44 protein-coding genes (1 of these 44 running past the window's edge) are annotated in these 57671 nt (G+C 69.9%); 11 read left to right on the top strand and 33 right to left on the bottom strand.

Annotated elements, in window-relative coordinates; translation table 11 throughout:
- The 4 genes from AC0VY3_RS37570 to AC0VY3_RS37555 form a co-directional block, all read right to left on the bottom strand.
- Positions 1–915 carry the 5' portion of a methyltransferase gene (locus tag AC0VY3_RS37570; RefSeq protein WP_475551995.1) on the bottom strand. The gene continues 51 nt to the left of window position 1, outside the view, so only the first 915 of its 966 coding nucleotides appear in the window; the start codon lies at positions 913–915; its stop codon lies off the left edge, out of view.
- Between the two features lie 221 nt (positions 916–1136).
- Positions 1137–3239, bottom strand: a complete 2103-nt coding sequence (locus tag AC0VY3_RS37565) for an MMPL family transporter (protein ID WP_103513048.1) — start codon at positions 3237–3239, stop codon at positions 1137–1139.
- 210 nt (positions 3240–3449) lie between these two features.
- Positions 3450–4238 (bottom strand): alpha/beta fold hydrolase, encoded by a 789-nt coding sequence (locus AC0VY3_RS37560; protein WP_103513049.1) that lies wholly within the window; start codon positions 4236–4238, stop codon positions 3450–3452.
- A 115-nt stretch (positions 4239–4353) separates the two neighbouring features.
- Positions 4354–5652 (bottom strand): acyltransferase family protein, encoded by a 1299-nt coding sequence (locus AC0VY3_RS37555; protein ID WP_103513050.1) that lies wholly within the window; start codon positions 5650–5652, stop codon positions 4354–4356.
- Positions 5653–5915: 263 nt separating this feature from the next.
- Between AC0VY3_RS37555 and AC0VY3_RS37550 the strand changes: the two genes are divergently transcribed.
- The 4 genes from AC0VY3_RS37550 (at position 5916) to AC0VY3_RS37535 (ending at position 11742) form a co-directional block, all read left to right on the top strand.
- Positions 5916–7691 (top strand): non-ribosomal peptide synthetase, encoded by a 1776-nt coding sequence (locus AC0VY3_RS37550; protein ID WP_475551994.1) that lies wholly within the window; start codon positions 5916–5918, stop codon positions 7689–7691.
- A gap of 119 nt (positions 7692–7810) precedes the next feature.
- Positions 7811–9181: a condensation domain-containing protein gene (locus AC0VY3_RS37545; RefSeq protein WP_475551969.1), complete on the top strand. Its 1371-nt coding sequence runs from the start codon at positions 7811–7813 to the stop codon at positions 9179–9181.
- Positions 9182–9226: 45 nt separating this feature from the next.
- Positions 9227–10462 carry an acyl-CoA dehydrogenase family protein gene (locus AC0VY3_RS37540; protein WP_103513052.1) on the top strand — a complete coding sequence of 412 codons (1236 nt, stop codon included), beginning with the start codon at positions 9227–9229 and terminating at the stop codon, positions 10460–10462.
- Positions 10463–10491: 29 nt separating this feature from the next.
- Complete coding sequence (locus tag AC0VY3_RS37535; protein WP_103513053.1) at positions 10492–11742, top strand: cytochrome P450 family protein; 1251 nt, start codon at positions 10492–10494, stop codon at positions 11740–11742.
- 140 nt (positions 11743–11882) lie between these two features.
- Here AC0VY3_RS37535 and AC0VY3_RS37530 read toward each other — a convergent pair whose 3' ends face one another.
- From AC0VY3_RS37530 to AC0VY3_RS37520, 3 genes are read right to left on the bottom strand one after another with little or no spacing between them, the layout of a single operon-like run.
- Positions 11883–13229 (bottom strand): FAD-dependent oxidoreductase, encoded by a 1347-nt coding sequence (locus AC0VY3_RS37530; protein ID WP_103513054.1) that lies wholly within the window; start codon positions 13227–13229, stop codon positions 11883–11885.
- 33 nt (positions 13230–13262) lie between these two features.
- Positions 13263–13685, bottom strand: coding sequence for an SgcJ/EcaC family oxidoreductase (locus tag AC0VY3_RS37525; RefSeq protein ID WP_103513055.1), 423 nt, complete (start codon positions 13683–13685; stop codon positions 13263–13265).
- Between the two features lie 31 nt (positions 13686–13716).
- A complete protein-coding gene (locus AC0VY3_RS37520; RefSeq protein WP_103513100.1) occupies positions 13717–14898 on the bottom strand; it encodes an acyl-CoA dehydrogenase family protein in 1182 nt (393 codons plus the stop codon).
- A gap of 219 nt (positions 14899–15117) precedes the next feature.
- On the opposite strand from AC0VY3_RS37520, the gene AC0VY3_RS37515 reads away from it, so the two are divergent.
- Positions 15118–16698: a 4-hydroxyphenylacetate 3-hydroxylase family protein gene (locus tag AC0VY3_RS37515; protein WP_103513056.1), complete on the top strand. Its 1581-nt coding sequence runs from the start codon at positions 15118–15120 to the stop codon at positions 16696–16698.
- 31 nt (positions 16699–16729) lie between these two features.
- On the opposite strand, the gene AC0VY3_RS37510 is transcribed toward AC0VY3_RS37515, so the two are convergent.
- The 8 genes from AC0VY3_RS37510 to AC0VY3_RS37475 form a co-directional block, all read right to left on the bottom strand.
- Entirely contained in the window at positions 16730–18391 is a 1662-nt protein-coding gene (locus AC0VY3_RS37510) for a thiamine pyrophosphate-binding protein (RefSeq protein WP_475551968.1), read from the bottom strand.
- An 84-nt stretch (positions 18392–18475) separates the two neighbouring features.
- Positions 18476–19474, bottom strand: coding sequence for a methyltransferase domain-containing protein (locus AC0VY3_RS37505; protein ID WP_103513058.1), 999 nt, complete (start codon positions 19472–19474; stop codon positions 18476–18478).
- Positions 19475–19597: 123 nt separating this feature from the next.
- Positions 19598–19843, bottom strand: a complete 246-nt coding sequence (locus AC0VY3_RS37500) for a DUF6059 family protein (protein WP_103513059.1) — start codon at positions 19841–19843, stop codon at positions 19598–19600.
- Between the two features lie 10 nt (positions 19844–19853).
- Positions 19854–20750 (bottom strand): prephenate dehydrogenase/arogenate dehydrogenase family protein, encoded by an 897-nt coding sequence (locus AC0VY3_RS37495; RefSeq protein WP_103513060.1) that lies wholly within the window; start codon positions 20748–20750, stop codon positions 19854–19856.
- Positions 20751–20883: 133 nt separating this feature from the next.
- Positions 20884–21681 carry a TIGR03084 family metal-binding protein gene (locus tag AC0VY3_RS37490; RefSeq protein ID WP_103513061.1) on the bottom strand — a complete coding sequence of 266 codons (798 nt, stop codon included), beginning with the start codon at positions 21679–21681 and terminating at the stop codon, positions 20884–20886.
- A gap of 100 nt (positions 21682–21781) precedes the next feature.
- Positions 21782–22813 (bottom strand): carboxymuconolactone decarboxylase family protein, encoded by a 1032-nt coding sequence (locus tag AC0VY3_RS37485; protein WP_103513062.1) that lies wholly within the window; start codon positions 22811–22813, stop codon positions 21782–21784.
- A 101-nt stretch (positions 22814–22914) separates the two neighbouring features.
- Positions 22915–24582: an FAD-dependent oxidoreductase gene (locus AC0VY3_RS37480; RefSeq protein ID WP_103513063.1), complete on the bottom strand. Its 1668-nt coding sequence runs from the start codon at positions 24580–24582 to the stop codon at positions 22915–22917.
- Positions 24579–25157, bottom strand: a complete 579-nt coding sequence (locus AC0VY3_RS37475) for a DUF5987 family protein (protein WP_103513064.1) — start codon at positions 25155–25157, stop codon at positions 24579–24581. The genes AC0VY3_RS37480 and AC0VY3_RS37475 overlap by 4 nt, the downstream gene beginning before the upstream one ends.
- A gap of 314 nt (positions 25158–25471) precedes the next feature.
- Here AC0VY3_RS37475 and AC0VY3_RS37470 point away from each other — a divergent pair, with 314 nt between their 5' ends.
- Both AC0VY3_RS37470 and AC0VY3_RS37465 read left to right on the top strand, forming a co-directional pair.
- Positions 25472–26521, top strand: coding sequence for a ParB/RepB/Spo0J family partition protein (locus AC0VY3_RS37470; RefSeq protein WP_258047488.1), 1050 nt, complete (start codon positions 25472–25474; stop codon positions 26519–26521).
- Between the two features lie 22 nt (positions 26522–26543).
- On the top strand, positions 26544–27326 hold the full coding sequence (locus AC0VY3_RS37465) for a helix-turn-helix domain-containing protein (protein WP_103513065.1): 783 nt from the start codon (positions 26544–26546) through the stop codon (positions 27324–27326).
- An 89-nt stretch (positions 27327–27415) separates the two neighbouring features.
- On the opposite strand, the gene AC0VY3_RS37460 is transcribed toward AC0VY3_RS37465, so the two are convergent.
- From AC0VY3_RS37460 to AC0VY3_RS37415, 10 genes are all read right to left on the bottom strand, one after another.
- Entirely contained in the window at positions 27416–28759 is a 1344-nt protein-coding gene (locus AC0VY3_RS37460; RefSeq protein WP_475551967.1) for a cytochrome P450, read from the bottom strand.
- Positions 28756–29304, bottom strand: a complete 549-nt coding sequence (locus AC0VY3_RS37455; RefSeq protein WP_103513067.1) for a flavin reductase family protein — start codon at positions 29302–29304, stop codon at positions 28756–28758. Before AC0VY3_RS37455 ends, AC0VY3_RS37460 begins: the two co-directional genes overlap by 4 nt.
- Positions 29301–29756, bottom strand: a complete 456-nt coding sequence (locus tag AC0VY3_RS37450; protein ID WP_181011146.1) for an acyl-CoA thioesterase — start codon at positions 29754–29756, stop codon at positions 29301–29303. Before AC0VY3_RS37450 ends, AC0VY3_RS37455 begins: the two co-directional genes overlap by 4 nt.
- Positions 29757–29762: 6 nt before the next feature.
- Complete coding sequence (locus AC0VY3_RS37445; protein WP_475551966.1) at positions 29763–35639, bottom strand: SDR family NAD(P)-dependent oxidoreductase; 5877 nt, start codon at positions 35637–35639, stop codon at positions 29763–29765.
- Entirely contained in the window at positions 35636–36688 is a 1053-nt protein-coding gene (locus tag AC0VY3_RS37440; protein ID WP_475551965.1) for an enediyne biosynthesis protein, read from the bottom strand. Before AC0VY3_RS37440 ends, AC0VY3_RS37445 begins: the two co-directional genes overlap by 4 nt.
- Before the next feature lie 2 nt (positions 36689–36690).
- Entirely contained in the window at positions 36691–38541 is a 1851-nt protein-coding gene (locus AC0VY3_RS37435) for a CRTAC1 family protein (protein ID WP_475551964.1), read from the bottom strand.
- Positions 38542–38597: 56 nt separating this feature from the next.
- Positions 38598–39521, bottom strand: coding sequence for a DUF1702 family protein (locus tag AC0VY3_RS37430; RefSeq protein ID WP_475551963.1), 924 nt, complete (start codon positions 39519–39521; stop codon positions 38598–38600).
- A 153-nt stretch (positions 39522–39674) separates the two neighbouring features.
- Positions 39675–40652 carry a DUF1702 family protein gene (locus tag AC0VY3_RS37425; RefSeq protein WP_103513073.1) on the bottom strand — a complete coding sequence of 326 codons (978 nt, stop codon included), beginning with the start codon at positions 40650–40652 and terminating at the stop codon, positions 39675–39677.
- Between the two features lie 104 nt (positions 40653–40756).
- Positions 40757–41200, bottom strand: a complete 444-nt coding sequence (locus tag AC0VY3_RS37420; protein ID WP_073826070.1) for a winged helix-turn-helix transcriptional regulator — start codon at positions 41198–41200, stop codon at positions 40757–40759.
- A gap of 79 nt (positions 41201–41279) precedes the next feature.
- Positions 41280–42491, bottom strand: a complete 1212-nt coding sequence (locus AC0VY3_RS37415) for an IS701 family transposase (RefSeq protein WP_103513074.1) — start codon at positions 42489–42491, stop codon at positions 41280–41282.
- 366 nt (positions 42492–42857) lie between these two features.
- Between AC0VY3_RS37415 and AC0VY3_RS37410 the strand changes: the two genes are divergently transcribed.
- A complete protein-coding gene (locus AC0VY3_RS37410; protein ID WP_103513075.1) occupies positions 42858–43469 on the top strand; it encodes a TetR/AcrR family transcriptional regulator in 612 nt (203 codons plus the stop codon).
- A 27-nt stretch (positions 43470–43496) separates the two neighbouring features.
- On the opposite strand, the gene AC0VY3_RS37405 is transcribed toward AC0VY3_RS37410, so the two are convergent.
- Positions 43497–44456 (bottom strand): NAD-dependent epimerase/dehydratase family protein, encoded by a 960-nt coding sequence (locus AC0VY3_RS37405; protein WP_103513076.1) that lies wholly within the window; start codon positions 44454–44456, stop codon positions 43497–43499.
- A complete protein-coding gene (locus AC0VY3_RS37400) occupies positions 44453–45079 on the bottom strand; it encodes a ScbR family autoregulator-binding transcription factor (RefSeq protein ID WP_103513077.1) in 627 nt (208 codons plus the stop codon). Before AC0VY3_RS37400 ends, AC0VY3_RS37405 begins: the two co-directional genes overlap by 4 nt.
- 115 nt (positions 45080–45194) lie before the next feature.
- On the opposite strand from AC0VY3_RS37400, the gene AC0VY3_RS37395 reads away from it, so the two are divergent.
- Both AC0VY3_RS37395 and AC0VY3_RS37390 read left to right on the top strand, forming a co-directional pair.
- Complete coding sequence (locus AC0VY3_RS37395) at positions 45195–46145, top strand: ScbA/BarX family gamma-butyrolactone biosynthesis protein (protein ID WP_258047490.1); 951 nt, start codon at positions 45195–45197, stop codon at positions 46143–46145.
- 476 nt (positions 46146–46621) lie between these two features.
- Positions 46622–48007, top strand: a complete 1386-nt coding sequence (locus AC0VY3_RS37390; protein ID WP_103513079.1) for a winged helix-turn-helix domain-containing protein — start codon at positions 46622–46624, stop codon at positions 48005–48007.
- An 82-nt stretch (positions 48008–48089) separates the two neighbouring features.
- On the opposite strand, the gene AC0VY3_RS37385 is transcribed toward AC0VY3_RS37390, so the two are convergent.
- From AC0VY3_RS37385 to AC0VY3_RS37370, 4 genes are all read right to left on the bottom strand, one after another.
- A complete protein-coding gene (locus tag AC0VY3_RS37385; protein ID WP_475551962.1) occupies positions 48090–48863 on the bottom strand; it encodes a DUF6008 family protein in 774 nt (257 codons plus the stop codon).
- Between the two features lie 39 nt (positions 48864–48902).
- Positions 48903–50114: a putative PEP-binding protein gene (locus AC0VY3_RS37380; protein WP_475551961.1), complete on the bottom strand. Its 1212-nt coding sequence runs from the start codon at positions 50112–50114 to the stop codon at positions 48903–48905.
- Between the two features lie 57 nt (positions 50115–50171).
- On the bottom strand, positions 50172–52076 hold the full coding sequence (locus tag AC0VY3_RS37375; RefSeq protein WP_103513081.1) for an FAD/NAD(P)-binding protein: 1905 nt from the start codon (positions 52074–52076) through the stop codon (positions 50172–50174).
- A 178-nt stretch (positions 52077–52254) separates the two neighbouring features.
- On the bottom strand, positions 52255–53319 hold the full coding sequence (locus AC0VY3_RS37370; protein WP_475551993.1) for a cobalamin-independent methionine synthase II family protein: 1065 nt from the start codon (positions 53317–53319) through the stop codon (positions 52255–52257).
- A 1482-nt stretch (positions 53320–54801) separates the two neighbouring features.
- Between AC0VY3_RS37370 and AC0VY3_RS37365 the strand changes: the two genes are divergently transcribed.
- Positions 54802–55146: a DUF6193 family natural product biosynthesis protein gene (locus AC0VY3_RS37365; RefSeq protein ID WP_475551960.1), complete on the top strand. Its 345-nt coding sequence runs from the start codon at positions 54802–54804 to the stop codon at positions 55144–55146.
- Positions 55147–55317: 171 nt separating this feature from the next.
- Here the strand turns inward: AC0VY3_RS37365 and AC0VY3_RS37360 are convergent, their stop codons facing one another.
- Together AC0VY3_RS37360 and AC0VY3_RS37355 are read right to left on the bottom strand one after the other, a co-directional pair.
- Positions 55318–56430, bottom strand: coding sequence for a ParB/RepB/Spo0J family partition protein (locus AC0VY3_RS37360; protein WP_103513082.1), 1113 nt, complete (start codon positions 56428–56430; stop codon positions 55318–55320).
- Positions 56427–57671 (bottom strand): ParA family protein (locus AC0VY3_RS37355; protein WP_103513083.1); only part of this gene is annotated, 1245 nt, incomplete at its 5' end. The genes AC0VY3_RS37360 and AC0VY3_RS37355, both read right to left, overlap by 4 nt.

The raw sequence follows: 57671 nt of genomic DNA, 5'->3' as shown, positions 1-57671 counted from the left end.
CGCCGCGACGTGCAGCCCGGCGGCCGAAGCCAGCGCGGCGAAGTCGGCGACCGTACGCTCCTTGGCGCCGTAGACGCAGAGCATGCGCAGGTCCATGCCGGTGCGGGGTGCGTCCCCTGCGGCACCGATCGATTCGATCACGAAGACCGACCCCGTGTCTCCCGCGGCCTCGGCACAACGGCGCAGGATCGCGACGGCGTCGCCGTCGTCCCAGTCGTGCAGGATCAGGGAGAGGACATAACCGCCCGCGCCCGCGGGCAGCGCGTCGAAGAAGCTGCCCGCGACGGCGTCGGCGCGGTCCCCCAGCCCGGCGGCGGCGAAGGTCTCCTTCGCGGTGAGCGCGGCATCGGGAAGGTCGACGACCGTGCCGTGAAGAGCCGGGTAGGCCTCCAGCAGGCGCGTGAGCAGCGATCCGTCCCCGCCGCCGACGTCCACGACATGGCCCAGGGCCCCCCAGTCGAACCCCTCGACGACGCCCGGTGCGCGCACCGCGACGTCCTGGCCCAGAAGCTTGTTGAACGAGGCCGCCCGGTCTGCGTCGTCGGTCAGGTCCTCCCAGTACGCGCGTCCGTAACGCACCGGGAAGGCGGCCTCGCCCGTGCGGACGCTGTGGAGCAGTTCCACGAACGACAGCTCGCCGCGGCCCGCGCCCTCGATGTCGAACCAGGCGCGGATACCGGCCGGGTGGTTCTCACGCAACGCCTCGCCGAGCGGCGTCAGGGCGTGACCGCCGTCGTCGTCCCGGTCCAGGAGGCCCCGGACCGTGAGGTAGCGCAGCAATCGGCCGAGTGCCCCGGGGTGTGCCTCCGTCGCCTGTGCCAGCGCCTCAGTGGTGCGGAGCCCCGCCGCGATGTGGTCGGCGATGCGCAGTGTGGCGGCCACCCGTATCGCCATCGGAGTGCCCAGGCTCGCCATCGACCAGAGCGTGGCCGCGGATCCGTCCTCGTCGCCCCTCACGTGGTGTCCTTCCTCGTCTGCGGCCCCCGCTGAGCCGGTGACCTCATCGTCGCGCACGGGTCGACAGGGGCCATCTCCCTCGTTGCGCTGCTGGAACGGTCCGGGGCACGGCACGCCCCGGCCCCCGCACCCGTCGTGCGGGTGCGGGGGCCGGGGCGGCGCGCGGAACGGGCTTGTCGTCACACGTTCTCGGGCTCACGCTCCCGCGCCGTGGGCGTGGCAAGGGGCCGGCCGGTCGGGACCTTGGACAGTGAGCCCGGCGCCCAGAAGCGCGGACCCAGGTCGAGCGCGAGGGCCGGTACCAGGACCGTACGTACGAGGAAGGTGTCGATGAGGATGCCGATGCACACGACGAACCCCATCTGGGCCATGGACACCAGCGGCAGCACCGCGAAGACGGCGAAGGTGGCGGCGAGCACCAGGCCCGCGGAGGTGATGACTCCGCCGGTGCTGCTCAGACCGTTCAGGACGCCCTTGGTGTGGCCGTGCAGGGCGGTCTCCTCCTTGACGCGGTGCATGAGGAAGATGTTGTAGTCGATGCCGAGGGCTACCAGGAAGACGAAGCCCAGCAGCGGGACCGTCCAGTCCACGCCGGAGTAGTTCATGACGTGCTCGAAGATGAGGTTCGAGGCGCCGAGCGCGGCGAAGTAGGACACGACGACCGTCCCCAGCAGGAGCAGCGGAGCGACCACCGACCGCAGCAGCCAGATCAGGACGATCAGGACGACGAGCAGGACGAGCGGGACGACGACGCGGAGATCACGCGCGGTGGCGTTCTCCTTGTCGAGGGCCTGTGCCGCCGTGCCGCCGACGAGCGCGTCGGTCGAGGCGCGCAGGGCCTCCACGGTGTCCTTGGCGGCCCGGCTGTCGGGCTCGCCGTCCAGGACGGCCGCGAGCTGGGTGAGTTCACCGTCCGGCGTACGGCCGACGGTGCTGACCTCGACAACGCCCTCCGTGCCTTCGGCGGTCCGGCTGGTCTCCGCGGCCGCACTCGACTTCACGATGATCGTCGCCGGGTCGGCGGTGCCGGAGGGGAAGTGCTCGGAGAGCCGCTCCTGGGCGACGACGGACTCGGGCTCGTTCTGGAACCAGTCGGTCTGGCTCAGCCCCATGTTCAGGCCCAGGGCGCTGAGGGCGAGCGCGCCGGTGAAGGCCAGCGACAGCAGCCAGGAGGAGCGCGGCCGGGCGGCGACGGCGTTGCCGACGCGCTCCCAGACGGGACGGGACGCGGGGCGCTTCGCCCCGTGCCGCGGCACCAGCGGCCAGAACACCCAGCGGCCCGCGATGACGAGCAGCGCCGGCAGGATCGTGACCATCGCGAGGTAGCCGCAGACGACACCGATGACGCCGACCAGCCCCATGGAACGGGAGGAGTTGATGTCGGCGAATCCGAGGCAGGCCAGACCGATCGTGATGGTGCCCGCGGAGGCGAGGACGGCGGGACCGGAGCGACGCAAGGCGATCTTCATCGCCTCGTGCCGATCCTCGTGGCTGTGCAGTTCCTCCCGGTAGCGGGAGATGAGCAGCAGCGCGTAGTCGGTGCCGATGGCGAAGACCAGCACCATCAGTACGCCCGAGCTCTGCGGGTCGACCTGAAGGCCCCCGTACTCGGCGAACAGGTAGGTACCCGCCTGGGTCAGCACGGACGCGAAGCCGACGGCGAGGGCGGGGAAGATCCACAGGACGGGGCTGCGGTAGGTGAGGAGGAGGAGCAGGACGACGATGAGCCCGGTTGCCATCATCAGGGTGCTGTCGAGGGTGTCGAAGACGGTGAAGGCGTCGGCGATGCCGCCCGCGGGCCCCCCGACCGCCGTGTCGAGGCTCGGCGGAGCCTGCGCGTCGGCGATACCGCGAAGCTCGTCGATCTTGTCGGCGACGACGGACTGCTCCTCGCCCGGCAGCGGCACGACCACCATGAGGGCCTTGCCGTCCTTCGACCCGATCGCTTCCGAGACCTGCTGGCCGGGGGCGGCGATGTCGGCGAAGGCGCCGCGGTCGGCCTCGGCCTTGGCGCGCACCGCGTCGTCGAGCGGTCCCTCGGTGCTGTAGACGACGACGGCCGCCAGCACCTCGTCGGTCCGGAACTTCTCCAGCTCCGTGTTGACCTGAGCGGACTCGGCGCCGCGCGGCAGGAAGGCGTTGGCGCTGGTGTCCTGGACCTCGCCGAGCTTGCCGGCCAGCGCGCCCAGCGCCATCACCGCGACCAGCCAGGCCCCGAGGACCAGCCATTTTCCGCGTCGTCCGCCGGGCACGACGGCACATCGCTGTAGCCATGACGGCATGGGGTATCTCCTTCAGGGGGACGTTCAGCGGCCCGGCACGGAGCGGCCGCGTGGCGGGGACGCTTCATGGTCCCGGCTGTTCAACCGAGCGCGCATCTTCCTGATTGCGGTCCTCAGCACGACGAAGACGCCCGTGGAGCCGAGCTCCACGGGCGTCTTCGTCACGGGGGTCCGCCCGCCCGGACGGGGGACGCCGGGCGGGCGGAGGTCTCAGTTGGCGAAGAAGTCCTTCAGCTCAGGGGCCAACACCGCCGGGTCGACAGCGATGCCCTGTCCTGCGAGCGCGTGGCGCCGGGCACCGGGAACGGCCTCCTCAACAGCCTTCGCGGAGACCTGCAGCCACGGGTCGGCGTCGCCGCCGTGAACCACGAGGGTCGGGACCGCAACGGCGGCCAGCTGCTCGGCGGGCAGCGCGAAGTCGGCACCGAGGATCGTGGTGTCGTAGGGCAGCGTGTGGGCCAGGTTTTCCAGGCCAGCCCAGAACGGGGCGAACTTCATACCGGCCACGGCTTCGGCGGGTGCTCCCATGCCCTCGACCATGAAGAACTCGACAGCCTCGCCCCGGCGGTCCGAAGCGCTGAGCTCGGCGAGCTTCTCGGTGAAGCCGGCCGGCGGACGCGGCCCGTTCCCGTCGACGACGTACGGCGGGTCGTAGAGGGCGACCTGAGTGATGCTCAGGCCGTCGGCCGCGGCCTTCAGCGCCAGGGCGCCGCCTACGGACAGTCCGAACACCCGCGCCGAGCCGCCCGCCTCGACGATCAGCGCCGCGAGGTCCTCGACCTCCCGCTCCACGGCGTACACGTCGGCGTCGCCGCTGTCACCGCGGCCGCGCCGGTCGTAGTTGAAGACGGTGAAGCTGGTGGACAGTTCCTCGGCGAGCTGCGTCATCGTGGGATGCGCACGCTCACTGAAGGACCCGCCCACCAGAATGAGCGGTTCCCCCTGGCCCGAGCGGTCATAGGCGATCATGGTGCCGTCAGCGGACTGAACCGTGTTCATTGTTCTCCTGAGTAGAGGGCCGCCTACGCGAGCAGACGTCCGGTTGGTGACCCGTCCAGGGTGCTGACCGCGCAGCGGTTCCCGCATCTTCGGAATTGCTGAGTCCGCTACCGGGTCAGCGCGGTCCCGCGACGGTGTAGGCCTCCTGCTGCAGGGGCGGGGCCGGCGTCGCCGGGCGCTCCTTGCGGGCGGCCCAGCGACCGACGGCGTTCACGATCGGTCGTTCGACGAGGTAGTGGCTCACCGTTGCCGCGAAGATGCTGCCGATGAGCACCGCGGACATCAGCTCGGGAAAGCCGATGGTGCCGCGCAGCTGGTTCATCAGGGCGGGCTCGGTGCCGAAGACGCTGCCCGTCTCGAACCAGAAGTACATGACGGCGAAGTGCCACAGGTAGATGCCGTACGAGATGCGGCCGAGGTAGCGGGAGACCGGGTTGGCGACGATCGCGTCGACCACCCGGGACCGGGAATCGGGGATCGACAGCGGCATCACCGTCAGATAGGAGAACGCCAGCAGGAGGAAGTACTGGGTGAGCGCGAGGCCCACGCCCTCGTAGTCGCCGTACCCCGGGCGGCCGAACGGCTGGGTGCAGTTGAAGGCGTAGACGGCCAGCGCGCCGATCCAGAACAGCAGCGGGTGGTTGCCCGCGATCCGGTACAGCGCGGGCTTGTCGTCCGGCTTGATCTCCGCCAGGACCTGGAGGACCGCCATCGCCATGCCGAGCGCGAAGGCTCCGCCCACGGCGAGCGGCCACCAGTATTCCTGGGGGTAGGGGCCCATCTCCGGGCGGTGGATGTAGTAGGTCCACACGGCAGAGCCCACCGTGACGAGCGCCAGCGGGATCATCATGCGGCGCGCCTTGCGCACCGGGTCGCTCACACCCTTGGCGAGCCAGTGCATCAGTACGGCCAGCAGCGGCAGCGCGAGGTAGTACTGCATCTCGGCCGGAACCGTCCAGGCGGGGTCCATACCGGCGATCCACGTGTAGTCGTACACCTGGAGCATGAGGATCGGCCGCAGTACGTACCAGGGCCCGTCCACGGCCGCGAAGTTGAGCAGGAACACGCAGACCAGCGCGAGCAGGATGTAGGCGGGCCACAGCCGGGCGAGCCGCTTGGCGAGGAAGGGCACGATCCGGGGGCGCCTGCTGCCGGTGAGGGTCCAGCGGGCGAACGGCCGGTAGAGGAGCATGCCCGAGAGCACGAAGAACGGGCCGAGCGCCAGGGGCCTCAGACCGGCGAGCAGCGTGGCCAGGACCTCGTTCCCCGGCGGCACCGCGTAGGCGCCCATGACTCCGGCGGCGAAGGACGTGTGGACGCCCGCCACGCCGAGGGCGCACAGCGCGCGGACGCCGTCGAGCCCTCCGATGCGGCTGGTCTGCTGGGCCGGTGCCCCGGCCCTTTCTGCTTTCACTGGGAGAGCTCCTCTACGTCCGTCTCGGTGGCCTGTTCAGCATCGGGGTGGCTCAAATTCCGCGTCATCTTCTGATGTGCGGACTCCTGAAGGCGCTCTCGTCCCGGCTCGCAGCCGCCCTCGGGAGCGTCCGCGAACAGCGGCGGGGACGACGGCAATCCAGGAGATGCAGGGCCCCGCCGGGCTGTGTGACCGTTCCGGCAGATTCGTCAGGCCCGTTCGTGCGGGCTGCGGCCGGCAGGGACGAGCGATTGGACAACACGATGGACTCCACCTCGATTCACGAGCGCTTCGCCGCCCAGGCGCGCCGGACGCCGGACGCGGTGGCGGTGTCGTCGGGCGCCTTCTCGCTGACCTACCGTCAACTGGACGAGCGGGCGGACCGGCTCGCCGCCCGTCTGCGGGAGGCCGGTGTCGGGCCGGAGGACCCGGTCGCGGTGCTGATGGAGCGCTCCTGCGACCTGGTGGTGTCGATCCTCGCCGCACTCAAGGCCGGCGCCTTCTACCTGCCGCTGCACAGCGCCCATCCGCCGGAGCGGATGCAGGAGATCATGGACCGCGCCGGATCCCCCGTCCTGCTCGCCGACCCGGCGACGCAGGAGCGCGGCCTGCCCCGCACGAGCAAGGTCATCCTCCCCCTCGTCGGACGCGACCCCGCCCCCCGCCCTCCCGCGCCCTCGGCCGGGGGCGGGCCCGACCGGCTCGCCTTCGTCATCCACACCTCGGGCTCGACCGGTACGCCCAAAGGCGTCGCAGTGACGCACCGCGGCGTCCTCGGCCTCGTCGACGACTCGTGCTGGGACGGCGGCGCGCACCGGCGGGTCCTGTCCCTCGCGCCGTACGCCTTCGGTGTGTCCGCCTACGAGCTCTGGGTGCCCCTGCTGCGTGGCGGGCATGTGGTCCTGCCGCCGCCGGGCGAGCTGAACGTGCGTACGGTGCGCGGCCTCCTGGCGCAGGAGGGCATCACCGCGCTCCACGTGACCGCCGGCCTGTTCCGCCTCTTCGCAGAAGAGGCGCCCGACAGCTTCGCCACGGTGCGCGAGGTGCTCACCGGGGGCGATGTGATCTCCCCGACGGCCGTACGGCGGGTCCTGGACGCGTGCCCTGACCTCGTGGTGCGGGCCATGTACGGCTCCACCGAACTGTCCTCGTTCGCCGCGTACGCCACGCTCACCGCGGACTACGAACCGGCCGCGACGATCCCCGTCGGCCGCCCGATGGACACCGTCGACGCGCGGCTGTTCGACGGGGAGATGCGGCCCGTGCCGGACGGCGAGGCCGGCGAACTGTACGTCGCGGGTGAGCGGCTCGCCCGCGGCTATCTGGGCCGGCCGGACCTGACGGCCGAACGTTTCGTGCAGGACCCCCATGGCGCACCCGGAGCCCGGCTGTACCGCACCGGCGACCTCATGCGACGCGGCCCCGGGGGGATCCTGGAGTTCGTGGGGCGCCTCGGCGACCAGGTGAAGATCCGCGGCTTCCGCGTGGAGCCGGGCGAGGTGGAGCATGTGCTGGCCCGCCGCCCGGACGTGGCGCACGCCGCCGTCGTCGCGCAGGACCAGGAGGACGGCGAGAAGCGCCTCGTCGCCTACATCGTGCCCAAGGTCCCCGGTCTCGACGCGGCGGGGCTGCGCGCGGCCTCCGCGACCGCGCTGCCCGACTACATGATCCCCTCGGCCTTCGTCGAGCTGGCGTCCCTGCCCCTGACGGCCAACGGGAAGCTGGACCGGGCCGCGCTGCCCGCCCCCCCGCCCGCGCAGCCCGGGGGCGAGGCCGCGGCCCCCTCGAACGAGCGCCAGCGCACCCTGTGTGCGCTGTTCTCCCTGGTGCTCGGCGTCGCCGGCGTCGGCGTCGACGACAGCTTCTTCGATCTCGGCGGTCAGTCACTCCAGGCCCTGCGCCTCGCCTCGCGCATCGAGGAGGAACTGGGGGTCGAGGTGACGGTGGCCGATGTGCTCAACCACTCCACGGCCGCCGAGCTCGACCGTCATCTGCAGGACCTCTCCGAAGCCCCGGAGCCGGCCGGCGCGCCGCGGTGAGCGGGACCGCCGGCGACCACGACACTCTGTCCCTCCCCTCCTCCCCCTCCTCGTACTCCGCTCGCCACCACCCACCCGTGGTGCCCGAGCCACCCATGGCCCCGAAAGGACCCGTCACTGTGAGCATCTCCACCGCACCGCCGGAGGCGAACGGACTCGACCAGCGGATTCCGCTCTCCTACAACCAGGAGTTCCTCCGCGCCTTCGACAAGGGTGAGACGGACGGCGCGTTCGGTGAACGGCATACGCTGGTGTGCGGATGGCGGGTCTCCGGCGAGATCGGTCTCGCGGCTCTCCAGCAGGCCCTCGACGACGTCGTGGCCCGGCACGAGGTGCTGCGGACCGCGGTGGTGAGCGACGAGGAGGGCGGCCACCAGGTGGTGCGGCCCCCCTCCTCGGTCACCCTGGAGGTCCATGACCTGGACGCCGGCGACGCCTCGCGCGAGGCAAGGGCCGAGGAGTTCCTGAACGAACTGGACGCCCGTCCGTTCAGCGTGCGCGAACTGCCGCACCTGCGGGCCGCCGTGGGCAGGTTCGACGCCACCGACGCGGTCCTGGTGCTGGCCACCCACCACACCTCCACCGACGCCTGGTCGCTCCAGGTCGTCATGCGCGACCTCGCCGCCGCCTACGCGGCCCGGACCGGGGGCCGGCCGGCCGGCACGGCCGGGGCCGTGCAGTACCAGGAGTTCGCCCGCTGGCAGCACGAGACGGCCACGAGCGGCCGGATCGACACCAACCGCGCCTACTGGCGCGAGCGGCTGGAGGGCGCGGAGATCACCGGCGTCACCTCCGACCGGCCCCGCGACGAGAACGTGCCGAGCGCCTACGGCGTGCACCGCTTCGTCTTCGACGCCGAGCTGTCGGAGCGTGTCCTGAAGTTCGCCAGGGCGACGCGCTCCACCCCGTTCATGGTGATGGCGGCCGCCTACAGCGTGCTGCTGCGCGAGCGCACCGGCACGAGCGACATCGTCTTCCCGACCTTCTCCTCCGGCCGCTACGAGGAACGGTTCATGGACTCGGTGGGGCCGTTCTTCAACTTCGTACCCATCCGGGTCGACACCACCGGATGCGCCACCCTCGGCGAGGTACTGGACCAGGCGCGTGCCGCCTGCGTCGGCGCCTACCAGCACGAGATCCCGTTCGCCCGGATCGCCGATGACTCCCCCGCGCTGCTCGCCCCGTTCGCCGACGGGTTCCTCGCCGTCGTCGCGTTCGAGGTGCTCCAGACCGCCTTCCCGATGGAGGGCAGCCAGGCCGGCGGCCTGGAGTTCGCCGAGATCCGCGAACGCGGCCGGTCTCAGACGGTGAGCTCGGCCATTCCGGACGGCGGGCTGTGGGCCATGGACGTACTGCCGAGCGGGAAGCTCGCGGGCAGCCTGAAGTTCGACCGCCACCGCTTCGACGAGTCCACGGCCGTCGGCCTGGTGACCCGTTTCCGTGAGCTGCTGGGCGCGATGTCGGATGCGCCCGGCACCCCGCTGTCCTGATTCCCGGCCCGAAGAGCCCTCCGACGCAAGAGGATCCGATCGACGATGACCACCCTGGCACCTTTCGCCCCCGTCGCTCCCCCCGAGCCCGATCTGACCCCTGAGACGGTGCTCGCCCGCGCCGAGGCCCTGGCCGCGACCCTGGTCGAGCGGCAGGCCGAGACCGAGGAGCGCGGCTACTACGCCGAGGACACCCACGAGGCCTTCGCCCGCGCCGGGCTCTACCGCATCCTCGTACCGCGCAGGTACGGCGGATACGAGTTCGGGCCGGAGACGTTCATGAAGGTCTCCATGGCACTGGCCCGCGGGTGCCCGTCGACCGGCTGGATGTACCTCTTCGGCGCCGCGCACGCGTTGGTGGCCGGCACCCTGTTCGACGAGGCCACACAGGCGGAGCTGTTCGCCGACGGCGACTTCATCTGCCCCGCGACGGTCGCCCCGGCCGGCTCCGCCCGCCCCGACGGCGAGGGGGGATGGATCGTCGACGGCACCTGGAACTACTGCTCGGGCTCCCCGTACGCGACCCACTTCATCGGCCACACGCTGGTGTCCGGCGGCGAGGGCGAGCCACCCGCGCCGATGCTGTTCATCGCCCCGCGCGCGCAGTTCGAGCGCCTGGACGACTGGGGCACCCAACTGGGCCTCAAGGGAAGCGGATCGCACAGCATCCGCATCGACGGCGGCCGCATCCCCGGCCGCCACACCCTCGGCGGCCACCTGAGCCAGCTGGCCGTCACCGAGCAGACGCCGGGCCGGAACCTCCACGGACCGGAGTACGGCGGCGGGCCGCTCAGCTTCATGCTGCTGGAGCTCGGCGTCCTCGCCGTGGGCATGGCCAAGGGCGCCCTGGACGCGTACGAGGAGCTGATGCGCACCCGTACGACGGCGTTCTTCCCGATCGTCCCGCGCACCGAGGACCCCGACTTCCAGTTCCGCTACGGCGAGGCCACCGGCCTGATCGCGGCGGCCGAGGCGGCGGTGCTGCACGCCACGCAGCAGTGGAAGCAGCTGTGTCTCGCGGAGGCCGCGGCCTTCACCCGCGAGGAGGAGCTGCGTCTTGCCACCATCAGCCGGGAGGCCGTCCGGCTCGCCTGGAGGGCGGTCGAAGGCCAGTTGTTCCCCACCGCCGGTTCCAGCTCGGTCCGCGCCGGAGAGCGCGTCGAGCGGGTCTGGCGCGACCTGTCCACCCTGCACAGCCACGCCGGCAACGGCGTCTTCCTCTCCACGCTCGCCAACCGCGAGCTGGCCCAGGCCCACTTCGGCACGGCGGCCGCACGATGACCTCACCTCTCACAGATCGGGATGGACCCATGGACCAAGGCTGCCCCTTCGCCCTCGACACCAGTGGCAGTGACATCCACGCCGAGGCATCGGCCCTGCGCGCACAAGGACCGGCGACCCGGGTGGAACTGCCGGGCGGTGTGCTCGCCTGGTCGCTGAACAGCCACGCGGCGATCAAGCAGGTGCTCGCCGACCCGAGGGTCACCAAGAGCGCCCGGAACCACTGGCCGGCCTTCGTCAACGGCGAAGTCCGGCCGGACTGGGAACTGATCAGCTGGGTCGCGATGGACAACATGGTGACGGCGTACGGCAAGAACCATGTGCGGCTGCGCAAGCTGGTCGGCAAGGCGTTCACGCCGCGCCGCGCCGAGGCGTTCCGGCCCCGCGTGGAACAGCTCACCGAGCAGCTGCTCGACGCTCTGGAGCAGGCGGAGCCGGGCGAGACGGTGGACCTGCGCGAGATGTTCGCCTACCCGCTGCCGGCCCGCCTGGTCGCGGACCTGATCGGGATGCCCGAGGAGGCCCGCGCGAAGACGGCCAAGGTCATCGACGCGATGGTGGACACGACGATCACCCCCGAGCAGGCCCAGGCCGTGCTCGCGGGCTGGCGGGGCGCGATGGCCGATCTGATCGCCGACAAGAGGCGCGAACCGGGTGAGGACATCACCAGCGACCTGGTCGCCGCCCGTGACGAGGACGGCTCGCGGCTGTCCGAGGACGAGCTCACCGACACCATCTTCGCGATACTCGGGGCCGGGTCCGAGACGACGATCAACTTCTTCGACAACGCCATCACCGCCCTCCTGAGCGACCGCTCCCAGCTGGATCTGGTCCGCTCCGGGCAGGCCACCTGGGACGACGTGATCGACGAGACCCTGCGGGTGGAGTCGCCGCTGGCCCATCTCCCCCTGCGGTACGCCGCGGAGAGCATCGACCTGGACGGGGTGACGATAGCGAAGGGCGACCCGATCCTGGTCAACTACGCCGGTGTAGGCCGTGACCCCGTGCTCCACGCCGACGCACCCGACACCTTCGACCTCACCCGGAAGGACAAGTCCCACCTCTCCTTCGGGTTCGGCCCGCACTACTGCCTGGGCGTGGGCATCGCCCGCCTGGTGGCGACCACCGGCCTGTCCCGCCTGTTCGAGCGCTTCCCGGACCTGGAGCTGGCCGTGGACCGGGACGAACTCCAGCCGCTGCCGACCTTCATCATGAACGGTCACCGCAGTCTGCCGGTGCGGCTGAACGTGACGGTTCCGGTGGGCGCCGGCGCCCGCTGACGTACCGGCCGAAGGGCCGCCGGGACATCGTCCCGGCGGCCCTTCGCGCGTTCGCCCCCGGTGGAGCCGGAACGCGCGAGCCCGCCCCGCGCGGTGCGCGGGGCGGGCTGTCACCTCGGGGAGGAGGGTATCGCTCGGTTCTAGGCGGTCAGGGCGGGGGCCGCCTTCCGTGCCCCCTCCTCGACGCGCCGCATCATGTCAGGGCTCATGAGCGCGTCCGGAGTCGCCACCAGGCCCGCCACCCGCATGAAGGTGGCGGTGACCTCCCCGTCGACGGTCGCGGCGGCGTGCAGCGCCGCCATGTAGGCGCCTCCCGCCTCCCACTCCGGGGTGCGCTCGCCCTCCACCTCGGGGTAGCCGAGGTCGGCTCCGGCGGAGAACTGCCAGGGCACCTCGATGACCTGCGCGATGTCGGACAGGAAGGCCTTCGGGTCCACGGCGCCCCGGCTCAGGTGGTCGCGGAGCACCAGTGCCTCCAGCGCGGAGACGGTCATGCCCTGGCCGTACACCGGGTTGAAACTGCACGCGGCGTCGCCCAGCACCAGGAAGTTGGCAGGGAAACGGTCCAGCAGCTCGTAGTGCCGACGCCGACTGGCCGGATAGCGAAACACCGTGCCCTCATCGACTGGCTCGGCGTCATGGATGGCGTCGTAGATGTCGGATACCGGAAGCGTGCGGGCCCACTGCAAGAAGCCCTTCAGTTCAGCAGGGGGGCTGTCGCCCAGGACGCCGGTGAGGGAGACCACGACCAAGCCGTCCTCGATCCGGGACAGGAAAGCGCCGCGCCGGTGGCTGGGCGAGGAGACGGGGTTGATCGACAGGTCGCCGTCCAGCACCGCCTCGTCGCGCAACCGGAACCGGCGAGTGGTGTAGCTGAGGTCGATGCGGATGCTCTCCTCTTCGGGGCGCTCGTAGCCGAACTCCTCCAGCCACCGGGGAGTACGCGAGCCCCGGCCAGTCGCATCGACGACGAGGTCGGCCTCGATGGTCCGCTCTGCCGAGCCTGGCCCGCGCGCCTGGACGCGGACACCGATCACGGTGTCGCGGCCCTCGTCCGCCACCAGGCCGACAACGTCATGGCGCTCCAGCAGCGTCACACCCGGCAGAGTGGCCACCCGTTCGCGTACCCGGCTCTCGAGCACGGGACGGGTGGCCGAGACGCAGAGGAGACCGGTCGTACCCGGTTCGAGCCGGCGGCCGTTGAAGAACCAGCGCAGCTCCCCCAGGTCACCGGTGGGGATGCCGGCCTCGACGGCCTCCTCGGTGAACCCCGGGAAGAGCTCGTCGAGGATCTGCTGGCCCCGTGCCAGCAGCCCGTGCACGTGGCGTCCCTGCCCCACACCCTTGCGGGCCGTGGTCGTCCCGGTGATCCCGTCACGCTCTACGACGAGGACCTCGTCGTAGGACTCGGCGAGAACACGTGCGGCCAGCAGCCCTGCCATGCTGCCGCCGAGCACCACCGCCCGTTCGCCCGCTCTGTTGCTCATGAACCTGGCCTCTCTCGCGGATCTGATGGAACGTCAGGCGACGTTGCGGGGGCTGTTCTGATAAGCAGCGAGGTACCAGCGGCCCTCGCGCTTGACGACGACCCAGGAAGCGTTGACCGCGCGCTCGGCGCTCGGCTCGCTCTCACCGGGAGCGAGGATGCCGCCCTGGGTGATCAGGATGCCGGACTCGCTGTTGGCGAAGCGCAGGTCGGCGGGGGTGCCGACCACTCGGGTGCCCTTGAAGGGGCCTTCGAAGGCCTGGGCCATGAAGGCGCGTATGGCCTCGCGGCCCTTCTGGAAGACCCCAGGAATGATCATGGATCCGTCGGGGGTGAAAGCCTCGGCGAAGGCGTCGGCGTCGTGCGCGGCCCAGGCCGCGACGATGCGCTGCGGCAGCGCGGCGATGTCCGCCCTATCCGCTTCGGTGACGGTGTTCTCGACAGTCTGCGTGGTCATGCTGCTGCTCCTGAGGTAGCGGCCGAAAGGCTCAGATGTAGAGGGTGTTGGGCTCCAGGCCGCACAGGACCCGGCCGTACAGCTCGTTGTTGGTGTCGGGGTTCATGAGCGCGTGCAGACCGATGGCCTGTATGTCACGGTTGATGCGCTGGATCGGGACGTCCCGATGGATGGAGGAGCCGCCCGAGGCGGAGGCGAGGATGGAGACGGCCTCCCGGGCCAGTCGCACCACAGCACCCATGTCGGCGCGGGCGCGGGCCCGCTCCTCCAGGGTGAACTCCTCCCCGGCGAGTCCCTTGGCGTCGACGAGGTCGGCCAGCCGGTAGGCGTGGAACTCGGCCTGGTCGGTCTTGAGGGCGGCCTCGGCGACCTGGTGATGGGTGAGCGGCGCCTCCGCCTGGGTCTCGTACGCCGTGTAGGTGAGCGTGCGCCCTGGCAGCCGCTCGAGGAAGGCGTCGAGCGCGGCGCGAGCGAGCCCGAGTGCGGTGCCGACGGAGGAGGCCGCGGCGACCGGCAGCAACGGGACCCGGTAGGCGGGGCTGTCGGCGTTCAGCTCGGAGGCGTACTGGCCCTGAAGGATCGCCGGGAGAGGAATCACCCTCTCCTGCGGGACGAAGACCTCCTGCGCGACGGTGCTGACACTGCCCGTTCCGCGCAGCCCCGAGGTGTCCCAGTCGTCGATGATCTGCAGGTCGGACATCGGCACGAGGGCCATGACCGGAAGGTGTCGGCCGTCGGGCGTCGGCTGGACGGCGATGATCTCCTGCCAGTGGGCGTGGTGGGCGCCGCTGACGAAGCCCCACTTGCCGTTGACGACGATCCCGCCCTCGGCGGGGGCGGCGAACGCGGACGGGCTGAGTGTGCCGCAGATCCGCACGTCGGGGGTGGAGAACACCTCGTCCTGGACGCTGTCGGGGAAGAGGCACGCCATGAAGGTGGGAATCCAGTACACCGACGCGGTCCAGGCGGCCGCCCCGTCGGCGCGGCCGAGTTCGGCGGCCACCTCGACCAGGGTGCGGGTGTCGCTCTCGTATCCGCCGTAGCGCTTGGGCACCCGCAGCTTGAACAGACCGGCCCCGGCCAGCGCCTCGACCGTCTCGTCCTGCAGCCGTCGGTCCTCCTCCGCCTGCACGGCGTTCTTCTTCAGAAGCGGTGCGAGCTCGCCGGCGCGCTGCACCAGGTGCGCACGCGTGGGGATGTCGGCCGTGAGCATCGTGAGTCCTCCCAGGACATGCTTGAGGTACCGGTCGTCGAAACCGGCCGTCGGGACGGTTCGTTGCACCCTGACGCTCACATCGCGGGGGGTCCCGGGACACCTCCCGGATTGCGCCGTTGGGGCCTCGCCGCGACTTCGCCACGTCGCTCGCGGGAGGTCCCGGCTGCCGCACACAGAGAGAAGCCAGCGGGGCCGAGGACTGCCACGATGAGGCGCATGACCGATCAGCAGAACGCCGGGGCAGGCAAGGAGGAGGCGTCCCGTACGCGTCCCCTGACGGGTGACGAGTACGTGGAGAGCCTTCAGGACGACCGCGAGGTCTACATCTATGGGGAGCGCGTCAAGAACGTGACCGCGCACCCTGCGTTCCGCAACCCGGTCCGGATGACGGCCCGCTTGTACGACGCGCTGCACGATCCGGCCCGTCGCGAGGTCCTCACCACGACGACCGACACCGGCAGCGGCGGCTACACCCACCGGTTCTTCACCACGCCCCACAGTGCCGAGGACCTCGTGGCCGACCAGCGGGCCATCGCCGCCTGGTCGCGGATGAGCTACGGCTGGATGGGGCGGAGCCCCGACTACAAGGCCGCCTTCCTCGGCACACTCGGCGCGAACGCCGACTTCTACGCACCCTTCTCGGACAACGCGCGCCGCTGGTACCGGGAGTCGCAGGAGAAGGTCCTGTACTGGAACCACGCGATCGTGCACCCCCCGGTCGACCGCAGCCTGCCGCCGGACAAGGTCGGGGACGTCTTCGTGCACGTGGAGAAGGAGACCGACGCGGGTCTGGTGGTCAGCGGCGCCAAGGTGGTCGCCACCGGCTCCGCTCTGACGCACCACAACTTCATCGCCCACTACGGACTGCCCGTGAAGAAGAAGGAGTTCGCGCTGGTCGCCACCGTGCCCACGGGGGCGCCGGGGGTGAAGCTGATCTGCCGCTCCTCCTACTCGGCGACGTCCGCCGTGATGGGCAGTCCCTTCGACCATCCGCTGTCGTCGCGGCTGGACGAGAACGACACGATCCTCGTCATGGACAAGGTGCTCATACCGTGGGAGAACGTCTTCATCTACGGGGACATGGCCAAGATCCAGATGTTCTCGGGGCAGTCCGGGTTCCTGGAGCGCTTCACCTTTCACGGTTGCGTACGCCTGGCGGTCAAGCTGGAGTTCATCGTGGGCGCGCTGGCCAAGGCACTGGAGGTCACGGGAACCCAGGACTTCCGGGGTGTGCAGACCCGCCTCGGTGAGGTCCTCGCCTGGCGGAACCTCTTCCAGGGGCTGGCGGACGCGGCCGCGCGCAACCCGGTCCCGTGGCACAACGGGGCAGTACTGCCCAATCCGCAGTACGGGATGGCCTACCGGTGGTTCATGCAGATCGGCTATCCCCGGGTCAAGGAGATCATCCAGCAGGACGTCGCGAGCGGTCTGATCTACCTGAACTCCAGCGCGGACGACTTCAAGAATCCGCAGATCCGCCCGTATCTTGACAAGTACGTACGGGGGTCAGGCGGCATCGACGCCGTGCAGCGTGTCAAGGTCCTCAAACTGCTGTGGGACGCCGTGGGCACCGAGTTCGGCGGCCGACACGAGCTGTACGAGCGGAACTACTCGGGCAACCACGAGAACGTGCGGACCGAGCTGCTCTTCGCGCAGACGGCCAACGGCCAGCTGGACGGCTACAAGGAGCTCGTCGACCAGTGCCTGTCCGAGTACGACCTGGACGGCTGGACGGTCCCCGACCTCGACTCGTTCGAGGGGCTCCGCGAGGCCCGCAACGGTCTGCTCGGCGGCTGAGCGCCTTCGGACGCACGGTCACAGCGGCGGCTCAGGCCCTCTCCAGCAGATCGGCCAGGAACGGCGCGACCACGTCGGCCACCACCTTGCAGTCCAGGACGAGCGTGCCAGGGCAGCCGGCCTCCCGCCACCGCCGCACGGCGGCGAGGTCGGCCTGCGAGCGGACGGTGACCGCCGCAGCGCCCAGCCCCCGGGCCACCGCGGCGAAGTCGGTGTCGGCGAAGGACATCGTCGCGGGGTCCGCCCCCCGGGGCACGTACATGTGCTCCTCGAAGCCGTAGGCCGCGTCGTCGTAGACCACGACGAGCGCCGGACGTTTCGACCGTACGAGCGTGTCCAGCTCCGGCAGTCCCATCAGCGCTCCGCCGTCGCCCACCGCCGCCACCGTCAGGCGGTCGGGGCGCCCCACCGCCGCGCCGACGGCACCCGCGAGGCCCAGGCCGATGCTCTGGAAGGCGGCGCCGGTGAAGACGAGGCCCGCCGGGTCGGGAACGGGCCAGTACATCGCGGGCCACCCGATGAAGTGCCCGCCGTCCAGCACCACGGTGCGATCCTCGGGCAGCAGTCCGGCCAGTTCTCGGGTCAGGGTCCGGGGGTCGATGCGATCGGCGGTCGTCAGGTCGGCGTGGGCGCGGGCCGGCCATCCGGCGCGCGCCTCGGCGAGGGCCGGGAGGCAGCGCCGGCGCCAGGAGGACCCGGGCAGCCCCAGGGCCACGGCCTCGTCGAGCAGCCGCACGGCGACGGCATCGGCGTCGCCGCGTACGAGGAGGTCTGCCCGCGGGGCCCGTGCTCCCTTCGCGATGTCGACCTGGATCACGGTGGCCGCGGGGTCCAGGATCCGGCCGCCGTGCAGGGTGAAGTCGTCCAGACTCGCCCCGAAGGCGACGACCACGTCGGCCTGCCCCATCAGGGCGGCCGCCGGCGGTGCCGCGAATCCGCCGCACACCCCCAGCGACCAGGGGCTTTCACGGAAGAGGCCGCCCGCCATGACGCTGGTGGCGAAGAGGGCGCCGAGGCGGTCGCCGAGCTCGTGCAGGACCTTGCCCGCGCCCGAGTGCCAGGCGCCGAGTCCGGCGAGTATCAGCGGGCGGCGGGCGCCGGCCAGCGCGGTGAGAACCGGTGCCAGCTCCTCGTCGGCCGGGGCGAGGCGCTCGCGGTGTTCTCCGGTCGGGCACCCGTCCGGCCACGCCGCCGTCTGCTCGGGAAGCCGACGGCCGATCAGGTCTCCCGGCAGGAAGAGGGCGACGGGGCGGCTGTCCTCTCGGGCCGACCGCACCGCCGCCGCCGTCGCCTCACGCGCCGTCGCCGGGTCGGTGAGCCGTACGGTCCGGATCCCGAGCGCGGCCATGAGTGCGCTCTGGTCGATGTCGTGCCGCCTCGGGCCGCTCACCGGTGCGTCGCCGCAGAGCAGGATGACACCGCTGCGGTTCTTGGCCGCGTCCGCCAGCGCGGTGACGGTGTTGGTGAGGCCGGGACCGTGCGTCGTGGTGCAGATCGCCACGTCGCCGGTGGCCCGGAAACAGGCGTCGGCCATCGCCAGGGCGCCGCCCTCGTGGCGGGCCGCCGTGTAGTGCACGCCGGCCGCGGTCAGGGCAGCCGTCGCGAGGACGTTCCCGCCTCCCACGACCCCGAACGCGTGACGGATCCCGCTCTCCGCGAGGGTCCTGCTCACGGCTTCCGCGAGTGTGGACATGTGAGTGGCTCCCTGGATCTCGTGGAACGACGTCCCGCTCGTCGGGAGGGTGCCGCACGGTGCGCGGTGCCCTCCCCGCGAGAGTCAGGCCAGTTCGAAGACGACCTCGCCGACCGTCATCTCGATGCGGTTGGTGCGTACGAGCTCCCAGCCGCCCTCCTCGAAGACCGACTCCCAGTCCTCGATGGTGGGCAGGAAGGTGCCCATCAGGTCGTGGCCGAGTTCGAAACCGAGGGTGAAGACGGGCAGTTCGGTGTCGGGCAGCGCGGTGCGGGTGGCATCGCCGATCAGCAGGCGCCGGGCCGCAGGGAAGACCTCGCGCAGTCGGCGCAGGGTGGCCACGCAGTTCTCCCGCGGCCAGAAGTCGTGGCCCATCATGAAGCAGGTCAGCAGCTCGATGTCCGCGTACTCGGGCTGTGCATCCAGGTGCAGCACGTCGCCCTGGACGAACTCGGCGCGGCCGGCGAACCCTGCCTCGGCCGCCTCCTTGCGGGCCACGTCGATGGAGGGCTGGGCGATGTCGATGCCGACGCCGGTCGTGCCGGGGTGGCGGTCGAGCACCTGCATGAGCCGGGCGCCGCTGCCGCAGCCGAGGTCGGCGACCCGGGTGAAGGGAAAGTCCACCCGGTCCAGGGCGGCGCGGAAGGTCGGCGCGTAGGTGATCTGGTCGATCTCCCGGCAGGCGTAGGCGATGGCCGCGGCGTCACGGCGGTAGTGGTCGCCGTCGCGGTTCTCGGTGCGCAGCACCGAGGGGATCTCCCGGAAGAGCTCGGCACTTCCGCGGGTGAGCCAGTGGAAGAACGACTTGTTGCGGTACATGTCGTCGAAGCCGTCGAGGGTGTGGACCACGGCGCCGTCGCGGCGCACCAGCCCTACCGCCGCGAGGGCGCGAAACAGACCGGTCGTGGACTGCGGGTCCAGGCCGCCTCGTTCGGCGAAGTCCGACGTGTCCAGCGTTCTGGCCCGGTGCAGTTCGTCGAGCGCCCCGATCTCCCAGGCCGCGGCGATGGCGGAGGCTGCTACGGCGGAGTTGTAGATGGAGGCAATGCCGCGTGCGTTGCCCTGTGCGATGTCAACAGTCACTGCTCAGCACCTCGTCCTCGGGGAGGTTCACGGGTGGTCACCCTTCGTTCACATGCTTCAAGCAGGGGGCGGGCGCGGCATCTTTGACGATGCTCTGCCGGCCGGAGTGGTGGATACGGGGTCTCACGACGCCAGGCGCCGCTCCAGGGCTCGTTCCACCTCGGTCAGGGGCAGCCCGCTCAACCGCTCGGGGTGCTCCGGGTGCGGCCCTCGCGGGGCGGGCTCCCCGGCCGGGGGCGCAGTCCCCCCGAGCCAGACCCAGCCGAAGTCGGACAGGGACCAGTAGGCGGTGCGGAACAGCCGCTTCACCAGGTCGAGGCCGGAGCCGGGGCGCCCGTGAGCGGCGTTGTCGGGTGTGGAGGATGTCACGACGCGACCTTCACACCCGTCCGCCGGCGCATGCATCTCGCGCCGTGCGCAGGTGACCGGCCGCGCCGAGGCGCGCCTGCCCACGTCGGCCCTCTTCCAGGGCCAGGGCGAGTTCGAGCGGCGCCAGGTCGTCGCCGTCGCGCAGGATGGCGGCCGCCCGGGTCAGCTGGCCGGCGATCCGGTCGAGCACGTCGGCCACCGGGCCCGCGTTGTGCGCCAGGACCTCGCTCCACGCCCACGGGTCGCCGCCCGCCGTGCGAACGGTGTCGCGAAGTTCTGGCCCAGCGAGTTGCAGGAACGCCGGGGTGCTGTCGGCGAACCGGGCGGCGAGGGCCGCCGCGACCAAGTGCGGGCCGTGGGACAGCTCGGCCACGACCCGGTCGTGCACATGCGGGGCCAGTTCCAGGCGTTGTGCTCCACACAGTTCGATCAGGTCGGCGGCCGTCTCCAGGACCTGGCCGGGTGTGGTCTCGTAGGGGCACAGGATCCAGGGCCGGCCGGTGAAGCGGCCCGCGTCGGCCGCTGTGGACCCGGGGGTGTCGGGTCCGGCCAGCGGATGTCCCGGCACATAGCCCTTGAGGTCGCAGCCCCGCAGCTCGGCCTCGGCGGAGACGATGTCCTTCGTGTCGGCTGTGTCGGTGTAGACGTGCCCGAGCCCTCTGGTCTGGGCGCTGTAGAGGGTGTCGACGACCTCGGACGGCGGGGTGGCGACGACGACGAGGTCGGCGGGCGGGTAACGGGGGGTCCAGGCCGCCCCGGCACCCGCCGTCACGGCTTCGGAGACCGCCCGCGGGTCCTCGTCGATGAGGGCCACTTCGACGCCCGCCCGGGTGAGGGCAAGGGCCACGGAGGTGCCGGTGGTGCCGCAGCCTATGACGACGGCGGTGCGCAGGGAGGCGGCTGACATGGGAACTCCTGGCGGAACTGGGGATCGGCTCCTGGCGGAACCGGGGACGGGGCGGGCCTGGGTCCGGTCGGTGTCGGACCTGCGTCCGCGGGCCGGCCGGCGGACGGCCGGCGGCCCGGGGAGACACGGCCGCTCAGTGCGCGTGGGCGAACTGGCCGGGTGCCCGGCCCTCTCCGGCGGGGCCGCGGTAGGCCTGGGCGAGGTCCAGCCAGCGCTCGGCCTCCTCACCGGTGGCGACGACGGCGAGGTCGTCGCGGTGACGACGGCGGGTGGCCAGGAGACAGAGATCCTCGGCGGGTCCGGTGATCCTGTTGGCCGCGTCCTCGGGACCGTAGGCCCAGACCTCGCCGTTGGGAGCGGTCGCCTCGATGCGGAAGGGCTCGGACGGCGGGGTCAGACCGCGGGAAAGGTAGCCGAAGTCCCGCGTGAGGAAGATGAAGAAGACCAGGTGGCGCAGGCGCTCGCTGGGCTCGCGGCGCACGCCCAGGGCATCGGCGATGTCCTGACCATGGCCGAAGATCTCCATGATCCCGGCGGCGGCCAGAACCGTCGGGGGCAGCGGATTGACCAGCCACGGCACGACCTCCCCCTCGGGGACGGCGGCGAGGGACTCGACGGACTGCTGGCCCAGGGCCCGGAACCGGCCCAGCAGCTGGCCGGGCGGGAAGCCGTTGAACTGCTGGAGAGCGGCGTTGACGGCACCGTCGAAGTCGCCGGCGGCAGCCTCCGCGATCCGGGCGAAGCCCTCGTGGTCGGAGGCGGCGGTGCCCGCCAGGTGGAAGATAAAGGTCAGATGGGCGATCTGGTCGGCGACGCTCCAGCCGGTGGCGGGGGTCGCGGTGTGCCAGGACTGCTCGTCCAGCCCCTCGACGAGGCGGGCGGTCTCCTCGATCTCGGCGGCAAGGTCCTTGAGCACGTCGTTCGCGGGCATGGTCGGTTCTCCTCGGGTCGTGGTGCGTTGTCGTGGTGGCGGTGCTGGGGCGGAATCGATGGAGTGCTGATGTGGGGTGTGGGTGTGTGCTGGGGCGGAGTCAGTGGGGGGCGGGTGCCGTGGGGCGTGCGGGCCGGGTGAAGCGGGCCCCGATGCGGACGGCCGCGGTGAGCGCCGCCCAGGAGGCGAGCTCGATCAGTTCCCGGTCCTCGGGGTGGAGCGCGCGGAACTCCTCGACGTCCGCGTCGGTGATCTGGTGGGGGTTCAGGGCGACCAGGAGGGCGAGCCTGGCGAGCGGCAGGTGCTCGCCGCCGAGACCGGCTGTCGCCGTCGAGAGCCATGCACGGCTCGGGCCGGGGACGGTGCCGTCGCGCACGGCGAGTTCGGCGTGTACGAGGTCGCGTACGGGTTCGGGAATCCAGCGCTCGGCGACCGTGTCCACGCAGGCGACGGCCCGCGCCAGGGCGCCGGCCACGGCGGGATCGGCCTTCGCCCAGGCGAGCTGGTCCGGCAGCGGAGCCGCGGGGAGGAGGCCGAGCGCCGCGCCGGGGGTCACGGCCGTTCCCGCGTCGGGACGCATGGCGCGGGCGACCATCCGCATCACGGGCCCGCGGCCCGCCGCCGGGGCCGAGTCCGGGACGGGGGAGTCCGGCAGGAAGAGCCGGACCATCCGGTTGAGGTAGTGGAAGGTGACGGCGGTTCCCAGGATCTCGGGGGCCTGGTCCGCGTCGAAGGGGAGCTCCGCCCCCGGGTCCGTACCGCTGCCGGCCGCCCAGTCGGCGAGGTGCCCGTGGGCGTCCGCACCGGTCAGGGTGGCGAGCTTGGCCTCGTGTACCTCCACGCAGTAGGGGCAGTCGTTGGCCCGGGATACCCCGGTGGCCACCGCTTCCTTGGCGGCCCTGCTCACCAGGCCGTCGGCCAGGAGCGTCTCGCGCAACAGGAGCCAGGAGGCGGCGAGCGTCTCGGGGGCAGGCGAGTGGAGCGCGAGAGGCGGGGCGACGACGCCGAATTCCCGCCGGGCCTGTGCGTAGACCTCGGCCACCGGGCCGCGGGCCTGTGCGTACGGGACGGCGGCGACGTGCCGGATCTGCCGGAGGGAGCCTCTCAGCATGAGTCTTACGAGCGGTCGCATCGCGGCCTCCTGGTTCACTTTCGAGTTGCGTGAAGCAACTCACCGGACATGACGAGTCCTGTGAAGCAACTCACCGGTCGGCGAGAAGCGGTTTCGAGGTGTCACACCTTGGCGAGGCGCTTCGTCTTGAGCAGCGGGAGCACGCCCTTGCGCCCGTTCTTGTATCCCGTGGGGGACGGGGCGCCGTACGTGACCGCGACGCCCCTGGCCCGGGCCGCGGCAACGATGTGGGGGACGGCCCGCTCGGCCAGTGCGGCGATGGTCATCGCCGGGTTGACGGTCAGCGCACCGGGGACGGCGGAGCCGTCGGTGACGAAGATGCCGCCGTGGCCGCGCAGTTCGTTGGTGCTGTCGAGCGCCGAGGTGCCGGGGTCGTCACCCATCCGGCAGGAGGCCAGCGGGTGGACGGTGTAGGCGCCGACCAGGTCGTTGGTCCAGGGCATCACCCTGGCCAGGCCGTCCCGCTCCAGGATCTCCTTCACATCCGCGTCGGCCTGGTTCCAGCCGTGCCAGGTGTTCTCCGTCGGCCGGTAGGAGAGGTTGCCGCGGCCCAGCATCTGCTGGGAGATGCGGTGGGAGTTGCCGGTGGCCGGCGGAGGGCCGAACACCCCCTCGTTGTCGTCCTCGGTCATGGAGAAGATCGTCAGCCAGGACTTCCAGTTCTTGAGGATCTCCTTCTTCTCCTTGCCGAACCAGGTCGGGCCGGTGGCGTCGGGGGCCTGGGCCAGAATCGTGCCCAGGCCCGGCGGGAAGTAGAGCTGCTCCAGGGAGTAGCGGGAGTATTCGGGGAGGGAGCCGTCGAGCTTGTCCCAGCTCGCCACGGTCGGCCCCTTGCCGATTGCGTTGGCGCCGTAGGGGAGGTTCCCCTCGCCGCGGGTCAGGCCGAGGACCTCGGCGACCTTTTCCTCGTCGAGGATGGCCGTGTTGAGGCGCTCGCCGTTGCCCGAGAAGTAGCGGCCGACCCCGTGCGGCATGGTGCCGAGGTGGGCCTCGCTGCGCTGGAGGATGACCGGCGTCGCCGCCGCTCCCGCCGCCATCACCACGAGCTTCGCCTCGATGACGCCGGAGCCGTTCTGGAGACGGTAGTCCTCGTCGTGGACGATGTTGTAGTGGACCCGGTAGTCGCCCTCGGCGGTCCGCGTCAGATACTGCACCTCGTGCAGCGGGCGGATCTGCGCGCCGTGGGCGAGGGCGGCGGGCAGGTAGTTGACAGTGAGGGACTGCTTCGCCTCGAACCGGCAGCCGGCCATCATGAAGTTGCAGTTGACGCACTTGGAGTTGTCGATCGCGGCGGCGAGCGGGTTGGCGGTGCGCCCGGCGTGATCGCAGGCGGCGGCCCACAGGCCACCCGCGTAACTCGCGTCGCCCCAGTCCTGCTTGCTGACGGACAGCGACTCCTCGATCCGGTCATACCAGGGGTCGAGGGTCTCCCGGCTGATCTCCCTCGGCCACATCCTGCGGCCGATGCTGCCGTGCCGGTCGAAGACGAACTTCGGAGCTCTGGGCATGGCCGCGAAGTAGACGACGCTTCCGCCGCCGACGCAGTTGCCGCCCAGCACGCTCATGCCGTCGCCGACGACGAAGTCGAAGATTCGGGTGTAGGAGGAGCCGAGCTTGTAGTCGTGCTCGAACTCGTCGTTCTTCAGCCAGGGGCCACGCTCCAGGACGGTCACCTCGGCGCCGCCGGCGGCCAGGTGGTAGGCGGCTATCGCTCCGCCGAACCCGCTCCCGATGACGAGAACGTCCGTCTTCTCGATCGCGCTGCTCATGCTGGGCTCCCGGTGGAGGTCGTGTCGGGGTGGTGCGCGGCGAGCTGACGGCCGTAGCCGAACTCCTGGAAGCGCCACAGGTCGTCGGCGTCGGGCTGGGTGATGCCCATGGCCGCCAGTCCGGGGTGACCGGCGTCCAGGGCCTGTGCGGTGTGCAGATGGGCGGCCGAGTCGTAGGCCATGTTGCAGAAGAGGGAGAGCAGGACCCAGAAGTCCTTCTCCGGGTGACCCGGGGTGGTCAGCTCCTGGATGAGCCGTACCCGGTCGTCGTAGTCGAGGGCGACGAACGGTGGCAGCGATGCGTCGGGGGTCAGGTCGGTCTGCTCGGCGTATGTCCTGGCGTGGTCGTTGACCCGGCTCGCCAGGTCCTCCAGACCGTCGTGGATGCCGGTGGCGTCCCACCGCAGCAGCTCCAGGGCTCCCGCGGTGACGGCGCCGCCGCCGGTGCTGACTCCGGCGACCGCACGGTCGCCGGGCCAGCGCTTCTCGCCGGGGACGATCGTGTCGGCATAGGCCTCAAGGGTGACGGTGGCCTCGGCCCCGACGTCGACCCTCTGCTCGGGGATTCTCTGCACAGTCTGCAACTCATTCTCCGGTCAGGTGGGTGGCGGGTTCCTGGTGACGTGAGAAGAAGTTAGAACCACCGAGTCTTTTCAAACAACTGATGAGGAAAGCGTTCGGGCGAACACGAGTCCCGTGAAGCAACTAGCCGGAGTCGAAGCGTCTCCTCCGCACGCCCGGGAAAGAAACAGGTCGTTCGCTATCGTCGTTGTCTGCTTGCAGGTCTCTCGTCCGTACAGAGAGTCCTACAGGCATTTCCAGGGCACGCCGGGCACGTCTCGATCTCGCCAGGGGAAGGGGAGAGGTGAAAGACAACGACAGATCTCTGATGTTGCCGACCCGTTTCTCCCAGCACGTGCGCATAGAAAATCTGCAGCCCGCCGACTCCCCGCGCCTGAACGGCGTCGACGAGGAACATGTGCAACGGCTCGCCGCCATCTATTCGTCTCTTCCCCCGGTTCTCGTCCATCGCGCGACGATGCGCGTGATCGACGGTATGCACCGGGTCGCGGCAGCCGTCTCGGAAGGGCACACCTCGGTAGAAGTGCAGTATTTCGACGGCGCGGACGAAGAAGCGTTTCTCCGTGCGGTGATGGCCAACATCGCCCACGGCCTACCTCTGTCGGTGGCCGACCGCAAAGCGGCGGCCGAGCGCATCCTGCGCTCCGGGCCTCAGCTCTCCGACCGGTCCGTCGCGGCCCGCACCGGCCTCGACGCGAAGACGATCGCCGCGATCCGCATGCGTTCGAGCCCGGATTCCCCACGGTCGAACACCCGTATCGGCTCCGACGGCAGGGCCCATCCGCTCGACCGCACCGCCGAGCGGATCCGGGCGGCGGAGCTGATGACCAGCCGGCCCGACCTGCCGTTGCGCGCGATCGTCAAGGAGACCGGCCTGTCGCTGGGCACGGCTCACGACGTACGCCAACGGCTGCTGCGCGGCGAGGGACCGGTACCTCAAGGCCGCATCCGGGCGGCCTCCGGCCGCTCACGTACGACTCCGCTGAACAGCCCCGTGCCGCCCCCGGCCGCAGCGCCCGTACCACCCCTGCCGGCCGCCGGTGGGGCACCCGCCGCGTTCCGCACCCGGACCTCGCTCGAAACGCTGCGACGGCTCTCCGGCGACCCCTCTTTGCGGCATTCCGAATCAGGACGGCACTTCCTGCGCTGGCTTCACACCCACTTCATGGCCGACGAGGCCTGGCGGCAGCAGGCCGATGTGGTGCCTCCGCACTGCACGGACGCCGTCGTGGAACTGGCCCTGCATTGTTCCAACGCCTGGAAAAGGTTCGCCGACGACCTCACCCGGCGCCGCCTGACCGACACGGCCACCGCTTCGGACCGGCGCTCCGGCTCCGCCCATCGGCCTGGAGCATGATTTCAAAGACAGGGAGAAAACGGTGACCACCCCCGCCATCGAGGCCGCAGTTCTTCGAGTTATCGACGACATGCATGTCAACCTCGGCCAGGAGCTGACCATCGACCACATGGCCCGCACCGCCATGTTCAGCAAATTTCATTTCACCAGAGTGTTCCGGGACGTGACAGGCACATCACCCGGTCGTTTTCTCTCCGCACTGCGCCTGCAGGAGGCCAAGCGTCTCCTCCTCGAAACGCAGTTCAGCGTCGCCGACATCAGCAGCCAGGTCGGATACAGCAGTGTCGGCACCTTCAGTTCGCGCTTCAAGTCCTGTGTCGGTGTCTCGCCGAGCATGTTCCGGGAACTGGAAGGATTCACCGCGGCGATCGGTCCGGGACCGCTCTCCGAATCCGGCACCGGCGATGGCGACTCCCACGGAATCCTGCGCGGCCGGGTGCACCTCGCGGAGGAACGTGCGCCGGGTCACTGCTTCGTCGGCCTCTTCCCGGCCCCCGTCCCCCAGGGCCAACCGGTGTGCTGCACCGTTCTGGACGGCCCCGGCCCCTTCGAACTGCACGACGTTCCGCCGGGCACCTGGCATGTGCTCGTCCACTCGGTCCCCTACGGTCACGAACACCTGGTCTCCGGCACCGGCGACGACAGCATCGTGTCCGTCGGCAGCTACGGTCCGGTGAACGCGCACGAGGACACACTCATGCTGCCGGCCGACATCACGCTTCGTCCGCTGGACGCACTGGACCCACCGGTCCTGATGGCCCTGCTCGACCTGCGGACCGGAGCCCTGGACCGAATCGCGGGCTGACCCCACCGCTCTCTCTTCCCTCCCCCGGAACGACGCAGCGGGCCCGCCACGGAATGCCGTGGCGGGCCCGCTGCGTGGTGGGCCGCCGGTCAGCCCACCGGCCGCACGGTCATGGGCAGCCCCCCGCGCATCCGCAGGGACATCATCGGCTCGGCGACCGCCCGGTGTCCGGGCGCCACCTCCAGATCGAGGTCCCGGGTGAGCAGCGCGGTGACGAAGACCGCCTCCATCATCCCGAGGTTGCTGCCGACGCAGAACCGCGGTCCGGCGCCGAAGGGGATGTACGCGTACCGAGGGCGGTTCGCAACCCGCGAGGGATCGAAACGGCCGGGGTCGAAGCGTTCGGGGTCCTCCCACAGATCCGGGTGGCGGTGCAGGGTGTAGGGGCACACCAGCACATCGGACCCGGCCGGCACAGCGAACCCGCCGACCACGTCGGGGCGCTGGGCGATCCGCGGCAGGATCCACACCGGCGGGTAGAGCCGCATGGCCTCCTGCACGACCTGCATGGTGTACGTCAGCTTGTGCAGGTCTTCGGCCTCCGGGAGACGGCCGCCCGCGAGCACCGAGCGTGCCTCCTCGCGGACCAGGTCCCGGGTGTGCGGGTGACGGGCGAGCAGCAGCAGCGTCCAGCTGAGCGTGCTCGCCGTCGTCTCGTGGCCCGCCAGCAGCAGCGTGACCAGCTCCTCCCGCAGCAGCCCGCGGGCCTGCGCCGGATCCCGGTGCTCCCGCGCGGCGAGGATCATCCGGGCGAAGGCGTCGTCGTCGCCCTCGTTCAGCCGCGAACCGCGGTCGGCGACCAGGTCGTCGACGATCCGGGTGAGCTCCTTACGGGCCCGGCGGAACCGGCGCTGGGTCCCCAGCGGCACCCAGGTGGGCACCAGGCCCTGCGAGACCATGTCGAACATAGCCTGGTCCTGGACAGCCTCGAAGGCGTGCGCGATGCCGCCGTGGCCCTCCAGCGAGGTGTTCATGAGCGTCCGGCCCAGCACACCGAGAGTGAGGCCGGTGAGCTCCTGGAGGACGTCGACGTGTGCGCTTCCCGCGCGCTCACGCAGCAGCCCCACCAGCCGGCCCGACTCCTCCGCCACAGCACCCGCCTGCGCTGCGATCCTGCCCGGCTTGAAGGCGGGCTGCACATTGCGGCGCTGGGACCGCCACAGCTCCCCCTCGCTGGTGAGCAGTCCGTCACCGAGCACCTTGCGGGACTCCACCAGGCCGATGCCCTTGTGGTAGTTGTCGGCGTTGTCGGCGAGAACGTGCTTGGCGTAGTCGGGCCGGTTGAAGATGTACATCTTCTTCGGGCCCATGGAGACGCGTACGGCGTCGGAGAGCTCGGCGGCGTCGCGCATCATGCCGAGCCGGTCGACGGCGAGCTTGCGCAGCAGGCCGGGCAGAGCCCGCACCGGCGGGCCCGGCGGGTGGGCGTTCACCGGCCCTCTCCCCCGTCAGGCGGGACGACCTGCCGGAACCGGCCGCCGTGGAACACCAGGGGTTCACGGCCGGGCATCTCGTCGAGGGCGAGAATCCTGCCGACATGGACAGTGTGGTCACCTCCCTCGTACGTACGCCAGGCGGCGCACTCGAAGTGGACCGCGGCACCGGCGATCAGCGGGGCGCCACTGGCCCCGCCCGGAAGCCAGTCGACGGCTTCGAACTGGGCGGCGCCCGGCGGGCGCGACCGGTCGGCGAAGTAGCTGGCCACGTCCTCCTGCCCGGCACCGAGCACCGACACCGCGAAGGTGCCGGCCTCGGCGAGGACACGGTTCATGACGGCGTCGTTGCCCACGCACAGCAGGACCAGGGCAGGGTCCAGCGACACCGAGGTGAAGGAGTTGGCGGTCATGCCCCGCGGTGACTTCCCGCCGACGGTCACCACGGTGACCCCGGTGGCGAAGGCTCCGAGGGCCTTGCGCAGCCTGGCGGGGTCGGCAGCGGGTTCGGCCCGTGGCGGCGCGGCCGCCGTCAGGGTGCTCACGCCGCCCGCCCCGCCAGCGCGCGGCCCTGCGCCACATACGGCTCCAGGGCGCGCACCAGGTCTTCGGGGACCCTGGTGGGCACGGTGTCCGTGTTCGGGCCGCGCATGCACGCGATCCGCTGGCGCCCGCGTGCCACCAAGGTCTCGGCCCCGCCGGTCACCTTGACGTAGTCGAAGGTGAACTCCAGCTGTGTCTGGCCCAGTTCGGACAGCCGCATCCGGATGGACAGCTCGTCGAAGGCGGTGATCTCCGCGAAGAACTCACAGTCGACCTTCAACGTGAACAGCTTCAGGTCGTCCCTCACCTCGGCCAGCACGTCCGGGGCCTTCTGGTGCAGGAACATCTCCCTGCACCGGCCCTGCCAGCGCAGGTAGTTCACGTAGTACACGTTGCCGACGAGGTTGGTCTCCTCGAAGCCGACCGTGTGCCGGTACTCGAAATAGTCTTCCACCATGGTCTAGGACCGCCCTTCGAGGAGAGGTGTTTCGCGGGTGAGGAAGGCGAAGACGGCGGGCTCCAACGCGTCGCGCAGCGCCGTGACGAACGTCGCGATCCGCAGCTCGCCGACGGCGAACACCACCCAGGCGTCCTTGCGCCGGGGCAGCACCGTCAGAGGTGCGCCCGCCATGACACCGGCCTTCTGCAGACATTCCACGGCGCTCCACACACGGGTGGCGGCGGTGTCGGGCGCCTCGCCCGTCTCCTTCGCGACGAGTTCGGCGACAGCGGCGTGGTCCCCGAGCAGTCCGCGCCATTCGTCGGCCGACCGCATGCTGACCGCTTCGATGTCGCAGGCCACCTCGGAGTCCGAGACGGCGCTGACCGTGACTCCCAGACCGTGTGCGGCCGACATCGACAGGCGTCGGCCCGCATCCAGTTCCGGCCGCCCGTCCGGTCGGTGCCGTACGGATGCGGGGGCGCCGAGGGCGCGTTGGGCCGCGTGGGCCGTGAAGCCCCGGCGCTGGGCGACGGAGTCCGCGGCGCCGTCCCCGTGCGGCTCGACGGCGACGGCGACACTGCTGCCGACGACGTCCTCCAGCGACCGCTCCAGGTACGGTCCGAGCAGCGGGGCCACCCACGGCCCGGATCCGTCGGTCTTGCGTACGGCGTGCAGGGTCAGGCCGTCCCAGCGTTCGACGACCGTACCGTTCTCGTCGCGGACCGCGATGTCGTAGACGTACGTATCGCCGTCCCGGCTGCGTTCGACGGCGCTGTACCGCAGCCGTTCGGGAACGTGGTCGCCGGCGCCGAGCGGGTGGATCCGCTCCACCCCGGAGGGCAGCAGCGTCGCGTCCGGCACACAGACCTGGTTGCCGTGCATGAGCGCGTCGCGCATCCCCGGGTCGGCCAGCAGGAGTTCACCGGGGAGGAAGCCGGCGAACCAGTCCTCGGAGCGTCGCCGCACGGCGACTTCGGCGTCCACATGCCGGGCGGCGGCCCGGTAGAACCGGCGCAGCCGCTGGAACCGGGGTCCCTGGAACAGGACACCGCCGTACAGGTCCGTGGCCGGGTCCAGCCGCACCTCGGGGGTGTCCTCGGGCGTCTGGAACGGCGGGCCGTCGGGCACCGCGGAGCCGGAGAAGACCAGCCGCGCCCGGAAGTGCTCGGCGACGAAACCGGTGTCCTCGGCGTGGATGGCGACGTCCACGGTGTCGGCGGCGGTGACGGTCGCCGCGATCCGGATCCTGGTACTGCCGTTCGGCGGCACCACGATGGGCCGCAGGAAATTCGCGCCCTCGATGACGGGAGCCGTGGTGCGGCCGGTGACCGCGGAGGCCACCTGGGTCATGGCCTCCATGCCGATCACGGCGGGCAGCAGCAGGTTGCCGTCGAGCAGATGGTCCGCCAGATAGGGATCGGTGCCGGCGTTCAGCTCGACCTCGGTGACCAGCTCGACACCGTGGTACCGCACGAGCGGGTTGCCGGTGAAGCGCAGCATCGGCAACGGGGGCAGATCGCGGCGGACGGTGTCGATGCCCTCGGTACGTCCGCTGATGACCGTGACGACCGGCGCGTCCGGATCCTCGATGAGGCGCAGCAGGATCTCCACACCCCGGTCCGGAGAGACCGGCGTGATGCCCTCGCGGGAGAGGGACTCGACGACGGAGAGCTTCTCGCCCATGCCGACGCCGGACCACACCGACCACTCCATGCAGCGGGCGCGGAGACCGGGATGCCTGCGGGCGGTCTGCTCGGTGAGGTCCGCGAGCCACTCGTTGGCGGTGGCGTAGTGGGCCTCGCCGCGCAGACCGGCGCGGCCGATGATGCTCCCGAAGGTGACCAGCAACTTCAAGCCGTCGGAGCCCACCGCGTCGAGGATGTTGCGCAGACCGTCGACCTTGGGGGCGAAGGTCCGCTCGAAGTCCTGGGGTGCGAGGTGGGGCAGCACATTGGGCTCGTTGCGCCCGGCGCCGTGCAGCAGACCGGTGACCGGGCCGAGAGCTCCGGTGAGCTCCGCCACGGCCGAGGCGACCTGTTCGGGGACGGTGACGTCGGCGCGGGCATAGTGCACTTGAACGCCACTGCCGCGCATCCGGTCCAGGTTCTCGGCCAGTTCAGGGTCCTGTGCCGGGTCGGAGCGGCCGAGGACGGCCAGCTTCGCCCCGCTGCGCCGGGCCACCGCCAGAGCGCACTCCGCGGAGATGCCCTTGCCGCCTCCGGTCACCAGCAGCACGTCCGACGCGCCCAGCGGGGTGTCGGTACGCTCCGGTTCCACGGGCAGCGCCCGAAGGGTCGGTACCCGGCGCACACCGTCCGCGTCGTAGTGGACCTCGGCGAACCGAGTGGTCGCCGCGACCTCGGCCACGACCCGCTCCACCACGTCCGGCGTCACCGGGCTGTCGACGACCGTGGTGCGCAGATGCGGGGCCTCCAAGTGCAGGGTCTTGGCGAGGCCCGCCGCTCCGCGACCGTCCTGGACCAGAACGAATCGCCGCGCGCGGTCGCCCGCGAAGGCGTTCTTCGCGGCGGTGAGCACCCTCTCGATCTCCTGCTGCGGGCAGTCCCTGTCCAGCACGGCCAGGACGCCCGCGCCCAAGCCTGCCGAGGCCAGCGCCTGCCGCAGCCGTTCCGCGACCGGGTGGCCGTCGGGGGCGAACAGGTCCCAGGCGCCGTCGGCCCCGACGGGCGCGGCGGCCGGCCGGGGCACCTCGTCGAGGTCCACCGCGAAGGGCCGGGCCCAGACGGCGGCACCCGTGACGACGAGGGAGCTCTCCGGCTCCTCCACACCTCCGGTGCTGACGAGCGTCTCCAGCGCCTCGGCCAGTTCGGCCAGGGTGGCGGTGGCGAAGTTCGTCGGCACGTGCGCGGCGGCGATGCCGAGCCGGGACGCTGCCTGGTTGACGATCTGGCCGACGGTGATCGAGCTCATGTGGAGGTCGTCCAGGAGACGGCTTTCCGGGTCGACGAGATCGGCGGGAAGCTCCGCACGCTCGGCGACCAGTGCACGCAGTACGTCGAGCGCTCCGACGGAGTCGTCCCCGGCGGCGGGTTCGGCGGCCGGGGTCGTCCCTTGAGCGACGGCGGTCTCCGGGGCGACGACGACGGCCTCCGGAACAGCAGCTGCCCCGGGAGCCGCAGCGGGACGCGGCCGACGCTCGGCCGGCCGCACGTCCTGCGGCGCCTGTTCACACGGGCTGGCGAAGAAGGTGAACTCCTGCCCGACCGCCAGCGGACGGATCAGCCGGTCCTGGAACAGCCGCTCCAGGGCGACAGGCGCGCCCGCGACGAAGGCGGCGCCGACTACCTGGAGGAGGCTGCGCAGCGACTCGTCGTCGGTGTTGAGGGAGACCGCCGGAACTCCCGTGGTGGCGTGGGCGAGATGGCCCAGCACCCGGCCGGGTCCGACCTCGACGAACAGGTCGACGTTCCGGGCCGCCTCGCTCACCGCCTGGGTGAAGCGGACCGGTCCGGTGATCTGCTCCTTGAGCAGGACGGCCAGGTCGGTGCCGGCGCCGAGTTCCTCGCCGGTGACCGTGGAGACCACACGGCCTGTGACGGTGCCGAGAGGGGCGGTGGCGAGCCAGTCCCCGAAGGAGTCCGCGGAGTCGGCGACGAGCGGCGAGTGGAAGGCATGTGAGACCTTCAGGGCGGTGAAGGGCACCTCGGCCCGGCCGGCCCTGCGCCGTACCTCCTCGATCTCCTCGACCGGCCCGGCGACAGCGGTCTGCCCGGGGCCGTTGTAACCGGCGATGACGACGGAGAGACCGGCGATGAGCTCCCGCACCTGTGCCGGTTCGGCGCCCAGTGACGCCATCGTGCCGGAGGAGCCGTGCTCGGCCATGGCCCGCCCGCGTACCCGCGCCGCCTCCAGCAGCGTCTCCTCGTCGAAGGCTCCGGCCCAGTGCAGGGCGGAGAGCTCGCCGAGGCTGTGGCCGACGGCCACGGACGCCTCCAGCCGCAGGGAGTCCAGCGCCCGCAGGCCCGCGGCGGAGCCGGCGGCGATGCGCGGCTGGGCCACGTGGGTGGCGATCATGTCACCGGTGGTGGGCAGTGCGGCCTGCCGGAATACCTCGGCCGCTTCGGAGAAGCGCCGGGTCAGCGCGCCCCCGCCGGTGCCGTGGCCGGAGCCCTGCCCGGGGAAGAGGAATCCGATCCGGGCGCGGCCGGTGGCCCGCCCGAGGAGGCTGCGGCCGTCGGCGGCGGTGTGGGAGGTCTCTCCGGACTCCAGCAGACCGGCCAGGTGGCTCAGCCGGCGCTCGGCGTCCTGCGGGGAGGAGACGACGACCGCGGCACGGTAGGCCCGGCCGCGCAGCTCGCTCTGGAGGGTGGCGGCGAGGTCGCCGACCTGGCCGTAGGAGACCGTGGCGGCGAAGGAGGCGACCTCGGTGATCCGGGTGCGCAGCTCGCGCGGCGACTCGCCGTCGACGACGAGCAGTTCGGTGTCCTGCAGGGAGTGGGCCAGGGTGGTGGACCGGCCACCGGCCATCGGTCGCCGCCGGTTGGCGGGGGCTTCGAGGACCACATGGGTGTTGATGCCGCCGAAACCCATGGCGGTGATGCCGGCCCGGCGGGGTGCCCCCTCGGGCCAGGCCTCCGCCTTGCGCAACGCCTTGAGGTTCGCCCCCTCCCTGGTCAGCAGTTCGTGCGGATCGACCGTGCCGATGGCCGGCGGCAGGGTTTGGTTGTCGACGGCCATGGCCGCCTTGATGAGGCCGGCGACTCCGGCCGCGGCCTTGGTGTGCCCGATCATGCCCTTGATGGAGGTGATGGCCGCGACGGGCGCGTCGGGGTCAGCCGCCGACCTGGCGCCCATGAGGGCGGTGAGTTCGGTCGCGTCCCCTACGGCAGTGCCGGTGCCGTGTCCCTCGAACAGCCGGACGGTCTCGATCCCGAATCCCGCTCGTTCGTAGGCGCGGGCGAGGGCCAGCTGGTATCCGCTGACCTCGGGGCGGGTGATGCCGCCCTGTCCGTCGGAGGAGACGCCCCAGCCCGCGATGGTCGCGTAGATGCGATGCCCGGCGGCGAGCGCGTCCTCCTCCCGCATCATGACGATCATGCCGCAGCCCTCACCGGGCCAGAAGCCGTTGGAGTCGCGGTCGTAGAGCTTCATCTCGCCCCGGGCGAGCGCACCGGTCTTGGCGAACCCGATGATCTCGAACGGGTCGATCGAGAGGTCCACACCGCCGGCGACGGCGACGTCGAGGTCTCCGTTGATCAGCCCGTTTCCCGCGGTGGTTACCGACAGCAGCGAGGAGGAGCAGGCGCCGTCGACGGTGTACCCGCCGCCGTTCAGGTCGAAGTGGTTGCATATCCGGCCGGCGATGGTGTTGGCCAGGCCGCCGGCCAGGGTGTCCTCGTCGATGGCCGGGAAGGGCTCCTTGTACGCGGTCTCGACGTCGTCGAGGAAGTCCGCGATCCGGTTCTCGTCCCAGTCCCCCTGCCCCTTGAGGGCCGCCGACATCACCCGTCGCACGTACGGCCAGCGCAGCCGCATGACGTTGGCGCGGGCGAACTCACCGGTGAGGGTGTTGCCGACGATCACACCGGTGCGTGCGCGGGGCAGGCCCTGGCCGCCGGGGAATCCGGCGTCGGCCAGGGCGCGGTCCGCGGTGTCCAGGGCCAGCCAGTGGGTGAGGTCGGTGGAACGGTAGGTGCTGCCGGCGATCCGGTGGGCGACCCGGTCGAAGGTGTAGCCCTCGATGACGGCGGCGTTGCGTGCGTAGAAGGTGTCGGGGACGGTCGGATCGGCGTTCCAGTAGTCGTCCAGGTTCATCCGGGCGTCGGGCAGCCGGCGGAAGGCGCGTCGCCCGGCGACGGCGTTGTCCCACAGGTCGTTCGGGTTGAGTGCGTCGGGGTAGCGGCAGGCCATGCCGACGATGGCGATCCTGTTCATGCGCTCACCGGTATCTTGCGGGTGTCGGTCCCGGTCTCCTCGCTGCCCTGGGCGGGGCATGCGCAGGCTCCGGCAGGGCAGCCGCACGGCGGCGGCGACGCGGCGTCGGCGGCCGCAACGCTCCGGGTGACGGCCTCGAGTGCGAGGGCCTCCTCCGCGCGCTTCTTGGAGACGATGTCGGCGGTCCACAGGTAGCCGCCGCGGATGGCGCAGACCAGTGCGGTGGCGAAGAAGAGGCCGTAGGCGACGCTCATCGCGGTCAGCACGCCGTACATGGCGGCGACGCCGCCTCCGAAGGCGATCTGTCCCCACTTGGAGGACGGTGTGGTGCCGGGATCCGTGATCATGTAGTTCGTGAAGAGGACGAAGGCGACTCCCGTCATCATCGCGAGCCCCGCGGGGATGGATGTGTCGAACATCAGGCCCCGGACGATCGCCTGGAGGGCGAAGCCGCCGACCCAGGCGAGGATCAGCCACATGCGCTCGGTCAGCTTGGCGTTGAGCATGGTGCCCAGGACGATGATGATCGCCGGCACGAGCCAGTCGAAACCGCCGTCGATGTACTCGGTGAACTGGTAGGGCGGGGCGATCGAGGCCCAGGGGAACAGCAGCAGGATGACGGCGATGCCGAAGTTCGACGGGTTCATGAAGTGGCGCAGACGGCCCTTGACCGGCGCGCGGAGCACCCACTTGGTGCCGACGGCGACGATGACGCCGAACACCATGACCCAGACGAGGTCGTTGACGTAGGAAAGCATGTTCACCGCGAGCGCGGTGATGTGCGCCGGGAAGAGGAACTCCACGAGGCCCTTGAAGCCGCCGCCGGCGAAGCGCGGCGCTCGGCCCTCGCTGCGGGCGCCGAGGAGCTCCAGGGCGATCTCCACCGTGTAGGCGGTCGCGAGCGCGATGAACGGCCAGGTCCAGGGCTGTTCGAAGCCGAGGACGGTGTAGCCGAAGATGTTCAGGACGGAGATGGAGATCGCGAACCGGCGGAGCGCGGTCGTCACTTTCGGGTTGTGGCGTGGGCCAGCTGTCTTCTGGGCGGACATCGTCACTTCTCCTTGGCCTCGGTGCCCAGCTGCAGGCTGTGCCAGCCCGGCGTGAGCTTCAGCTTCTGCTCGTGGACGTCACCGTCGCGGTCGCGCCAGGTGACCTTGGCGGGCACGGCATCCCGGACGTCCTTGCCCAGTCCTATGTGCACGTCGGTGCTGCGCTTGCCGGAGTGGCCGCCGCCGCCGTCGAGGCGGGCGAACCTCATGCTGCCGTCGGGCAGTTCGACGCAGACCTCGGCCCCCACCACCGGCGAGCCGTCCGGGTGGGTGAGTTTCAGGCCCAGGTAGGCGCCGGGGGACTTGCTGACGTTGCGGTAGAAGACCGGCTCGCCCCACTGGCGGGCGACGGCGAGGTCGAGGCGTCCGTCGCCGTCGACATCACCGGTGGCCAGGCCACGGGTCGGGACGGGCTCTCCGATACCGAGCGCCACGGACAGGTTGTGGTAGCGGCCGGTGGCGGGGTCCTTGGCGAAGAAGCGCATCCGCTGGCTGCCGGCAAGGTCGTCGCCGTGCTTCACGTTGGGCCACCACAGCGGGTTGGGGACGAGCGCGTCGTTGGCGGTGGCGAGTTCCTGCAGCTGGGGCCAGCGGTTGTTCTTGCCCTTGACGAAGCCGAGCGCCTGGGTGATCTCCAGCTCGCCGTTGTTGTCGAAGTCGCCCATCTTGACGTCCCAGCCCCAGCCGGACCAGGCCAGCCGCAGGTCGGACGACTCGTCCTTGTACGGCGCCTCGCCGTCCTTGAAGCGTTCCTGGAGGTCGGTCCTGCTGTCGCTCTCGCTGATGAAGGCGAAGTTCGATTCCTGGATGCCGAAGGAGGTGGTGATGTTGCTGACGAACATGTCGTAGATGCCGTCGTGGTCGAGGTCCCCGAAGTCGACGCCCATGCCCTTGAACGAACTGCGGCCCAGCTCCTTGGACTTGGGCACGGTGCCGCTGTGGGCCGCCTTGACCTCGGAGAACTTGATCCGGCCCGGCGTGGACTTGTTGTACAGCAGGGCCGAGGTCCCGAAGTCGTGGGCGAGGAACATCTCGGGCAGCCGGTCCCCGTCGAGGTCGGCGGCGGACGCGCCGAGCGACCAGCCCTTGTTCAGGTTCTCGGGGATGACGTTGTCCGACTTCTCGTAGCCGTCCTTCGTCCAGCGGAAGAAGTGGCCGCCACCGCCGTTCTGGGCGTGCGACAGCGATTCGTTCATGGTGACGTCGCCGTTCCTGGACGGATCGAGGACCGGGCTGTCGGGGAAGTAGTTGCCGATGTAGATGTCGTCGTGCCCGTCACCGTCGAAGTCGGCGACGGCGGCCGCGTTGGAGTTCCACAGCGGGCCGGTGTACTTCTTGCCGGACTTGCCGGGCAGCAGCTCGGTGGGGGTGAAGGACTTTGCCGTCAGCGGCTGCCCCTTCTCCCCCTTGTTCAGGAAGATGACGGGGGTGCGGCCCCAGTAGTAGACGAGGAGGTCCATGCGGCCGTCCTCGTCGAAGTCGCCGGGCATGCAGCCCATCGGCGCCATGGTGGTGCTGGTGCCCAGCGGCGCCGGGTCCAGGGCGAACGGCGCGTACTTGTCCTTGCGGGTCGGCGCCGGGGTGACCACCGCCTGGTCGATCCGGGGGTCGTTCACACAGAGGTCGTTGGGCAGGCCGTCGCCGTCGAGATCGTTCACGGCGATACCGGCCCCGACCGAGGAAATCCACGCCTCGATGTGCTGGTACGCCTTGTTGACCTTCCGGACCTCTTGCTTCTCGTATCCGGCCGGCATGGCTATCGACATCGGCTCGAAGGCGAAATCCTTGGCCAAACTATCGATCTCCGCGGCGGAAGAGTCGGGCATCCGGACGCCGTAAAAAGTCCCCACCATCAGGGCGAGTGCAACAATTCCAGGCGAATTCCTGCGGATCCAGTTCTTCGTCACCGTCACTGGTCGGCACCTTTCGAAACGAGCGCGAGAGAGGGGATTTCCGCGGCGACCTCGTGGCGCCATGCCTCGTAGGCGGGTGAGGCGCCCTGGCCGGCCGTCTGCGGCCGGAGGTCCCGGCACACCTGCGAGGCCCGCTCGGCCGTTGTGCCGCATACGACACGGGCGGCGAGGTGGGTGTGGTCGATGACTGTGCCCGCGCGGACGCGGGCCTCGATCGCAAAGGCGGAGCCCTGGGCGAGGGCCCAGCGGTGCTCGCCCGCGCCCTTGACGAAGTGCGCGAGCTCCGCCTCCGACACGCTGCCCGCATAGGCGCAGGCGAGTCCGGCGCCCGCGTACAGGTCGCTGTGGCGGCGCTCGGGGTAGGAGCGGATCAGCTCGGTGACGACGTCCGGATCGGTTCCGCCGACGAACCACAGCGCCCGGCCGATGCCCTGGTCGATGGCGTTCGGCGTGTAGTGATTGTGCCCGCCCCGCCAGCGGAAGGGGTGCTGGATCTCAGGGGTGCGCACGTAGGAGTCGGTCTTGAAGTACGCCTGGTGGAAGCCGTATCCGTCCAGGGTGAGCCAGCGCAGCATGGGGTCGGTGGTGCGGATGTCGGGCCACAGCGCCTTCGGCAGGCGGGCCATCGCCCAGCCGATGCCGACGTAGATCATGTAGTCGTGCCGGGCGCCCTTGCCCGCCAGCAGCCCCTGGAGCCGGCCGTTGTGTCCCGGCAGCGAGTCGTGGACCGCGGCGCCCATGCCGGCGCCCTCGTAGGCGAAGCCCCGCATACTTCTGGGGACGGTCTCCAGCTGCTCCTCGGCTTCGGCGACCGAGCCCGCCTCCACCGCGTACGCGTACCCCTGAAGGAATACCTCACCGATGTTCTCGAGACGTTCCTTCGACTCCTGGTTCTTCACATGAAATCCGCGCACCTCCATCGTCGTCTCTGAAATAGGAGGTGTGAGCAATCGGCGTCGGAATGCACCCAATACACTGGCCACGGCTGTAGACCGCCCCTCTCGAATTCCTGAAAACCCCCAGCGAATCGAATCTAACGAGGGCCCCGGGAGGGGCGTCCACTTCAGGTGTGCTCAAACAGCGGCGGTGACCAGCCGGGCACGCACCTGGTGCCGCCAGACCTCATAGGCGGGGCCCACCGCGGGGTCGGGCGCGTGTGCCGCGCAGTCGTCGGCGAGCTGGGCGACGTCGCCCACCGTTCTCCCGGTGAACGCGTGAACAGCGGCGCTGCTGTGTTCGGGGACGTACCCGGCGTGGTGGCGGGCCTTGGCCGCGAAGACCGCGCCCTGCGCCAGGTGCGCGGTGTGCTCCCCCGCCTCCTCGCTCAGCGCGACCAGGTCCGCGGAGGTGCTGCCGCCCGCGAAGGTCGCGGCGAGCCCGACGCCGCTCCACAGATCGGCCTGCCGGTCCACGGCGAACGCCCGTACGGCCGCGGACACATGGCTCACCTGTCCCCCGTGGATGAACCACAGCGCGCGGCCGACGCCCTGGTCGAAGGCGCGTTGCCAGTAGGCGGAGTCGCCGTCCCAGTGGTACGGGGTGTCCAGGCGCTGACCGCCGACCCAGGCGTCGGTGTCGAAGTAGGCGCGGTCGAAGCCGTAGCCGTCCACGCACAGCCAGCTCATCGCCGGATAGAACTCCGGCTCGGCCAGCTCGGGGATCAGCTTCTTCCACAGCGGCCGGGGCAGCTTGGCCATGGCGAAGCCGATGCCGATGTAGTTGAGGAAGATGTGCGGCTTGCCGCCGCCGCGCAGAAGGTCCTCGGCGCGATGTCCCCTGGGGCCCATCGTGTCGCGGATGGCGCAGGCCATGGTGGCGCCCTCGTAGGCGAAGCCGCGGTTCAGCGGGTCGACGAGGGCCAGCCGGCGCTCGGTGGTCGCCACGTCCCGGTCCTCGACGGCCCACTCGAAGCCGGTCACCACCGCCTGCGGGACCGCTTCCAGCAAGCGTGTGCGCTCGGACGGTACGACGGTGAACCCCCGCCCCGCGAAGCTCACGTCGTCCAGCGACGGGGCCATGGCCAGTCTGCGCAGTGCTCCCAGTACGGGCACGGGCTCCTCCTCCTGCGGTGCCGCGCGGTTCGGCGGCGGGCAGGCTCATCGTGGCGAGCCCGCTGCGCAGGGGCATCTCCGCCCGTGCGCAGAGAAGGGGGCGTTCAGCGCAGGCGGACCACGTCCACCTCCTCGTCGTGCACGGCGCGCCCGCACTGCTCGCAGCGCAGCTCGACGTGGACGGCGCCGTCGCAGCCGACGTGGTCGGCGCGGCGTGGCGGGCCCAGCTCCTGAGGCAGGTTGCGGTCCCCCCACTGCATCAGGGCGACCACGGCACGGGTCAGGTCCCGGCCGACGTCGGTGAGCCGGTACTCGTAGCGGACCGGCTTGTCCTGGTAGGGCACTCGCTCCATGATGCCGTGTTCGACCAGCCGCGTGAGGCGGGCCGACAGGACGTTGCGGGCGATGTCCAGGCTCGCGAGGAAGCCGTCGAAGCGGGTGGTGCCGAGCAGTGCCGAGCGGATGATCAGAAGCGACCAGCGCTCGCCTATGACTTCCAGCGTCCGGGCGAGGTTGCAGTCCTGGCCCTCGTAGGTGTGTCTCAGCATTCGTTCACTGTAGGGCGGGACCAGTTGCGTGAAGGTACTCGAGCTGGCGAAGTCGTCCCGGGTTTCGCCGGACGCCGGCTCAGGCGGCGCGGGCCAGCAGGTGCTCCTCGCCGCCGATGGGGCGCCGCTGGGCGAAACGGCTGTAGGCGTAGGCTGCGGACACCAGCGTCATGTGATGGTGCCACCCGGGATAGGAACGCCCCTCGAAGTCGCCCAGGCCGAAGTTGTCCGCCATCTCCTGCACGGACTCCCCCACCTGCGCGAGATTGTCCGTGAGGGCGAGGACCGACTCCATCCTGGTGTGGGTCAGGCTGGTCAGCCAGAGCTGGACCGGTCTGCGCCCGCCGTCGGGGCGTACCGCCAGGAGACGGTGGGTGCGGTGGGCGTGCCCGCTGTTGACGCCGGGCTCGGGGAGACGCACGTAAGTGGACATGACGGTGGTGTGCCGACCTCGCCCGCCCCGGGCAGCCACACGCTCCACCCGGGTCAGGTTGCCGGCGGCGAACTCCAGGAGGCTGCGGGCCTCGATCGTCAGGCGCTGGCCCTCGGCGCCGTGCGAGCGCTGGATCCGCAGATGGCGCCCGACCGTGACCTGCAGGGAGCCCGGTACAGCGATGACGAAGTCGCGTCCCCGTAGGCTCAGACCCCGCACCAGGGCGCCCACGTTGGTTCCGCCGGCCCCGTCCATGTCGGCCACCACCGGCAGCGGAGAGGTCCGGCTGGCGTCGGAGAGGCGGTCCACCAGGTCCAGGGTGTGCTGTTCGACGGAGCGGGGACCGACCTCGGCGGGAATGCGGGTGCGCGTACGGCGGTCGGAGTCCCTGGCCCAGGAGCCGGGCAGCAGCAGCCGCCAGTCGACCGGCACGGCGGCTTCCCGGGAGGAGAGGAACACCCCTACCCCCACCTGGCAGGTGACCGAGCGTCCGGTACCGGGCAGGAAGCGCCGGTGCACGCCGCAGGAGTGCTCCCCCCGCTTACGCAGGAATGCCTGGCCGATCACCCACGCCCGCGGATGCGCCTGCTGTTCGGCCCAGCGGGTGAGCTCGGCGCGGACCGGCGTCCAGTCCCAGGGGCTGGCGTTGACGAACTGGTGCAACGACTGCGACGCGGCGGGTGACGCCGAGATGGCCGTGGCGAGCCGGCGTACCGACTTCTTGCCGGGGGTGGTGAGGAGACTCTGCACGTATGCATGGGCCCAACGCCTCTGATCGACCCGGGGCAGGCACTCGAAGATCCTTTCGGCGAACACCGGAACCGGAGTGAGGCTGTCTTGTTGAGCGTACGCCACCATGTCTGATTCTCCTCTCTCTCGGCCGGGGCGGCCGACCACGCTAAAATGATAGCGAACACCCCTTTTTTTTTGCGACTCAGGAGAGTTGTCGTATGCACTTCGCCAAGTCGGGGCGTGCCGCTCGCTGCGGAGGTCACCGTTCCGCCCCTGTGACCTGGAGAGATCCGAAACTTCTTGGGCAACTCACTCTTGCCGTCGGAGGGAGGGCAATCGCAGCCTGGCAGTGGAAGGGCGATGCTCCTCTCGGGGCGCCTCGGTGATGCGCGGACGAACCGAGGCCGGAGCCCTCGCACCTCCGGCGGCGACGAGCGCTCTTCAGGAGACGGCATGGTGAGACAGGAGAGGGCTCTACGCACACGTCAGGCATTGATCGAAGCAGCGGCCGACGAGTTCGACCACCATGGGTACAACGGAACATCCCTGGCACGCATCAGCAAAGTGGCCGGCCTCTCCATCGGGGCGGTGACGTTCCACTTCCCGTCGAAGCAGTCGCTGGCGGACGCGGTGCAGGAGGAGGGAAAGGCGGTGACGGTGGCGGCCCTGGGGGATCTCACCGCCGAGCCGCTGCCCCCGCTTCATCTCGTGATCGAGCTGACCCTCGAACTGGCGAGACTCATGGAACACGAGCCCTCGGTCCGTTCGGCCATCCGCCTGGGCAGGGAACGTCCGGGTACGGATGCGTGGTCGGGCGCCTGGCAGCCGATCGTCCGCAATCTGCTGGACCGCGCCTACGAGACCGGGCAGCTGCACATCGACGCCCTCCCGGCCGACGTCGCGATGCTGGTGGAGCACCTGACCAGCGGGGCGGAGGCGTATCTGCGCAGCCGCATGGGATCGGGTCCCGTCTTCGAGAGCGCCGTCACACAGCTCAGGCGGGTCTGGCGCCTCGCCCTCACCGGAGTACTGCCGGAAGTACCGGCCAGGCTCGACGAACCCGGCCGGCCCGCGGCGACGCTCACGGAACGACCTGTGCGGTGACCCAGGGCGGCCGCGGGAGCCTCCGCGTCAGGCGGTCTCCGCGAGCAGGGCCCGGTACCACTGCGCCGCCGCGGCCAGCCCGGCCAGCGGGCCGGCCCCCGGCGCACAGCCCGAGGCGGACCAGATCTGCCGGCTGTCGTACCAGAAGTCCTGGGCGAAGAGAGAGAGCTGACGCTCGGTCGGCCGGCCGCCGGAAAGGCTCAGCCTCTCCCGGCACGCCTGCCACGGCAAGGCTTCGACGGGGGCCGCGAGGATCCCCTGACGGTCCAGAGCGCTCAACAGTTCTGCCGTACGAACGGGCTCGGGGTGCCCAGCGTGCCAGATCCGCCCTCCGGGCAGCACCCCCACAAGCCCCGCGTGCACGATGAGCCGCGCCAGGTCCTCAACCGCGACGACCGAGAGCACAGCTTTCCCGCCGTCCCACAACGCCGGTACCGCTTCCAGGAGTTGGCCGAGCACCGGAACCACCCAGCGGTCGCCTGCGCCGAGCACGAGCCCGGGCCGCAGGACGGTCGCTCCGGCCGCCAGCGCATACGCCTCACCGGCCAGCCGGGTCCGGCTGGCAGCGGACACCGGCGCGGGGACGACCTCGTCGACCGCGATACCGCGGTGTGGGCCTGGGCCGTAGACCGCCGCGGTCGACAGATGCACGATCCGGTCCACGCCGGCACGCACGGCCTCGTCCATCAGCGCGGCCGTTCCCTCGACGTTGACGGCGAAGCAGCGCTTCTCGTCGGCATCGATCGACGCCGCCAGATTCAGCAGCACGTCCGCACCCTCGCAGACACCTGCCAGGGTGCAGATGTCGGCGTAGTCGGCCACAACCCACTCGTCGACGACGGGTTCGCCGCCGGACGGGGCACGCCGGCCCACCGCCCGGACGGTCGGCACCCCCTCCGCGCGGGCTGACCACCGGCCCAATTCGCGCAGTACGGCCGATCCGATGAAGCCGGTGGCGCCGGTCAGTACCACCCGCACGGGTCTCACGCGGCGATCCCCCGCACGTCCCGAGGAATCTGCAGCTTCTCGATGGCCTGCGGGGTCGCGATACCGGGAAGCATGATCCGCCACATCGAGCCCAAGCGCTCTTGGAGGTCATCCCGCCCCGACGCGATGTTCGAGAACATCTGGATGCCGCTGTAGGCGCCGACCAGGACGTTGGCGACCTCGCGCTCATCGATGTTCGGCAGGAGTTCGCCCTGCTCACGCGCCCCGCACAGCATCGCGTGGAACTGTTCCACCCACTCCTGGTAGGCGGTGACGTCGCTCATCCCGAAGTCACCCTGCTCGACGGCGAGTCTGACGCTTGCGCGAAAGAGCACGTTCGTCTGCAGTTCCCGTGCCAGGAAGAAATTCAGGTCGACCAGGCGCTGCAGCCCCGGTACACCGTGGGGAATGCTCACGAACTCCTGCTGCTGCGCCAACACGGCCTGAGCGAGCCCGAGCTTCGACTTGAAGTGGAAGTACATCCCTCCCTGCGTCACCTGTGCGCGTTCCATGATCTTGCTGATGCTGGCCCCGGTGTACCCGTGCTCGTCAAAGACCTCCGCAGCCGCGTACAAGATCGACTCGCGGGTCCTCACCGCCCGTTCCTGCTTCGGCTCGGCCATTGGGCCCCCGCCTCTCTCGACAAAAAAAACGAACACCCTTATTTTACAAGCCGGGCCTCACCACTGATAGGTCCGGGGTGGGAACCTCCGCATACGCACGCCCTAGGGGAGTGGCATGCTCACAGCATCGGATCGTCCTGTCACACACAGACCCGCACTGACCACAACAGTCGCAAAGGAGTACGTGCATCGAGCTGCGCTGGCAGAGGTGTTTCTGACGGGTTGGGTGAAGACAGGGCCCGACGCCTTCACGGTCAGCGCCCAGTGGCCGCGCAGCCACAGCTTCTACGTACCGGAGCACGGGATGCACGATCCCCTCCTGCTCTGCGAGACGGTCCGGCAAACGTTTCCCCTGCTCACCCACGTCGCGTACGGCGTCCCTTTCGGCCACCAGCTCAGCTGGTCCCGCCTGCAGTACTCGATCTCACCCCAGGCCCTTCGTATGGGCAGCGCCCCCGCGGAGATCGAGGTGCACGCGGTCTTCTCGGACATCCGCTACCGCCGCTCCCTGCCCGCCATGATGACCATGCACCTGGAGGTCGTACGCGACGGCTCGCCGGTCGCCGTGGTGAGCACGCGCTTCGGGTGCCACTCCCCCGCCGTGTACGAGCGATTGCGCACCGGACGCGGCAACGCCCGTGAGATGTTCGCAAGCGCCCCGCGCCCCTCTGAGCCCGTCTCGCGCACCAGCGTCGGGCGGCTCCGCAGGGAGGACATCGTCCTCTCGCCGACGCAGAGCCCCGGCCGCTGGCAGCTTCGCGCCGACACCAGCCACCCCGTGCTCTTCGACCACCCCGTCGATCACGTGCCGGGGATGGTGCTTCTGGAGGCTGTGCGCCAAGCGGGCCACGCCTCCCAGCCGTCGTGGGGGACGCGCATCCCCACGTCGATGGACATCTCCTTCCACCAGTACGTCGAGTTCGACGAACCCTGCTGGATCGAGGCCGAGCAGGCCGCCGAGCAACCCCAGACGGACACCCGCAGAACGATCCGGGTCAACGCGGTCCAGGGGAACACCTACGTGTTCAACGCGACCACGGAGATGACGGACGTGTCGGCGCTCTGATCGCGCGCCTGCCCCGGTATGCCGTTACCGGTTGCCGGACCGGGCGTTCGAACCGGCACAACGCGGCCGACCATGAGGGGGCGTGACGTGAGGTGAATGGCGACACCGACCGCTGAAAGGGCTTGTCGCCGTGCTGTAGGTCCCGGTGAACCAACACCTGGGACCGATTCCACCAACACCGCCCGCCGAGCTGCCAACTCGGCGGGCGTAGGCCCGTTTCGGGTGCCACCCCGAAACGCGCATCACAGGTTCTGCCAGAACCCCGAAGCCACAACCAAGGGCTTCGCCATGCCTGCCGCACGGAGACCTATCAAATCATGAGACAAAGTGCTGCGATTCTCCAGCCCCCCCATAGTCATTATTCCAATAAAAGTCCTATTTGCAACGATAATGCTCTCGATAATTCCCCTCGGCCTCCATCCGGAAGCACATCATCCACTCCAGTTCCTCACTTCCGGGGCCGGGTGAAGGTGCCCATGCGCCTCGTCGAGTCCCCCCACTACTCGGACGCGGCTCTCAGCGTCTACATGAAGGTCAAAGCTCTGGGAGCCCGCCCGGAAGGCTGCACGGCGGGCGTCAACACTCTCGCCTCCTACCTCGGGCTCTCCGCCTCCACCGTCCACCGAGGGCTCGCACAGCTGCGTGTTCCCGCCGACGACGGTGTCGTGGAACTCCCCGACAGCCGGCGCCGCTCCCTCAGAGGCGGCTACGGCACGACCGCCCGCCGCCGGGTCCGGCCCATGCACCCCGGCGAACGCTTCATCTGGCTGCCCGTGGTCACCAGCGAACAGCTGCGGCCCCGTCTCCTGCGCGCGTTCGCGGTGATCGCCCACGCCGTCGCGCAGAAGGTCCCCTTGACAGAGTCCGTCCTCGCCGGCTTCCTCCGCCATCACTGGGGGCAGCGGGCCGGCCGCCCGCTGACGACTGAGGCCGCGGGGCGCATCGTCGACGAGCTCGCCGAGACCGGCTGGATCACCGTGCAGCGGCGAGCGGGATCGCACGGCCGCCACCTCTTCCTCGTCCAGGACGGGCGGTCCCCCGCCGCCACATCCGCTTCTGCGACCGATGACAGATCGGGTTCCCGCGGTCATGACGTATCGCTCGCGTACAAGGAAGACTTAAGGATTGACCGACCCGAGAACAAAACGACGTCCTGCTCATCCGCCGTAGGCGAGACACCGGTGGTAAGGGCTGAGCAACCTGGTGCGGGCGCTTCTCCGCGCCATGACGGAGGCAGCGGGCCCGAACCGGGAGCGAGCCGCGATACCTGTGTTCGGCCCCGCTCCTCCCCCGGCCGATCCAAGTCCTACACCGGTCCGCCGCTCACGTTCAGCCCACGTCTGCACATCGTTCTGGAACCGGTGCGTTTCCTCCTCGGGGGGGTCAGCACGTACGTACAACGCCGCATCGGCCAGGAGATAGCCGACCAGCTCGACAACGGAACCGACATCCGGCGCCTGCGGGAGAGACTCGGCCTTCGTCTGGCCCACACCCTCGTCTCCGACATCCTCGATCCCGGCCGCTGGCTCATGGGAGTCGCGCTTCCTCGCTGGGGCTGCGCCGACCCCGACTGCGAGTCCGGCGTCCTCTGGTCGACAGGGACGCGCTGCAGCGTCTGCGCCGAGATTGTCGCCGTCCGCGCGGCCGGGCGAAGAGCCCGCCGGGACGCCTCGGCCCCACCGTACGAGCCGGTGGCCGGGCCTGGGCCGGCGGAGCGATCCGCCCCCGGGAGAACCGAGCCACCGGCGGGCCCGGTCCTTGTGTGGTGCTGCCCCGACTGCGCCGCCTCCTATCGCGGGCCGAGTCCCGGGCCGGCCCCCGGCCCCACCCCGTCCGCCGACCGGGGGCTGTCCCGTGAATGATTTTCCGGGGTGCCTGGTGACGCCGGCGACCACCGGGCACGGAGTCGGCGGCGACCACCCGCACACACCGGCGGGACCTCTCTCAGAGACGATTCGCAGGGGTGAGCACGGGCTCGGACTCGCTCTCGGGCGCGACGGGAGCAACCGGTCCCTCCACCGCCTCCGACAGGCCGTAGCTCTCCTTGACCGTCCGCCGCTCCTTCCAGAGGTGGTAGATGGCGAACCCGAGAATGGCCGTGCCTATCAGATTCGCGACGAAGTGCCACCAGACCCGGTACGTCACGAGCGCCGGGCCGGGGTCGATGGCTCCGAACCAGGTCGACAGGCCGATGGCGCGGCTCGCACCCAGCGCCACGGAGGCGGTCAGCACAACGTGCTCGATGCCGTGGATTCCCTGCATCCAGACGCCCATCCTGGCCCACTTGCGGGCCTTCAGCTGTCCGGCGACCCGATACGTGATCTGCACGATGCCGATCAGTCCGGCGAGGAAGATGAAGTTGCCGGTGAGGTGCAGGATCTCCATGCCGAGCCCGGGCTTGGTGGCGTCGATCTGCCCCATGCCGCGGGCGAAGCTGTCCGCCCACGGGGTCATCCAGGCGGGCGAGTACGGGTTGGCGACCCAGTAGCCGGCCTGCGTGACGTGCTCCTGGAAGTGACCGATCTGCCCGATCACGCCTATGCCTACGAGCCCCACGGCCACTTTGTACAGCCAGGGCTTCACCGCTCTCCGGTTTCCGACCGCGAGCACCGCGACGGCCAGCCACATCGCGACGGCCCAGCCGACGAACAGGACAGCGCCCACGGTGTCCACGGTCGACACAGTCGATTCCATTCCGGGCATTCCAGAGTGGTCCATACGTGATTCCCTCCTGAGGATTGATGTGAAAGACGGCTCTTATAGAGGCTTCGCACGAGAAGCCCCGGCCAGAAGGGCTTCACCGACCCCGTCCTCGGGGTGCAGAAGGAGTTGCCGCAGCTCGGCGGTGCACATCATGTAGCCGTCGGGCGCGGGCAGCTCATTGATGTAGTGGCTGAGGTCGGAGGCGAGCGAGAAGACACGCACGGGAGTGCCCGCGGCGCGAGCGGCCTCCACCACCTGGCTCACCCCGTCGAGGACAGCCGGGTGTCGGGTGCTGTAGGAGTCGGCGACCAGGTGATTGCCCCGATCCGCCGCAAGGTAGAACTGCACCAGGTCCTTGATGCCGATGAACAGTTCGCTGACCCCCGCAGCGCACAACGCCGACGTGGCGTGCACGGCGGACGGCATCTCGATGAATGCGGACAGGGACACGTCGTCCGGTAAGGCGAGATGCGCCCTGAGCCGGCTGAACTCCATCGCGTCACTGACGAACGGCACCGAGAGCCCCACCCGGCCCGCCTCATCCCCCAGACGGGTACGCAGAGTTGAGAGTACGGCGTGCACCGCGTCGCGGTAGGCGAGCGAGCTGAGAAGCCAGCGTGCGCCGTGCAGGCCCATCTCGGGGTTGGGCTCGACCGGTACGGCAGCGGCCTCGGTGATCTCGGCAGCATGGTCCGAGCGGAGGTCGAGCATCCGCAGGATCAGTCGCTGGCCGGGCAGGAGCGCCTCGGCGAATGTGCAGAGCCGGTCCCCGACGGCCTGGCCGTAGGCGATGCTCCCGGCGGGTCCGCCCGCCATGGCGTCGAGCGGACTCAGCCCCAGTGCGAGGCAGAGGAACTCCTCGCGGATGAAGAAGGACTCGACCCGCGCGGCGTTCGGACCGCACTGGTTGATGGTGGTGATGTCCTGCAGATCCGCGATGACCGCGCACGCCGACCCGAGGTCGTCCGATGTCGGACTCCCGGCCTCTTGCTGTGCGGGCGTCTCCCCACCTACGACGACAGACGCGCTTTCCAGGTACAGCGTCACCTCGCCGACCAGGTCGGCGAGATCCGATTCCTCGACACGGAGCACGGGAATCCCCCGGCCCCGGCACAGAGACTGCATATGGCCGGTCAGCCCCCCGGAACCGCAGATCACAGCGCGCGAGGCCAGGATCGCGTCGTAAAGCCCGGCTTCGAGAGACGGGGCGACGAGAATGCCTCCGTCGTGCGGACTTCTCGTTCGATTACACGTTCCTTGCAACACGTTCTCGGCGCCACCAGCCAGAAGGAACCCTGAAATCCGTCGCCCGTTCCCGTTCAACTAGTCCTCCGAGTAGTCGGCGTTTCTTATCCCCAACTGCTGACGAAGCTGCCGTGGCGTCACGGAGACGTCGTTGAGCCGATCCACAGCGAATCGCCCCACGAGAACCCTCATCATGCGGTCCGGCCGGGAAATCTCAGTCGGAAGCACCGAAAGGGCATCGCCCATGGCTCCGATGCTTTCGTTCACCTGTGAATCCAACAGCTCCCTCTCCTTGCGTCGGCGCGTGGCCATTCTCCGCACTTCCAGTACCACAGACTGCTCCAAGGCCATCCGGTGCGCTTCTTCCCGATTGCTGACATAACCGTGGTGGGCTGGGTGCCGAACCGGGAGGTCGCCCAAGCCGTCCTCCCTCAGCTCCAGTTGCTCGATCACATGCGCGGCGACAGAGACCGAGTGATTCTTGATGACGGCGAGGTTGAACGTGAACGCGCCGGTTCGGCCGTTCCGGACGATCTCGTCGCCCTCGCGCAACGCTCCGACCGTGGAGACCGGGCCGGTCGGCCGCCCGTGGGCATCGACCAGAGTTCCGCGTTCGTCGACCTCCAGGCCGCGGCCGGTGCGCTTGTGCGGAACCGCGATCCCCCTGCGGAGCAGGTTGTGCCACAGGTGCTGCTCGACCTTGGTGTAGTCGAACTCCCTACCGAAATTGGACACCACCAGATCGACTTCCAGGGTGCGTGTCCGCTGCTGGAGGGCGACTGTGACCCGCAGGCGTCCCATCTGCGCGGGAGTGAGTGCCTGCACCTTTCCGACGAGCAGTTCGAGTGACCCGTCCCGCCGCCGCATCGCCTGCTCGATGACCGCCATCGTGTACTGCACTGCACCGACGCGCAGCGCCGCGACAGGAGTGGCGAAATCGTCCAGCAAACGGCGCAGTTCGTCCGTGGGTATCTGTTCGATGGCTGCGGGGAGGTACGGCTCCCAGGCTTTGGCGACTCGCTCGGAAAGGATGGCGGATGCGATGTGAGGATACTTCTCGCGAACCATCGCGCAGGCTCTGTGCCATTCGGCCTCGACCCGGGCCAGGAAATCCGCACGACTGCGGTAAGGCTTCATCAGAGCTTCGGGGCATGGCAGCCGCACCACGTCGTGCTCATGCGTCTCGGGATAGGCACGAAAGATCGTTCCGGACCTGGAGATCAGATGGATGCGCCCGGTGTGGCCGTTGCGCAGCAGCAGACCGGCGGAATCGTAGGCGCTGAGTACGGAGCCAACGATGGCCACGGTGGCATCGGGCGGAAGTTCGAGGAGCTTACGGATCGCGTCTGCGGAGTACGGGTCCCGGAGGAAGGAGGGGTGACCCGCGACCCCGGCCGCGAAAGGCAGCTCCTTGGGCTCGAGTCCGGTGGCGAGAACGACATGGTCCGCTCCGACCACCGTCGTGCCCGGGAGCGGTCCGGGACGAGGGTCGTGGAGCCCGGTCGGGGAAAGGTGGCGCACCGTCACCTCGAATCCCCGGCCGCCGACGGTCATATCGACCGCCTGGCCGTCCGCTTCGACGAGGCCGACGCCGGGGCAGGACTCTCTTCTGGCTTCGGCCAGCCGATCGTCGAGGTAGTCCTGGAAGATGCGTCGCGGAGCGGGTCCCTGCTCGGTGAACGTCTGTGTGGCCCAGGGGTCGGGCCAGTCGCGGCGGTCGGCTTCCTGGTTGGCCCACTGGATGAAGTCGAGAACGTCCTCCCGGAACACGGACATCCGTCCGGCCTGGATGTTGAAAACGTGGTCCCACGGATTGCCGTCGCGATGGTAGGCCACCCCGGCGGACCGGTATTCGGGCCGCCGTTCCAGCAGGACCACTTCCAACGGCCGTCGTGCGAAGTGGAGCAGACGGATCGCTGTTGCCGTGCCTGCCAGGCCGGCCCCTACGACAAGCACTCTGGGGCGCGTTCCCGTTCCGTTCATGACGTCTCCCACTGCGAAAAAGGGTGTGCGGCCGGGCCGTCCCTCACCGGTGCCGCACGTTGAAGTGAACATCTGCTGTGAAGCGTCTCCCCCTTCATCCCGACAGAGGAACGGTCTCTGCCGCGCAGCCCGGTCGGGCGGGATGGTTGGGAGCACTGCGCACTGGCCGTACCGGGGATCAGCTGCTGAGCGCGGCTTCGGCCAGGGCGGTGCCTCGGACGCGCGCGCCGATCTTCGCGAAGGCCAGCTCACGGGGGGTGGAAGCGTCGTCCGCGAAAGGCGAGAAGCCGCAGTCGTCGCACGTACCGAGCCGGTCCACCGGAATGTAGCGGGCAGCGAGCAGTACCCGGTCGCGTACCTGCTCCGGGGTTTCGAGGGTGGCGTTGACCGGGTCGGTCACCCCGACGAAGGCCCGGGCCGTCTGCGGAAGATGCTCCCGGATGGTGCCGAGGACCCGCTCGGGATCTGCCTCGCTGGCCAGTTGGAGGTAGAAGTTGCCCACCTTGAGCTGGAAGAGCTTGGGCAACAGGTCCGCGTAGTCGATATCGAGACTGTGGGTGGAATCCAGGTCCCCGCCGGGGCAGGTGTGCACCCCGATGCGGGCGCGTTCGTCGGCGCTGAATCGTCCCAGAACCTCGTTGTTGAGGGCGATGAAGTCTTCCAGCACACCACCACTGGGGTCGAGCTTCAGCGACAGACGCCCTTCGGTGAAGTCGAGCTGGACCACGTGGGCTCCCGCGTCCAGACAGCCACGGATGTCGGCTTCGGCCTCGTTGGCGAGATCGTGCAGGAACTCCTCGCGGGAGTACCCCTCGATGGGCGTTGGCGGGTAGAGCAGGCTGAGCGCGGACGGGGCGATGACCGCCTGCTTCAGGGGCCGGTCGGTGTGGCGCTGCGCTGCTCGAAGATAGGACTCGGCCCGCACCTGGTAGCGGAAGGGGCCCTCGGTGATGCAGGGCAGCCGGCGGGTGTGCCCGTCGGCGAACGGTATGACCACACCATCCGGCGAAAGGGTGTCCAGACCGGTCACCGGGTAGGTCACGAAGCTGGGCTTGGACTGTTCGCCGTCCACCAGAACCGAGCTTCCCGTTTCCTCCAGCCGGGTCAAGGTGTCGGTGATGGCCGATTCCTGCTGTTTGGTCAGTTCAGCCTGGTCGAGCATGTCTTGCGCTCGCCCGTTGAGGGCGGCTCTGAGATAGGCGGGGCGCGGCACGCTGCCGATTGGTTCGGTCGGTATCCGGATCATGGCTGTGAGAATAGAACTACTTTCAGAGGCACGGTCCGCCAAAGCCGTGCATTCGCTTGCTTTCCCGATCGGACAGGTCTGAGGGGCCCGGTCCCTGCGGTTTCGTCAGGCACCTCATGGAGCTGGCGCACGGCCGTGCCTCGCCGCCGTCTGCTGCCTTCCGGATGCATTACGTAGGCCAACAGCGTCGGCAAAAGCGCCCGTTCGGGGCCAGCAGGCCGGATCAGCAGACCCTCACGACGGCCAGCACGCCCGAACCGGCAGGTCGGCGCTCTCGGGGCGAGAGTGCGAAGCGCCCGGTCCGCGACACGGAGCGGCCCGGCCGCGACACTCCGACCACCGCGGCCGAGGATCCCTCATGCGAGGGCGTCAAGAAGTCCGGCTCGGCATCAGCGGGAGGTTCCCTCGAGGTCTGAGGGGCGTGGAGCCATCAGCATCTCGCCCTAGCATCCGACTACCCCAGTCGACGAGCCTGGACCTCCCGGGAACAGGGCACCCGGCAGTGGGGGCTGGCTGTCCGTCGCGGCTGCGGGGCGGGCTCGCGGGAGGCTCCTCCCGCTGGATGTGCCGTCTCGGAGATCCGCACCTGCACGACGCGGCGCCTCTCCCCCGTCCGGGCAGCCGTCGCTCCCCCAGGTACCGCAGCAGCTTCTCAAACGGTGCTGGAATTGGAATGCTTGTCGTCAGGTGCAGTGCCCCCAGACGCTCCGTTCCAGGGTTCCGAGCCTCTCGGCCTGTCCCGCGTCACGCCTGCCACGGGCCCCTTCGGCTCGGAGCCGAACTAGGCGCTGGGCCCGCCGCCCGGCACGGGCAGCTCCTCGATCGATGTCGACCCGGGCCCAGTGGGGATGTCTCTGGGCTCGTGGGGGGCTTGGCCGCGCTGGATTGACTCGACGACGCCGTGCTGGGTGAGGGCGCCCGAAGCGCTCAGCGTCGGGATAATGCCCCCACGGGGCCACGCCCCCCTCGGCAGCCGCTAGCTAGTCCACGTCCAGGAGAACCGGCTCCGGTGCCGTCGGTACGGCCTGCTGGCGGTGCGGCCGAGCCCGGCCGCTGAGACCAGCGCGGCGACGGGACGCTCGGTTTCGGTGCCTCGCTCCTCTGCCCGCTGGTGCCCGATCGTCAGTGCCGACGTGTCCCCGCCGTCACCGTCACGTTCGACTGCTGGGGTGACCGGATCCTCAATGATGGCGGCGAGGTCGGCCGGGAGGGTCTCGGCGAGCGGTACTCCGTACTTTGCCGGCTGTCGCCGACTCAGAGCACATCATTACGGCGTAATAATCCCGCGGCCGAAGGCGGAGCCTGGCATCCAGGCTCCGCCGAGATGGCCGTCTCACCAAGAGTTGAGCAGCTACAGCAAAGTTTGACCCGCGCGGGAACATTTCGTCCGGGTTCAGCCATCCCGATGAGACGGGTTGTGATGACCTGTCTCGGGCGTCATGATCACGGGATGGCTGAGGAGACCGTGGTCGAGAAGACATGGCGCGAGATACTGGACAGGCTTCCCAGCGCGCGGAGGGGGAGCCCGCAGTGATAGAGGCTGCTCACACCGAACCTCGGCTGCGGGCCCTGTTCCCGTTCCCCATCCATGGGGCGCTCACCTTTCACCGGAACACGGAGTTCCCGTGGAGCAACGACCTGCCGTTCATCGTGAGCGATGTGCAAGCGTGCACCGTGTATGCACCCCTGCACGCGCCGAAGCGCGTCCTGGGGGAGTCGCTCACCCCGCTAGAGGCGGCCGCATTGGTAGTGGCCCACCTGCCTGACGACTGCGGGCCGGCCTTCGAAGGGCCGTGGCCCCCACCGAGGAACCTCACCGATTGAACAAGCCGCCGCGCGTTCCTGCCGCTCCCGTCATACGGGGCTGAGGCGGCCCCAAGACGGTCACGAGCTTTCAGCGAGTAGTCAGGTGCCGACCGGACGACAGATGGCGGGCCACACATCTGTGTGGCCCGCCATCTGTCGTCCGCTGAGTCCTTCGCCGCCTCGCGGCGGCTACGTTCCAGCGCGCAGGCCTGTCGCAACCTGCTGGAGGATATCTGCGAGCGAGGTTCGCGCATCGGCAGGAAGGTCTCCTCGCATATCCGATGTGACGGCCTCGACCCCAGCGCTCCGCTGGAAGTAGCGGAGGATGAATGCACTCCGCTGCTCGGCGTTGAGCTTGGCGAACGCAGCGTCCATGAGCGCCTCGCCCTGCTGCCGGGACCGCGCGGAGGGAGACACCTCCTCGCTGTTGGCGGCTCCTGCATTCACGTCTGAGGATTCGTCTGCGACGTTTCCAGCGCCCACAGCGTCATCGCCGGCGGAGACGGGCTTCATTACGGCGTAATGATCCTGAGCCGGGGGAGTGGGAGCCGGAATCGCCGGAGGCTTCGGCGGTGCCTTCCTCCGTGGAGCCTCCTGTTCCTTCGCTTTGAGCCGGCGGAGGTGCTCTTCCTGCTCTTCGGGCTTCTTCTTTCCCACACGCCGCAACAGTGCTGCGGGCTCCTCGCCGGATTGCAGCTTCTCCTTGAGCTCCGGCGTCAGGCCCAGTAGGGCCAGGCGCTGTGAGACCCATCCTTGGGAGCGGTGAAGGCGGGCGGCGAGAGCGTCTTGCGTTTTGTGGATGGCAAGCAGTTGCTGGAGAACCTTCGCCTCGTCGAGGGGGTCAAGGTCCTGGCGGTGGACGTTCGCGACGAACGCGGACTCGAGGATCTCGTCGGGGTTGCTGCCGAGTTCGTCGTCCAGCATCACCTTGATCTCGGTGAGGCCGGCTTCGCGCGCGGCGGCGAGGCGCGTGTTGCCGTCGATGACGACGTACTTGGTTCCCTCCTCAAGGTCGTTCTTCCGGTCGGGGTTGCCCTCCAGGTAGGCGAACCGGCTCATGATGCTGATGGCGGTCTTCTGCCCGTGGTCGCGGAGGCTCGCTCCGAGGTCGCTCAGGTCACCCAGCTCTTCACGGGGGTTGGCCGGGTTGAGGCTGATGACGTCCACAGGGAGCTTGAGCGGCGGGGGAGCGCCGTCGGTGGGTGCGGCGGCGGCGGCTTCGATCGCGGCGCGACGGGCGCTGATGCCTCCCTTGGCCTGGCCGAAGGACGCACTCGCGCGCAGGGTGTCTGCCTTGCTCATGAGATCTCCCTGGTGAGTGCGCGCATACCGACGGCCTGGTCGCACCGGGGGGCGTAGGCGAGGAGGGGCCGCTTCACGCGGACGGCTTCCTTCTGCTCCTTGAGGTCTCCGATGACGCCGACGACCCGGGGATCCTTTATGTCGATCCATGACTGGAGGGAGGAGGTGGCGATGTAGCCGCGGCGTGCGTCGTAGTGGTTGACGACGATGCCGAGGTAGTCGAGTTCGAGGTGCATGTCGCCGCGGAGGTCCTCGATCTGGTTGGTGAGGAGCCCGTAAGCGTCGGCGGAGCTGTCCTCGGCCTGGACGACGATGAGGATGCCGGAGTTGCCAGGGGCTTCGCCGTCGCGGCGCCGTCCGTAGTAGGCGGCGGCGTCCATGCTGAGGCCGAGGCTCGGGGGGCAGTCGATGATGACGACGTCGTAGTCGCCTTCGACCGTTCCCAGGACGCGTTCGAGGGCTGCTTCGCGGGCGCGGACGCTGGAGAGCTTCACGTCGAGGAGGAAGGCGTCGGTGCATGCCGGCAGAAGGTGCAGCCGGTCGCCGAAGCGTGCGTCCTCGATGGGGACGATGAGGTCCTTGAGTTGGCCCTTCGCCTCACCTGCCATGTGCTTGGTGAGGGAGTCTCCCTCGATGGGCAATGGCTCGTGCCCGAGCTGGTTGGTGAGGTGACACTGCGGGTCGAAGTCGACGAGCAGAACGCGGAGTCCAAGCCCAGGGAGGTCCTCGTAGTCGAGGGGAGAGGCCGGTTCCGCGTCGGGTTCGAGGAGCGCGGCGGCAAAATGCTTGGAGATGCGTACGGGGTGCAGCTGGTCGCTGTCCTCTGCGAAGGCTTCACCGACGCCGGCGGCGAGCGCGGTCTTGCCCACGCCGCCCTTCTGGTTGCAGATGATGATCCGCTTGGGGTGCTCCGGGCGAACGACACCGGGTGCTGGGTTGGTGTCGAGCCAGAACAGAACCGACTGCGTGAGTCCTTGGATGAGTGAGACCCCGCGGGAGGCGCAGGCCTCACGGAACTCGTCCCACTGACCCGTCGGGAGGAAAGTGGCGAACGGCTTGGCGCCCCCTGTGTCGGCAGAGGGGAGGTTCGCTCCTAGCCGGCGCCATGCGGTGATGCCTGCTTCGACAGCATGCTGGATGTCGGTGCCGTGTTGGGCTGCGCGGACCTTCAGGGCTTGCTGGAGGGCGGGGGGCAGCTTGGACACGACCTTCTCGCGGTCGGCTGCGTCAGGCGAAGTCAT

It is taken from the genome of Streptomyces sp. iso_384 (assembly GCF_056172905.1).
This window is presented reverse-complemented; position numbering and strand designations above follow the sequence as displayed.

What these genes read in the sequence shown, in the direction of transcription:
- AC0VY3_RS37565 (WP_103513048.1), bottom strand. Translation starts at nt 3,239, where the DNA reads ATGCCGTCATGGCTACAGCGATGTGCCGTCGTGCCCGGCGGACGACGC.
- AC0VY3_RS37560 (WP_103513049.1), bottom strand. Translation starts at nt 4,238, where the DNA reads ATGAACACGGTTCAGTCCGCTGACGGCACCATGATCGCCTATGACCGC.
- AC0VY3_RS37550 (WP_475551994.1), top strand. Translation starts at nt 5,916, where the DNA reads ATGGACTCCACCTCGATTCACGAGCGCTTCGCCGCCCAGGCGCGCCGG.
- AC0VY3_RS37540 (WP_103513052.1), top strand. Translation starts at nt 9,227, where the DNA reads ATGACCACCCTGGCACCTTTCGCCCCCGTCGCTCCCCCCGAGCCCGAT.
- AC0VY3_RS37535 (WP_103513053.1), top strand. Translation starts at nt 10,492, where the DNA reads ATGGACCAAGGCTGCCCCTTCGCCCTCGACACCAGTGGCAGTGACATC.
- AC0VY3_RS37530 (WP_103513054.1), bottom strand. Translation starts at nt 13,229, where the DNA reads ATGAGCAACAGAGCGGGCGAACGGGCGGTGGTGCTCGGCGGCAGCATG.
- AC0VY3_RS37525 (WP_103513055.1), bottom strand. Translation starts at nt 13,685, where the DNA reads ATGACCACGCAGACTGTCGAGAACACCGTCACCGAAGCGGATAGGGCG.
- AC0VY3_RS37520 (WP_103513100.1), bottom strand. Translation starts at nt 14,898, where the DNA reads ATGCTCACGGCCGACATCCCCACGCGTGCGCACCTGGTGCAGCGCGCC.
- AC0VY3_RS37515 (WP_103513056.1), top strand. Translation starts at nt 15,118, where the DNA reads ATGACCGATCAGCAGAACGCCGGGGCAGGCAAGGAGGAGGCGTCCCGT.
- AC0VY3_RS37510 (WP_475551968.1), bottom strand. Translation starts at nt 18,391, where the DNA reads ATGTCCACACTCGCGGAAGCCGTGAGCAGGACCCTCGCGGAGAGCGGG.
- AC0VY3_RS37495 (WP_103513060.1), bottom strand. Translation starts at nt 20,750, where the DNA reads ATGTCAGCCGCCTCCCTGCGCACCGCCGTCGTCATAGGCTGCGGCACC.
- AC0VY3_RS37490 (WP_103513061.1), bottom strand. Translation starts at nt 21,681, where the DNA reads ATGCCCGCGAACGACGTGCTCAAGGACCTTGCCGCCGAGATCGAGGAG.
- AC0VY3_RS37485 (WP_103513062.1), bottom strand. Translation starts at nt 22,813, where the DNA reads ATGCGACCGCTCGTAAGACTCATGCTGAGAGGCTCCCTCCGGCAGATC.
- AC0VY3_RS37480 (WP_103513063.1), bottom strand. Translation starts at nt 24,582, where the DNA reads ATGAGCAGCGCGATCGAGAAGACGGACGTTCTCGTCATCGGGAGCGGG.
- AC0VY3_RS37470 (WP_258047488.1), top strand. Translation starts at nt 25,472, where the DNA reads ATGTTGCCGACCCGTTTCTCCCAGCACGTGCGCATAGAAAATCTGCAG.
- AC0VY3_RS37445 (WP_475551966.1), bottom strand. Translation starts at nt 35,639, where the DNA reads ATGAACAGGATCGCCATCGTCGGCATGGCCTGCCGCTACCCCGACGCA.
- AC0VY3_RS37440 (WP_475551965.1), bottom strand. Translation starts at nt 36,688, where the DNA reads ATGTCCGCCCAGAAGACAGCTGGCCCACGCCACAACCCGAAAGTGACG.
- AC0VY3_RS37435 (WP_475551964.1), bottom strand. Translation starts at nt 38,541, where the DNA reads ATGGTGGGGACTTTTTACGGCGTCCGGATGCCCGACTCTTCCGCCGCG.
- AC0VY3_RS37430 (WP_475551963.1), bottom strand. Translation starts at nt 39,521, where the DNA reads ATGGAGGTGCGCGGATTTCATGTGAAGAACCAGGAGTCGAAGGAACGT.
- AC0VY3_RS37420 (WP_073826070.1), bottom strand. Translation starts at nt 41,200, where the DNA reads ATGCTGAGACACACCTACGAGGGCCAGGACTGCAACCTCGCCCGGACG.
- AC0VY3_RS37415 (WP_103513074.1), bottom strand. Translation starts at nt 42,491, where the DNA reads ATGGTGGCGTACGCTCAACAAGACAGCCTCACTCCGGTTCCGGTGTTC.
- AC0VY3_RS37400 (WP_103513077.1), bottom strand. Translation starts at nt 45,079, where the DNA reads ATGGCCGAGCCGAAGCAGGAACGGGCGGTGAGGACCCGCGAGTCGATC.
- AC0VY3_RS37395 (WP_258047490.1), top strand. Translation starts at nt 45,195, where the DNA reads ATGCTCACAGCATCGGATCGTCCTGTCACACACAGACCCGCACTGACC.
- AC0VY3_RS37390 (WP_103513079.1), top strand. Translation starts at nt 46,622, where the DNA reads ATGCGCCTCGTCGAGTCCCCCCACTACTCGGACGCGGCTCTCAGCGTC.
- AC0VY3_RS37385 (WP_475551962.1), bottom strand. Translation starts at nt 48,863, where the DNA reads ATGGACCACTCTGGAATGCCCGGAATGGAATCGACTGTGTCGACCGTG.
- AC0VY3_RS37375 (WP_103513081.1), bottom strand. Translation starts at nt 52,076, where the DNA reads ATGAACGGAACGGGAACGCGCCCCAGAGTGCTTGTCGTAGGGGCCGGC.
- AC0VY3_RS37365 (WP_475551960.1), top strand. Translation starts at nt 54,802, where the DNA reads ATGGCGCGAGATACTGGACAGGCTTCCCAGCGCGCGGAGGGGGAGCCC.
- AC0VY3_RS37360 (WP_103513082.1), bottom strand. Translation starts at nt 56,430, where the DNA reads ATGAGCAAGGCAGACACCCTGCGCGCGAGTGCGTCCTTCGGCCAGGCC.